This window comes from Pseudodesulfovibrio sp. (genome assembly GCF_028692895.1).
GTDB lineage: Bacteria > Desulfobacterota > Desulfovibrionia > Desulfovibrionales > Desulfovibrionaceae > Pseudodesulfovibrio.
This window is the reverse complement of record NZ_JAQUWN010000025.1, coordinates 1-48983: the sequence shown is the minus strand read 5'-3', so window position 1 is coordinate 48983 and position 48983 is coordinate 1. Positions and strand designations below refer to the sequence as shown.

At 67.6% G+C, this 48983-nt stretch carries 46 protein-coding genes; 15 read left to right on the top strand and 31 right to left on the bottom strand.

Translation table 11 applies throughout. The annotated features are described in order from the left end of the window. From PHP91_RS08415 to PHP91_RS08405, 3 genes are all read right to left on the bottom strand, one after another. The coding region (locus PHP91_RS08415) for an ABC transporter ATP-binding protein (RefSeq protein ID WP_300139507.1) at positions 1–1355 on the bottom strand (1355 nt) is incomplete at its 3' end. A gap of 61 nt (positions 1356–1416) precedes the next feature. Next, positions 1417–2409 (bottom strand): BMP family protein, encoded by a 993-nt coding sequence (locus tag PHP91_RS08410; protein WP_300139505.1) that lies wholly within the window; start codon positions 2407–2409, stop codon positions 1417–1419. Between the two features lie 356 nt (positions 2410–2765). After that, positions 2766–4835, bottom strand: coding sequence for a sigma 54-interacting transcriptional regulator (locus tag PHP91_RS08405; RefSeq protein WP_300139503.1), 2070 nt, complete (start codon positions 4833–4835; stop codon positions 2766–2768). 315 nt (positions 4836–5150) lie between these two features. Between PHP91_RS08405 and PHP91_RS08400 the strand changes: the two genes are divergently transcribed. The 6 genes from PHP91_RS08400 to PHP91_RS08375 all read left to right on the top strand — a co-directional run bounded on the left by PHP91_RS08400 (position 5151) and on the right by PHP91_RS08375 (position 10297). Beyond that, complete coding sequence (locus tag PHP91_RS08400; RefSeq protein WP_300139501.1) at positions 5151–6479, top strand: dihydrolipoamide acetyltransferase family protein; 1329 nt, start codon at positions 5151–5153, stop codon at positions 6477–6479. Between the two features lie 10 nt (positions 6480–6489). Next, on the top strand, positions 6490–6918 hold the full coding sequence (locus PHP91_RS08395) for a Lin0512 family protein (RefSeq protein ID WP_300139499.1): 429 nt from the start codon (positions 6490–6492) through the stop codon (positions 6916–6918). 18 nt (positions 6919–6936) lie between these two features. Then, positions 6937–7896: a thiamine pyrophosphate-dependent dehydrogenase E1 component subunit alpha gene (locus PHP91_RS08390; RefSeq protein WP_300139497.1), complete on the top strand. Its 960-nt coding sequence runs from the start codon at positions 6937–6939 to the stop codon at positions 7894–7896. Positions 7897–7941: 45 nt separating this feature from the next. Continuing rightward, positions 7942–8913 (top strand): alpha-ketoacid dehydrogenase subunit beta, encoded by a 972-nt coding sequence (locus PHP91_RS08385; protein ID WP_300139495.1) that lies wholly within the window; start codon positions 7942–7944, stop codon positions 8911–8913. A gap of 71 nt (positions 8914–8984) precedes the next feature. Then, positions 8985–9992, top strand: a complete 1008-nt coding sequence (locus tag PHP91_RS08380) for an NAD(+)/NADH kinase (RefSeq protein WP_300139493.1) — start codon at positions 8985–8987, stop codon at positions 9990–9992. Next, positions 9989–10297: a DUF6506 family protein gene (locus tag PHP91_RS08375; protein WP_300139491.1), complete on the top strand. Its 309-nt coding sequence runs from the start codon at positions 9989–9991 to the stop codon at positions 10295–10297. Before PHP91_RS08380 ends, PHP91_RS08375 begins: the two co-directional genes overlap by 4 nt. Positions 10298–10453: 156 nt before the next feature. Here the strand turns inward: PHP91_RS08375 and PHP91_RS08370 are convergent, their stop codons facing one another. The 14 genes from PHP91_RS08370 to PHP91_RS08305 all read right to left on the bottom strand — a co-directional run bounded on the left by PHP91_RS08370 (position 10454) and on the right by PHP91_RS08305 (position 22236). Next, a complete protein-coding gene (locus PHP91_RS08370; protein ID WP_300139490.1) occupies positions 10454–10843 on the bottom strand; it encodes a PaaI family thioesterase in 390 nt (129 codons plus the stop codon). Positions 10844–10938: 95 nt separating this feature from the next. Continuing rightward, a complete protein-coding gene (locus PHP91_RS08365; RefSeq protein ID WP_300139488.1) occupies positions 10939–11265 on the bottom strand; it encodes a carboxymuconolactone decarboxylase family protein in 327 nt (108 codons plus the stop codon). Positions 11266–11449: 184 nt separating this feature from the next. Then, positions 11450–12427 (bottom strand): lipoate--protein ligase, encoded by a 978-nt coding sequence (locus PHP91_RS08360; protein WP_300139486.1) that lies wholly within the window; start codon positions 12425–12427, stop codon positions 11450–11452. A 118-nt stretch (positions 12428–12545) separates the two neighbouring features. After that, entirely contained in the window at positions 12546–13052 is a 507-nt protein-coding gene (locus PHP91_RS08355; RefSeq protein WP_300139484.1) for an amphi-Trp domain-containing protein, read from the bottom strand. Then, positions 13049–13804 carry a ParA family protein gene (locus tag PHP91_RS08350; protein ID WP_300139482.1) on the bottom strand — a complete coding sequence of 252 codons (756 nt, stop codon included), beginning with the start codon at positions 13802–13804 and terminating at the stop codon, positions 13049–13051. The genes PHP91_RS08355 and PHP91_RS08350 overlap by 4 nt, the downstream gene beginning before the upstream one ends. Before the next feature lie 30 nt (positions 13805–13834). Continuing rightward, a complete protein-coding gene (locus tag PHP91_RS08345; protein ID WP_300139480.1) occupies positions 13835–14326 on the bottom strand; it encodes an amphi-Trp domain-containing protein in 492 nt (163 codons plus the stop codon). Between the two features lie 26 nt (positions 14327–14352). Next, entirely contained in the window at positions 14353–15534 is a 1182-nt protein-coding gene (locus PHP91_RS08340; protein WP_300139478.1) for a GAK system CofD-like protein, read from the bottom strand. Between the two features lie 5 nt (positions 15535–15539). Continuing rightward, complete coding sequence (locus tag PHP91_RS08335; protein WP_300139476.1) at positions 15540–16634, bottom strand: HprK-related kinase B; 1095 nt, start codon at positions 16632–16634, stop codon at positions 15540–15542. Further along, entirely contained in the window at positions 16631–17500 is an 870-nt protein-coding gene (locus PHP91_RS08330; RefSeq protein ID WP_300139474.1) for a GAK system ATP-grasp enzyme, read from the bottom strand. Before PHP91_RS08330 ends, PHP91_RS08335 begins: the two co-directional genes overlap by 4 nt. Before the next feature lie 19 nt (positions 17501–17519). Next, entirely contained in the window at positions 17520–19175 is a 1656-nt protein-coding gene (locus PHP91_RS08325) for a PhoU domain-containing protein (protein WP_300139472.1), read from the bottom strand. Positions 19176–19177: 2 nt separating this feature from the next. Then, positions 19178–19444 carry an amphi-Trp domain-containing protein gene (locus PHP91_RS08320; RefSeq protein WP_300139470.1) on the bottom strand — a complete coding sequence of 89 codons (267 nt, stop codon included), beginning with the start codon at positions 19442–19444 and terminating at the stop codon, positions 19178–19180. Between the two features lie 19 nt (positions 19445–19463). Continuing rightward, the gene (locus PHP91_RS08315; protein ID WP_300139469.1) at positions 19464–20621 is read right to left on the bottom strand and encodes a hypothetical protein; all 1158 of its coding nucleotides are present in this window, start codon (positions 20619–20621) and stop codon (positions 19464–19466) included. 24 nt (positions 20622–20645) lie between these two features. Beyond that, positions 20646–21176, bottom strand: a complete 531-nt coding sequence (locus PHP91_RS08310) for a GAK system XXXCH domain-containing protein (protein ID WP_300139467.1) — start codon at positions 21174–21176, stop codon at positions 20646–20648. Positions 21177–21351: 175 nt separating this feature from the next. Further along, entirely contained in the window at positions 21352–22236 is an 885-nt protein-coding gene (locus PHP91_RS08305) for a helix-turn-helix transcriptional regulator (protein WP_300139465.1), read from the bottom strand. Positions 22237–22397: 161 nt separating this feature from the next. Between PHP91_RS08305 and PHP91_RS08300 the strand changes: the two genes are divergently transcribed. From PHP91_RS08300 to PHP91_RS08260, 9 genes are all read left to right on the top strand, one after another. Further along, a complete protein-coding gene (locus PHP91_RS08300; protein ID WP_300139463.1) occupies positions 22398–23429 on the top strand; it encodes a TRAP transporter substrate-binding protein in 1032 nt (343 codons plus the stop codon). 72 nt (positions 23430–23501) lie between these two features. Further along, positions 23502–24008: a TRAP transporter small permease gene (locus tag PHP91_RS08295; protein ID WP_300139462.1), complete on the top strand. Its 507-nt coding sequence runs from the start codon at positions 23502–23504 to the stop codon at positions 24006–24008. Beyond that, entirely contained in the window at positions 24008–25288 is a 1281-nt protein-coding gene (locus PHP91_RS08290) for a TRAP transporter large permease (protein ID WP_300139460.1), read from the top strand. The genes PHP91_RS08295 and PHP91_RS08290 overlap by 1 nt, the downstream gene beginning before the upstream one ends. A 19-nt stretch (positions 25289–25307) precedes the next feature. Beyond that, positions 25308–26621 (top strand): Zn-dependent hydrolase, encoded by a 1314-nt coding sequence (locus tag PHP91_RS08285; RefSeq protein ID WP_300139458.1) that lies wholly within the window; start codon positions 25308–25310, stop codon positions 26619–26621. Beyond that, on the top strand, positions 26618–27694 hold the full coding sequence (gene pyrC, locus PHP91_RS08280; protein WP_300139456.1) for a dihydroorotase: 1077 nt from the start codon (positions 26618–26620) through the stop codon (positions 27692–27694). Before PHP91_RS08285 ends, pyrC begins: the two co-directional genes overlap by 4 nt. Before the next feature lie 20 nt (positions 27695–27714). Next, positions 27715–28410, top strand: a complete 696-nt coding sequence (locus PHP91_RS08275) for an orotate phosphoribosyltransferase (protein ID WP_300139454.1) — start codon at positions 27715–27717, stop codon at positions 28408–28410. A gap of 16 nt (positions 28411–28426) precedes the next feature. Beyond that, on the top strand, positions 28427–28750 hold the full coding sequence (locus tag PHP91_RS08270; protein ID WP_300139452.1) for a hypothetical protein: 324 nt from the start codon (positions 28427–28429) through the stop codon (positions 28748–28750). Positions 28751–29069: 319 nt separating this feature from the next. Further along, positions 29070–29849 (top strand): dihydroorotate dehydrogenase electron transfer subunit, encoded by a 780-nt coding sequence (locus PHP91_RS08265; protein WP_300139450.1) that lies wholly within the window; start codon positions 29070–29072, stop codon positions 29847–29849. After that, a complete protein-coding gene (locus PHP91_RS08260; protein ID WP_300139449.1) occupies positions 29846–30748 on the top strand; it encodes a dihydroorotate dehydrogenase in 903 nt (300 codons plus the stop codon). The genes PHP91_RS08265 and PHP91_RS08260 overlap by 4 nt, the downstream gene beginning before the upstream one ends. A gap of 40 nt (positions 30749–30788) precedes the next feature. Here the strand turns inward: PHP91_RS08260 and PHP91_RS08255 are convergent, their stop codons facing one another. The 14 genes from PHP91_RS08255 to PHP91_RS08190 form a co-directional block, all read right to left on the bottom strand. Beyond that, positions 30789–34148, bottom strand: a complete 3360-nt coding sequence (locus PHP91_RS08255) for a hypothetical protein (RefSeq protein ID WP_300139447.1) — start codon at positions 34146–34148, stop codon at positions 30789–30791. Between the two features lie 24 nt (positions 34149–34172). Continuing rightward, positions 34173–36893 carry a VWA domain-containing protein gene (locus PHP91_RS08250; RefSeq protein WP_300139445.1) on the bottom strand — a complete coding sequence of 907 codons (2721 nt, stop codon included), beginning with the start codon at positions 36891–36893 and terminating at the stop codon, positions 34173–34175. Between the two features lie 177 nt (positions 36894–37070). Further along, entirely contained in the window at positions 37071–38246 is a 1176-nt protein-coding gene (locus PHP91_RS08245; protein ID WP_300139443.1) for a class I SAM-dependent methyltransferase, read from the bottom strand. Continuing rightward, entirely contained in the window at positions 38243–39103 is an 861-nt protein-coding gene (locus PHP91_RS08240) for a sugar nucleotide-binding protein (protein ID WP_300139441.1), read from the bottom strand. The genes PHP91_RS08245 and PHP91_RS08240 overlap by 4 nt, the downstream gene beginning before the upstream one ends. Positions 39104–39236: 133 nt before the next feature. Next, a complete protein-coding gene (locus PHP91_RS08235) occupies positions 39237–39935 on the bottom strand; it encodes a nucleotidyltransferase family protein (RefSeq protein WP_300139439.1) in 699 nt (232 codons plus the stop codon). Next, a complete protein-coding gene (locus PHP91_RS08230) occupies positions 39935–41374 on the bottom strand; it encodes a PfkB family carbohydrate kinase (protein ID WP_300139437.1) in 1440 nt (479 codons plus the stop codon). Before PHP91_RS08230 ends, PHP91_RS08235 begins: the two co-directional genes overlap by 1 nt. Before the next feature lie 274 nt (positions 41375–41648). Further along, positions 41649–42839 carry a TIGR04372 family glycosyltransferase gene (locus PHP91_RS08225; protein ID WP_300139435.1) on the bottom strand — a complete coding sequence of 397 codons (1191 nt, stop codon included), beginning with the start codon at positions 42837–42839 and terminating at the stop codon, positions 41649–41651. 234 nt (positions 42840–43073) lie between these two features. Further along, positions 43074–44126 (bottom strand): zinc-binding dehydrogenase, encoded by a 1053-nt coding sequence (locus PHP91_RS08220; RefSeq protein WP_300139433.1) that lies wholly within the window; start codon positions 44124–44126, stop codon positions 43074–43076. A gap of 34 nt (positions 44127–44160) precedes the next feature. Then, positions 44161–44832 (bottom strand): class I SAM-dependent methyltransferase, encoded by a 672-nt coding sequence (locus tag PHP91_RS08215; RefSeq protein ID WP_300139431.1) that lies wholly within the window; start codon positions 44830–44832, stop codon positions 44161–44163. Positions 44833–44834: 2 nt separating this feature from the next. Beyond that, complete coding sequence (locus tag PHP91_RS08210; RefSeq protein WP_300139429.1) at positions 44835–45854, bottom strand: aminoglycoside phosphotransferase family protein; 1020 nt, start codon at positions 45852–45854, stop codon at positions 44835–44837. Then, positions 45851–46453: a hypothetical protein gene (locus tag PHP91_RS08205; RefSeq protein WP_300139427.1), complete on the bottom strand. Its 603-nt coding sequence runs from the start codon at positions 46451–46453 to the stop codon at positions 45851–45853. Before PHP91_RS08205 ends, PHP91_RS08210 begins: the two co-directional genes overlap by 4 nt. A 3-nt stretch (positions 46454–46456) precedes the next feature. Beyond that, complete coding sequence (locus PHP91_RS08200) at positions 46457–47377, bottom strand: transketolase C-terminal domain-containing protein (RefSeq protein ID WP_300139425.1); 921 nt, start codon at positions 47375–47377, stop codon at positions 46457–46459. Then, positions 47374–48201 (bottom strand): transketolase, encoded by an 828-nt coding sequence (locus PHP91_RS08195; RefSeq protein WP_300139423.1) that lies wholly within the window; start codon positions 48199–48201, stop codon positions 47374–47376. The genes PHP91_RS08200 and PHP91_RS08195 overlap by 4 nt, the downstream gene beginning before the upstream one ends. 4 nt (positions 48202–48205) lie before the next feature. Further along, a partial coding sequence (locus tag PHP91_RS08190) for an SDR family oxidoreductase (protein WP_300139421.1) occupies positions 48206–48983 on the bottom strand: 778 nt, incomplete at its 5' end.

Below are 48983 nucleotides of genomic sequence, written 5' to 3'. Positions count from 1 at the left end.
CCGCGCGCGGCGGCGTCCAGGAGCTGCTGGTGGACGTAGGCCGTTGCGCCCACGTCGAGCCCCCAGGTGGGCTGGTTGACCACGATGATGGACGGCGCGCCCGAGAGGACGCGGGCCAGGATGAGCTTTTGCATGTTGCCGCCCGAGAGCTTGCGCACCGGGGTGTCCACGCCGGGGCAGCGGACGTCGAAGGCCTGGATGAGCTGCCGGGCGCGGGAGGCCAGCCCCTTGAAGTTGAGCAGGCCGCGCCGGGAGTAGCCGGGCAGGCGGTAGCATTCGGTGGAAAGGTTTTCGAGCACGGTCATGTCCGCCACCAGGCCGGTGCCGGTGCGGTCGTCGGGCACGCGGCCCACGCCCGCCGCGATCATGGCCGCCGGGGTCGGCCGCTCCTGGGGCTCGCCGTGGAGGATGAGCTGGCCGGATTCGGGCGTGACGAGGCCGGAGAGCAGGTCGGCCAGTTGGGCCTGGCCGTTGCCCGAGACCCCGGCGATGCCGAGGATTTCGTGGGCGTGCAGGCGCAGGGTCAGGTCGTCCAGGAGCCGCTTGCCCGAGGGGCCGGCCAGCCGGACGCGGTCGAGGAAGAGGACTTCGTCGCCTTTTTGCATGGCCTGGGCTCGTTCGGCCTTGGGGATCTCGCTGCCGACCATGGCGCGGGCCAGCTCCCCGGCCGTGGTCTTCGCCGTGGGGGACTCGAAGACCACCGCGCCCTGGCGGAGCACGGCGCAGCGGTCGGACGCGGCCATGACCTCGCGCATCTTGTGGGTGATGAAGATGACGGACAGCCCGTCTTGCACCAGTTGGCGCAGGGTGTCGAAGAGCCGGGCCGCCTCCTGGGGCGTGAGCACCGAGGTGGGCTCGTCCAGGATGAGGATGCGCGCGTCGCGGTAGAGGACCTTGAGGATTTCCACGCGCTGGCGCTCGCCCACCGAGAGGTCGCGCACACGGGCGGAGGGGTTCACCTCCAGGCCGAAGCGCTCCATGAGCCCGGCCAGCCGGGCCAGGGCGGAGCGGGTGTCCTGGGACGGGGCCAGCAGCCGCTCGGTGCCGAGCATGACGTTTTCGAGCACGGTCATGTTCCCGGCCAGGGTGAAGTGCTGGTGGACCATGCCCACGCCCGCGCAGAGGGCCGCGCGCGGCGAGCCGGGCGGCAAGGGCTCGCCGAAGACCTCCACGGTCCCGGCGTCGGCCACGTAATGGCCGAAGAGGATGGACATGAGCGTGGTTTTGCCCGCGCCGTTCTCGCCGAGCAGGGCGAGCATCTCGCCCTGGCGCAGTTCGAGGGTCACGTCCCTGTTGGCGACCACGGCGCCGAAGGCCTTGGTAATTCCCGTTAGTTTCAGGACCGATGTTGACACGTCTTCCCCGTTGAAAAATGGCAGAGGGCCGCCCCGCGCGGGGCGGCCCGGAGATGCGGTGCTAGAAGGTGGACTTGGGCTCGTTGTCGTTGATCTCGATGGTCATCTTGCCCGTCTTGATGGCGTCGGCGGCCTCGGCGACCTTGGCCTTGACGTCGGCCGGGATCTTGGCGTCGAACTCGTAGTAGGGGGCCAGGGAGGCGCCGCCCTTGGCCATCATGGTGTAGTCGCGGTAGTCCTCGGCGGTGAACTTGCCCGCCTTGACCAGGTCCACGGCCCGCTTGACGGCCGCGTCCATGCTCCACAGGGCGGAGGTCACGACCACATCCTTGCCGTTCTCCTCCTTGTTCATGTCGTTGACGTTGCCGAAGGCGATGATGCCCTTCTCGCGGGCCGCGTCGACCACGCCCGCGCGCTCGGCGTAGAGCACGTCCACGCCCGCCTCGACCTGTGCGTAGGCGAATTCCTTGGCCTTGGGCGGATCATACCAGGAGCCGATGAAGGAGACCTTGAACTGGACGGCCGGGTTCACGGATTTGGCCCCGGCCATGAAGGCGTTGAAGAGCCGGTTGACCTCGCCGATGGGGTAGCCGCCGACCATGCCGATCTTGTTGGTCTTGGTCATCTTGCCCGCGATCATGCCCATCAGGTAGCAGGGCTCGTGGATGTAGTTGTCGAAAACGGAAAGATTGGTCCCGCGCGGGCCGAAGGAATCGCCCATCAGGTAGGCCACGTTCGGGTAGTCCTTGGCGGCCTTGGTGACATCGCGGGAGATGCCGAAGGCCTCGCCCACCACCAGGTTGACGCCTTTCTCCGAGTATTCGCGCAGCACGCGGACGTAGTCGGTGTTGGAGACCTTTTCGGAGTAGACGTACTCGATCTCGCCCGCGTCGGCGGCCTTCTGCAGGGCCTTGTGCAGGCAGGCGTCCCATTTCTGCTGGATGGGCTGGGTATAGATGCCCGCCACCTTGATTTTCCCGGCGGCCAGGGCGGTGCCCGCCAGCAGGGCGATCGCCAGGCAGCAGGCTGCGGCGATGGTCGGAATGCGTTTCATGGGGAATCCCTCTCTCGTTTAGGAATGGTGAATGTCGCGCCGCGGCAACCGGAAAAGCGCGGCCCTCGGCATTGTGCAATGTGAATGCCAGGAAGAGGGGTGGCTGCAAATATCAAATTGCTCCAAGGTGTTGAGTCGCGACCGCCTCGGCGGGGGTCGGGCGGACGCGCGAAATTGCGGCCGAAAGATCACAATTTTGCAATAATCCCGCTGCAAAATTGTCAATTTGACAGGCCCGTCCACCGGCGCGGCCCGGCGCTTCGGCCGGGCGCGAAGCGAGCCCCGGCCGGGTCCGGCCGGGAGAGGAGGAAGGCGGGGCGTTGTCGGCGGGCCGGACCGTCGCGGCCCGCTTGCGGTCAGGCCTCGATGCCGTAGCGCTCCATCTTGGCGTAGAGCGTGTTCCGGCCGATGCCCAGGGCCTTGGCCGTCTTGCTGATGTTGCCCTTGTGGAAGTCCAGGGCCTCGCGGATGGCGTCCGCCTCGCGGTCCTTGAGCTGGAACCCCTGGGGCCGGGACTCCTCCTGCCGGTTCTCGGCCGGGCGGGTTCCGGCCTTTTCCTGGAGGTAGGGCGGCAGGTGCCCGGGCTTGAGCCAGGGGCCGGACAGGTTGTTGGCCGCGAACTCCAGGCAGTTGACCAGTTCGCGCACGTTGCCGGGCCAGGTGTGGCTGACGAAGATGTCCGCCGTGTCGGGCGCGATGCCTGGGCAGGGGATGCCGAAATCGTCGCAAAGCCTGCCGAGGTGGTATTCGGCCAGGAGCGCGATGTCGCGCCCGCGCTCGCGCAGCGGGGGAATGGTGATGCCCACCACGTTCAGGCGGTAGTAGAGGTCCTCGCGGAAGCGGCCCTGCCGGACCAGTTCGGCCAGGTTCTTGTTGGTGGCGGCCACGATCTTCACGTCCACCGGCAGGGGGCTGGTCCCACCCACCGGGACGATGGCCCGCTCCTCCAGGGCCCGCAGCAGGTTGACCTGCTGGGACAGCGGCATCTCGGAAATCTCGTCCAGGAAGAGGACGCCCTTGTCCGCCTTCTGGAACCTGCCCACCCGGCCGCGCTTGACCGCGCCGGTGAAGGCCCCCTCGCGGTAGCCGAAGAGCTCGCTCTGGACCAGCTCCTCGGAGAACGCGCCGCAGTTGACGGCCACGAAGGGCTGGCCGGCTCGCGGACCGGCCTGGTGGATGCCGCGCGCGAAGAGCTCCTTGCCGGTGCCGGACTCGCCCAGGAGCAGGACAGTGGACGGGGTCCGGGCCGCGTTGGCCGCCTGGCGCACGGCCCGGCGCATGGGCTCGCTGTCGTGGAGCACGTGCTCGAAGCCGGGAACGGACTCCGGGGGCAGCCCGGCGCGTCCGTTGCGCCGCGCGGAAAGGGCGAACTGGCGGGTGTGCCGGGTCTCGGTGATGGTGACGATGGTGTTGAGCCAGGCTCCGCCCGCGCTGAAGGTGGGCATGGCCCGGGCGAGCAGGCCAGGGTTGGCCCGGCAGGGGATGACCACGGGGTCGCACAGGGACGCGTTCTTGGCCTGGGCGAGGTAGGGGCTCAGGTCGAAGAACTCCTCGCCCTTGCGGTCGCGCAGGGCGTCCACGGAGCGGGACAGGAGCAGCTCGGCGATGCCGTTGGCGCTGGTGATGCGGCCTTTCTTGTTCAGGAAGAGCACGCCGGTGGTCACCGAGTTGAACATGGAGGAGAAGAGCGAGGCCATCTGGCCTTCGAGCTCGGCGCAGTAGAGGCGGCTCAGGCTCTGCTCCAGGGCGCGGGCGGCCTGGAGGACCAGCTCCATGTTGCCGGTGTGGTCGGACTCCACGGGGCCGGAGATGTCGAAGCAGCCCCAGATGTCGCCGCGCGGGTCCAGGATGGGGGCTGCGGTGCAGCACCAACTGTGGTGGCTGCGGCAGAAGTGCTCCTCGCCCACCACCTGCATGGGCAGGCCGGTGGCCAGGGCCACGCCGATGGCGTTGGTCCCGACGCTCACCTCCGCCCAGTTGGCGCCGGGGCCGAAATTCAGCCGGTCCGCCTGCTTGAGGACCTTCAGGTCGCCGCTGGTGCGGGCCACGCGGCCTTCGGCGTTGGTGAAGGTCATGAGCAGCCCCTTGCCCTTGATGGCGCGGTAGGCGGTGGTTTCGATCTCGCCGCAGATTTTTTCAAGGGTATTGGTGAACGGTTCGAGCTGGCTGACGGGCAGGAAGTCCCAGCAACTGCGCGGGGCGGGGTCCACCGCCATGTCCATGCAGCGGTGCCAGGAGTCGAGCAGGGCCTGGTCCATGCCGTTGATCGTCTCCCGCCTGCCTTCCACGAAATGCTTCCAACTGGCGTAGTCGACCTGGGCGCCGCGCTGGCTTCGGGGCCGGGAAAGCAACGAAGGCCGCTCCCCGTTTTCGAGGTCCTTGGGGTCCCGGCATATTTCGAATCCGTCGCCTTCTCTGAGAAGCATGTGCATACGCGCCCCCCTTCAGCAGCATGAGGATTTTGACCGCACTATCGGTCTCCTCCATTGCTCCGGACCTGTCAAGTGTTCGGAATCGGAACACTCCGGCAGGGGAAATGTGCGGATTACCCTTTTGATCTCAGTGGCATGAATGGGATTCCGGCTTTGACCACCCCTGCGCATCCGCTTGTTCAACCGCCGAACACTTTGGGCGGCGGAATGGATTTTATATAATCTATCTTACTGAAATAAGACAATAAATAAACTTGGCACCCCCGTTGCAACCAGTGGTCACACGCAAACAATCAGGAGGACTTGGTTATGGCTCAACAAGTGATCATGCCCAAATGGGGACTGACCATGAAAGAAGGGAAGGTCGTCCGCTGGCTCAAGGGCGAAGGTGATACGGTGACAGCCGGCGAACCGCTTTTCGAGGTCGAGACCGATAAGATTACCAACTCCGTCGAGGCGCCCGCCAGCGGCGTTCTGGCCCAGATCGTCGTTCCCGAAGGGGACGTCGCCCCGGTCCAGGCCGTGCTGGCCCTCATCGCCGCGCCCGGCGAGGCGGTTGACAAGGTGGCCGGAGGGGCCGCGCCCGCCGCCGCAGCACCCGCCGCCGCCCCGCATGAGGCTTCGGCCGCCGCTGCCCCGGCGGCGGGGGGCGGGTTCGTCCCGGCCATGCCCGCCGCGCGCAAGCTGGCCAAGGAGCTGGGCGTGGCCCTTTCCGCGGTCACCGGCACGGGCAAGGGCGGCCTCATTACCATGAAGGACGTGCAGGCCGCGTCCGACGCCGCCTATGCGGGCGTCAACGCCAGCCGGAAGACCATCGACTTCGCCCGCTCCAAGGGCGTGGACCCGAGCCAGGTCACCGGCACCGGCGAGGACGGACGCATCACCAAGGCGGACATCCTCCGCGCCATGAACCCGTCCGCCTCGGCCGCTCCGGCCGCCGCCGCGGCCAAGGACACCATCGTCCCGATGGAAGGCGTGCGCAAGCTTATCGCGGAGAACATGCAGGCCAGCCTGCAGAGCGCCGCCCAGCTCACCGTGTTCGTGGAGCTGGACGTGACCGAGATGGTCAGGCTGCGGGCGACGCTCCTGGAGCGCAACAAGCGCAACGCCGAGTACCGCCTGTCCTACAACGACATCATCGCCTATGCGACATGCCGGGCGCTCAAGCTGCATCCCGTCATGAACTCCACCCTGCGGGAGGACGGCATCCACCTGCACGAGAGCGTCAACCTGGGCATCGCCGTTTCGCTCGCGAACGGACTGATCGTTCCCAACGTCAAGGAAGCCGACAAGTACACCTTGGAAGGCCTCAAGGCCGAGGTCCGGGACGTGGCCGGACGGGCGCGCAAGGGCGGCCTGAACATGGACGAGATCAAGGGCGGCACGTTCACCATCAGCAACGTGAGCATGCTCGGCGTGGACGGCTTCACGCCCATCCTCAATCCGCCGGAGACCGGCATCCTCGGCGTCGGCCGCATCGTTGAAAAGCCCGCGGTCAAGGACGGCGAAATCTGCATCCGGCAGATGATGACCCTCTCCCTGACCTTCAACCACATGACTACGGACGGTTCTCCGGCCATGTCCTTCCTGCGCGAGCTGGGAGACATGCTGGAAAATCCGGGCCTGATGATCGTCTAGGGGGCGCCCCATGGCGCGGAAACGGTTTGCCATCGAACTCGGCTATGCCGCCGACCTCCACGGCGAGGACATGACCAAGGCCGCGACGCGCGCGGTGCGGGACGCCGTGTCCCGCGTCTGCCTGTGCGGCATCATGGAGATCTGCGGGCGGGATCGGTTCCAGGGGGTTTACGTCCACGCGGACGTGGCCGTTCCCGACCCGGATGGCGTGGACAGGGATGCGGTGCTCGCCTGCATTCCCATCGGCGAGACTTCCCTGACCCTGACCACCGGCGGGATGCGCGTGCCGGGCATCGAGGCGCCCTGCTTCGCCCCTGGAGTAAGCAATATCGTCGTGGCCTGCGCCGCCCTGACCGTCTTGATCGAGACGGACATGGCGGGCATGGGAGCGGATGGATCGGAGCAACGGGCCTGCGGCTGTCTTGCCGGGGCCGAATAACCCAGAGGAGAGAACACAATGGCTCTCAGCAAGAAAACATTGATTCACATGTATGAAACCATGAACAAGATCCGCTTGTTCGAGCAGAAGTTGCAGGAATTCTTCGCCGCCGGCGAAATTCCGGGCTTCGTGCATCTCTACCTCGGCGAGGAGGCCGTGGCCACCGGGGCCTGCGCCGCCCTCACCGACAAGGACATGATCACCAGCACCCACCGCGGCCACGGCCACCTGCTGGCCAAGGGCGGCGACCTGAAGCTGATGATGGCCGAGATCTTCGGCCGCTCCACCGGCTACTGCAAGGGCAAGGGCGGCTCCATGCACATCGCCGACATGGACCTGGGCATCCTGGGCGCCAACGGCATCGTGGGCGGCGGCGGACCTCTGGCCTGCGGCGCGGCCCTGGCCGCCAAGTACAAGAAGACCAAGGAAGTGGCCCTGTGCTTCTTCGGCGACGGCGCCTCCAACCAGGGCACCACCCAGGAAGCCCTGAACATGGCCAGCGCCTGGAAGCTGCCCCTGGTCTTCGTGAATGAAAACAACGGCTACGGCATTTCCTGCCCGCAGTGCAAGTCCATGGCCGTCACCGACATCGCCGACCGCGCCGCCGCCTACGACATGCCCGGCGTGGTGGTGGACGGCAACGACGTCCTGGCCGTCAACGAGGCCGTGACCGAGGCCGTGAAGCGCGCCCGCAACGGCGAAGGCCCGTCCCTCATCGAGTGCAAGACCTACCGCTGGCGCGGCCATTTCGAGGGCGACGCCTGCACCTACCGCTGCACCGAGGAGCTGGAGGCCTGGATGGCCAAGGACCCCATCCCCCGTTTCGAGGCCAAACTCATTGAGAGCAAGACCCTGTCCAGGAAGGACGCGGAAAAGATCAAGGCGGACATCGCGAAAGCCGTCGACGAGGCCGTGGCCTTCGCCAAGGAAAGCCCGATGCCGGAGACGAGCGCGTTGATGGACGACGTCTACGCCTAGTCGGTCAACCTTCACGAATCCTTATAAAATCCAACGGAGAGAACAATGTCCGAAAAAACATATCTTCAGGCGCTCAATGAAGCGTTGAGGCAGGAAATGGAGCGCGACGGGAACATCCTGATTCTCGGCGAGGACGTGGGCCGGTTCGGCGGCTGCTTCGGCGTCACCCAGGGCCTGTTCGACCAGTTCGGCGAGGACCGCGTCAAGGACACGCCCATCACCGAGAGCGTCATCGTCGGCGCGGCGGCCGGTGCGGCCGTTGCGGGCCTCCGTCCGGTGGCCGAGCTGATGTTCGTGGACTTCATCGGCGTGGCCATGGACCAACTGTTCAACCAGGCCGCCAAGATGCGGTTCATGTTCGGCGGCAAGGCCAAGGTTCCCATGACCCTGCGCATGCCCCAGGGCGCGGGCATCGGCGCGGCCGCCCAGCACTCCCAGAGCCTGGAGTCCTGGTTCATGAACATCCCCGGCCTCAAGGTGGTCATCCCGTCCACCCCGTATGACGCCAAGGGGTTGCTCATCAGCGCCATCCGCGACGACAACCCCGTCGTCTTCCTGGAGCACAAGCTGCTCTACGGCGTCAGCGGCGAGGTCCCGGACGAGAGCTACGCCATCGAGCTCGGCAAGGCCGACATCAAGCGCGAGGGCGCCGACGTGACCATCGTGGCCACCTCCCAGATGGTCTACGCCGCCCTCCAGGCCGCCGAGAAGCTGAAGGCCGACGGCATCGAGGCCGAGGTCGTGGACCCGCGCTGCCTCCAGCCCCTCGATTCCGCCACCATCCTGGATTCGGTGAAGAAGACCCACGCCCTGGTCGTGGCCCACGAGGCCGTCAAGTTCGGCGGCCCCGGTGCCGAGATCGCCGCCCTGGTGGCCGAGGAGGCCGTGGAATATCTGGACGCCCCGATCAAGCGGGTCGGCGCTCCGTTCTGCCCTGTGCCGTTCTCGCCGCCGCTTGAGCAGTACTACATCCCCAACGCCGACAACATCGTCGCGGCAGTCAAGAGCATTCGCTAACTCCCATTCCCTGACGGGGGAACCGGCTTCGCCTTGGCCGGTTCCCCCGCCAAACCCGTGAGGGCGCATCGTTGAGCACCGTAGCCATCTTGGCCAATCCTTCTTCAGGCAAGGACATCCGCCGCCTGGTCGCCCATGGCAGCGTTTTCGACAACCAGGAAAAGGTGCGCATGGTCCGGCGGCTGATCCTCGGCCTGGAGCGCTCCGGGGCGACCCGGATTCTCTACATGCCGGACGGCTACGGCATCGTGCCGCGCGCCCTTAACGCCATTTCCCCCTCGATACCCGTGGAAGCGGTGGAAATGCCCATCCGCAACAACCAGACCGACACCTCCATTGCGGCGGGCGTCATGGAGACCCTCGGCGCACAGTGCCTCGTCGTGCTCGGCGGGGACGGCACCAGCCGGGCGGCCTGCAAGGGCTCCGTCGCGGTGCCTCTTCTGCCGCTTTCCACGGGGACCAACAACGTCTTCCCCCTAATGGGCGAGGCAACGGTGGCCGGGCTGGCCGCAGGCCTCGTGGCCACCGGCCGCCTGCCTCGCGAAGATTGCTGCTACCGGTCCTGCATGTTCGACATCCTGCTCGACGGCGAGGTGGTGGACCTCGCCCTGGTGGACGCCGCAGTCTACGACGACGTCTTCCTGGCCTCGCGCGCCATCTGGCAGATCGACAAGGTGCCCCAGCTCTTCCTGACCCGGTGCGGCGCCTCTTCCATCGGGCTCTCGGCCATCGGCGGCCAGTTGCGGTCCATCCGGCCCGAGGAGCCTCGCGGCCTGGCCCTGCGCCTGGGCGAGGGCTCGCCCGTGACCGTCACCGCGGTCATTGCGCCCGGCATGTTCGCCGACGTGCCCGTCCGCAGCATCACCGAGATGGCCCCGGGCGAGATATTTTGCGTGGACGTTTCCCCCGGCCTCATCGCCGTGGACGGCGAGCGCGAGGTGGAAATCCCGCGCGGCTCCCGCGCGGCCGTGCGCCTGAACACCCAGGGCCCGCTGGTCGTGGACGTGGAGAGGACCATGGCGGCGGCCAGGGAAAACGGACTTTTCGTCAACCGTCATAACCGGAAGGAGCCAGCATGAGCAGCCCTCTGAAAGCCGCGTTCATTTTCATCGCCCCGGGCGGGGACCCCGCAAAGCACCGAAACTGGGTCCGCACGCCGGGCGTCGAGCTCCTGGCCGTGGCCGTGGGCGACTATGCCCAGGCCGAGGCTCTGGCCCGCGACCTGGTGGACAACGAAGGCGTCGCCGCCATCGAGCTCTGCGGTGGGTTCGGCGCGGCCGGGACGGCGCGGGTGGCCGCCGCCGTGGACGTGCCTGTCGGCGTGGTCAGGTTCGACATCCACCCCGGTCTGAACAACGTCAGCGGCGACGCCCTGTTCGGATGACGGGAAAGGACGGCGGGGACGCGTGGGAGAGCGCGGCCCCGCCCGTCCGCGGATGATCGGCAAAACGGCGCGGGGGCAAAAAAAGAAGACCCAGCGTGCGGTTCGCACGCGGGGATTCGCTGTTGGCGGACCGCCCGCCGGGGTTCCGGCCGACCGTTACCGGCCCGCCAGGACGTGCTCCCTGGGCACAAAACAGGTGAACGCGCCGGAGAAGACAACGTCCTCTCCGCAGGCGACCTCCACCCTGACCAGGTGCTTGCGCTCCTGCGGGGTCTCGTCGGTGGCCCTGGCCACCAGCACGTCGCCCACGCGGGACGGCTTCAGGAAACGGGTCTCGGCCGCGCCGAGGACCACGTTGGGATGGTTGACGGCCAGCATGGCCGCATAGTCGGCCAGGCCGAAGATGAATCCGCCGTGGACCAGGCCGCTCGCGTCGGCGGCCATGCACGGCGCGCAGGCGAGGCGCACCTCGCTGCTTCCTTCCTCCACCGTGACCGGTTCGCCGCACAGGGCCCTGTCGATGTGGTCGTGGGTCTTGATTTCCATATTCTCCTCTTTTTTCCCTTTGCTCCCGGCCCGTGGCTGGAATCCCGGCGGCCGGAGGCGCTAGGGTTCCCTCCGGTCGCCGGAAAGGCCGGAGCCTAGTCGAACAGGTCTTCCAGCTCGTCGAAGACGTACTTCATCTGCATCATCTTCGGCGAGCCGCCCATGGCCATGGGCAGCAGGGCGGCCTGCATGATTTCCTCCTTGGAGGCTCCGAGGCCGGCCGCGGCCTGGATGTGGAGCGATATGCACATGTCGCACTGCGACATGATGGCGCAGGCGATGTGGATCAGCTCCTGCGTCTTGTGGTCGATCGGTCCAATGCCGCTGATTTCCTTGGTAAACCCAAGATATTTGGCAAAAACGTCTCCAGCCTGCTGCTGCATCTTGGCCAGAGTCTGGCCAGCCTTTTCCGCTGCATCCATTGGATTGCTCCTTGGTTGTTGTGTTGAGATGCCCAACTAAAGCAAGGAACATGCCCCGGTTATTTTCCTCTTGAATGGCAACAGGTTCCGCCCAATACCGGAGCGCGGGGATGGGAAAACGGCCCCGCGCCCTGTCCCGGACGTGAACATTGATCGAATTTGGAACAGCCCTCCGGGTGCCGGATCAGAACAGGCAGTCGATGAAGACGGGCAGGGTGACGCCGTGCAGGTAGTCGTCCAGCGCCACGTCGGCCAGACGTTCGGCCAGGGCGGCCCGGTCGTGGCGGCTGCCCCGCACCAGCGCCTCCAGGGGCCCGACGTCGCGCACGCCGAAGTAGTCGCCGTAGAGCCGGACCTCGGTGATGACGCCCTTTTTCACGTAGAGATGGACGTCGAGCAGGCCGCCGGGCGTGCGGGTGCGCCTGGAGAAGTTGTAGGCCGGGGACGAGCCGAAGTTCCAGTCCCAGGTGCGGTAGCGCTCTTCGGCCAGTTGCTCGATGGCGAGGGTCTCCTCGTTGGAGAGGGCCATGCCAGCCTGGTCTGCCGAGCCGGAGACGAAGGCCATGAGCGCGGTGATGAACGCCGTGACCTCCATGGGCTCGGGCAGGTGGCTTGATATGTTGGTCACGCGCGAGCGGACGCTCTTGACCGCCTTGTCCCGGTATTTCTCCGGGTCCACGCGCAGCGCGCCGGAGAGGTCGGTCATGTCCGAGGCGAAGAGCAGGGTGCCGTGGTGCAGGACGCGGTTGCGGTGGAAGTGCTGGGCGTTGCCGGAGAATTTCCTGCCCTCGATGAGCAGGTCGTTGCGGCCGCTGAACTCGGCGTGCACGCCCATGCTCAGCAGGGCCCGCTGGATGGGCGCGGTGAAGCGCTGGAAGTCCAGCCCGCCTTCGGGCGAACCGTTCTGGATGAAGGTGAAGTTGATGTTGCCCAGGTCGTGGAACACGGCCCCGCCCCCGCTCATGCGGCGGACCACCGGGATGCCACGCGACCTGGTGAAGTCCTCGTCGATCTCCGAGAGGGTGTTCTGGTTCCGGCCGACGATGACAGCGGGCTGGTTGCGCCAGAGCATGAAGATCTCGTCCCCGGTCCGGGTCATCAGCCATTCCTCGGCCGCGAGGTTGAACGTCGGATCGGTGACCCGGTTGTGAATGTATCGCATGGGCGCTCCTTTTATCCGCCGGGAATGCAAAAGCCGGGCCCGGCGGACCCATCGCGTCCTTTGGCGCGCGGTGGCGGAGTGTGGCCGATTTCGGCCCGGTTGCCAAGCGAAAGCCGGGCTAGCCGGAGATGCTGAACCCGGCCGCGTTGCTGCCGTCGTCCTCCCACTCCATCTCTATGGAGCACTTGGCCTTGTCCTTCTTGCGGCTGAGCTTCATCTCGAACTTCATGGTGTCGGCGGCGAAGAGGACCACGTTGTCGTCCCCGCTCTGGACCCGGACCACGCCGGAGGTCAGGGATTTGGCCAGGTCCTCCAGGTAGGCGGCGGCCTGTTCGGTGTCCATGGTCTGCTTGATCTTGACTTTGCCGTTGCTCATCCGGTCCTCCTCGCTGATGGTGTCGGGAATGGTGATGGCGAAGGCCGGGCATTCGGCTTCGCCCACGGCCGGGGCCGATTCGGCGTCGCCCGGGGCCGGGTTGTCGTCTTGGGCCGGTCGCGCCGCCTCCGGGGCTGCGGGGGCCGCCGGGAAGGGGATTTCGGCCGGGACGCCGTCGGGGCCGGGCTCCGCCGGGTCGCGGGCCACCCACTCCAGGGGATTGGCCCCGAGTCGCTTGTCGTCGCTCATGGAGCACCTCGGTGCAGCAGCTCCAGGGCGAGGCTGCGATAGTCCTCGGCCCCGTTGCTCTGCGGTTTGTAGGTGAAGATGTCCTGGCCGAAGCTGGGGGCCTCGGCCAGGGATATGTTGTCGCGGATGGCCGTATCGAGCAGGGCGTCGCCGAAATAGGCCCGGATGCTGCTCCGGGTCTCGCGGTTGAGCCGCTTCTGGCGCTGGTAGCGGGTCAGGACCACGCCGGTCAGCCTCAGGTCCGGGTTCCAGCCGCTGCGGATGGCCTTGACGGTCTCCATCAGCTTGCCCAGGCTCTGGAGGGCCAGGAACTCGGGCTGGACAGGGACCAGCAGTTCGGTGGCGGCGGTCATGGCGTTGAGGGTCAGCAGGCCGAGGTTGGGCGGGCAGTCCATGATGACGAAGTCGTAGCCCGAGACCCCGGCCAGGGCGGCCTTGAGCCGGGTCTCCCGGTTCTCGGCCCCGGCCAGGTCCACCTCGGTCCCGGCCAGGGAGACCGAGGCCGGGACCACGTCGAGGCCGCCGACCGTGGTGGTCACGTCCCCGAGGGCGCAGTCGCCCATGAGGACGGCCCCCATGGTCCGGGGCAGTTCGTGGGCCATGATGCCCAGGGAATAGGTCAGGTGCGCCTGCGGGTCGAGGTCGAGCAGCAGGACGCGCTGTCCCTGCCGGGCCAGTCCCGCCCCCAGGTTGACCGAGGTCGACGTCTTGCCGACGCCGCCCTTCTGGTTGAGTACCGCGATGATCCGCATGCTCCTCCCGTCACGCCGCCTGGGGCGCGGCTACTTTTTCGCCTTTTTGTCCGTCTTGCTCTTGGACTTTTCGGGCTTGGCCTTCTTTTCGGACTTGTCCTTTTTCTCGGGTTTGTCCTTCTTTGTCTTCTTTTCCTTTTTGTTCTTTTCTTCTTTCTTCCCGGCCCCTTCGTCGGCCTGGGCCTCGGGCAGGGCCGTCTTTTCCTCGGCCGTTGCCGGGGCGAGCTCCGGGGCCGCTTCCGCGTCGGATTTCGGGGCGGGCGCGGGCTCCTTGTCGCTGATCTTCAGGTCCGTCGCGCCCATCTCGGCCCAGCCGATCTCCAGGCTGAATTTCTGCCGGCCTTTGCCGGTCTTGGCCTCGACCTCGATTTCGACCTGGTCGCCGGGGGTGAGCGCGACGTGCTCGCCGCCGCTCTCCACGACGATCCTGCCGGACTCCAGGCTTTTGACGAGCGCCTTCAGGTAGGCCACGGCCTCGGTGTAGGGCAGTGCCGTCTTGACGCCGATCTTCCGTTTTTCCATCTCACACGCTCCTTGCGGGTTGGTTGTTATGCAAGTGACGCCAGAATCTCGCACAGCGGCCGGGCGTCCAGGCGCGGACGGCTCTCGGCGGTGACGAGGTTCGCCTCGATGATCTTGACCCCCTGGCGGCGGATGGCCTGCGGGTTGACGCCGCCGGGATAGTCGCCGTTTTTCAGGTCCAGCAGCACGAAATCCAGGGTGGAGCCGGGGGCGGCCCCGCTCCCGGCCAGCTTGTCGCGCAGGATGCGGACCTGGGCGGCCACGCTCAGCCGGTGGGACTCCGGGTCGTGGCCGGTGTTGGGCGCGAAAACCTTGGGGCAGGGGTTTCTGGCCACGGCCTCGCCCACGCCCTGGGGCAGGAGGTTGGCCACCACGCTGGTGAAGAAGCTGCCGGGCGGGTAGCAGATCAGCCCGGCCCCGGCGATGAGCTCGCGCACCTTGTTGCGGATGGCCGGGCGCACGGGGGCCTCGTCGTCCAGGGACCCTGTGATCCAGATGTCCTTGATGGGCGACGTGAGGGGGGCGGCCTCCTTGCCGGTCATGCGGTGCTGGCCGACGACGGTCCGGCCGTCCTCCAGCCGCGCGGCCAGGTGGAGGTGCTTGTTGATGGTCGGGCGGACCACGCCGCAGACCTGGACCAGCTTGGAAAAGATGTAGATGACCGGGTCGATGCGCCGCCGGTTGTCCAGGTAGCCCGCCGTGAGCACGAGGTTGCCGATGCTCGCGCCGCGCAGGTCGAAGCCGTCCGGCATGGCCTCCAGGAAGCGGTGGAGGTGGTTGCGGATGATCTTGCGCATGGGGTCCGGGACGCAGCGGACCAGAGGATGCGCGCCCGAGGCCATGGCGTCGGCCTCCCGGCGCAGCTCGTCCGGGCCGAGGTCCTTGGGCAGCCGGTGGGCGAAGAGGGCGTATATCTCCGGGTTGCCCTGGACGGACTGGTCGGCCAGGGCCATGAGCCGGTTGCGGATGTCGCCCACGGCTGGCATGGCGAAGGCCTTGCGCAGGATGGCCGAGCTGCCGCCCGAGTCGAAGGGGGTGATCAGGTGGATGGAGTTGCGGGTGTACCGGATGATCTCGCGCGAGGTGTCGCGCAGGGCGGAGCCGCCGCTGAAGAACAGGATGCGCGGCCCCAGCTCCGGGGCCTTGCGGTACAGCTCCAGCTTGAACGGGTCCGGGATTTCGACCTCGCGCGTGACGGTGAGCCGCATGACGTCTACTCCGGCAGTTCGCCGGTCTCCATGTAGCGCAGGCAGAGGTCGGCGGCCCGGTCGAAGTCCACGCCGCCCGATATCTCCACCAGGTCGGCCTTGCCCAGCAGGTCGGCGTAGGCCGCCGCGCCGGGGTCCCCGGCCAGGGCCGGGTCGTCCGGGAGGTAGAACAGGCCGGTGCCCTTCATGAACGCGGGCAGCAGGTCGGGCCGCTCGCGCGGGTCCACCAGGGCGGCCTTCATCTCGCCGCCGCCGCGCTTCCAGTTGAGGATGACCAGGCCGTGCATCTTGGAGCGGAGCGAAAACTTGCCGGGGCCGTAGCATTCGTCGATGAGCGCGTCGTATTTGTGCTCCAGCTTCCACAGCTCCTCGGCGGGCATGGACAGGAATTCCTTGCGCAGCTCGGGCTCCACGATGTTGCAGAGGTCCGGGTTGTGCAGGGCTGTGCCGGGGTTGATGCGCGGCTGCTTGGCCACGCCGTACATGGTCACCCCTTCGCCGTCGGCCTCGACGATGACCCGGTCGTTGGACAGGAAGTCCGTTCCCCGGCTCATCAGGTGCAGGGCCAGGGTGGACTTGCCCGCGCCGGAGAATCCGGCCAGCGAGATGCCGCGCCCGGCGTGGACCACGCCCGCCGCGTGCCCCAGCAGGCCGCCCCGGTTGAGCTTCCACTCGATGAACCGGTTGTTGATGAAGTTGATGACCTGGTTGGAGTTGGCGAGGCAGGGGCCCACGGCCACGTTCTCGCCGTCGCCGAAGAAGAAGTGCATGCCGGTGATCCGCTTGCGCACCGCGCGGCCGTCCGGGAGGTCGGCCCACTCCTCCTTGATCTTGCTCTTGCCGGGGTCGGGCTGCTTGGTGTCGAAGTCGATGCCGAGCTCCGGGGTCTCGGCCTCGTGGGCGGAGATCACGATCTCCGGCGCGCCGGAGGCGGTGAGGAATTCCTTGAAGTACCCGGCGAGGTCGTCGTGCAGCGCGTCGGTGCTGGTCAGGACCCGCAGGACGCAGCCGCCGAAGTCGAGCAGGAGTTCGCGTTTCGCCGGGACGGCGTTTCTGATTTCGGCGGCCAGGGCCGCGCGCGTGATTCCGGTCAGCTTCATCCGAGTCGCTCCATGACGTAGTCCACGTATTTCGCGGCCGCGTCGATGCCGCTGGTTTCCTGGATGCCCCGGAATCCGCCGAAGACCGAGACCTCGAAGACGTAGGGGCCGTCGTCGGTGATGGCCACGTCCACGCAGGTGAAGTCCAGGCCGAAGGGGGCCTGGGCCCGGCGGGCCAGCTCGATGATCTCGGCCGCGGGCTCGTAGGGCCGGTACTTGCCGCCCGAGGCCGTGGTGGTGTTCCACGCGCCGTTGGTCTTGCAGCGGGCGTAGGTGGTCAGGTACTCGCCGCCGAGGAAGGCGATGCCCAGGTCCAGGTCGCCCAGCTCGATGGTCTTCTGGATGTACATCATCGGGTTCTCCGCCCGGTATTCCTCGATGGCCGCGCGGGCTTCCGGGCCGTCGCGCAGGATGCACATGCCGCGCGCCTTGGAGGTGTAGAGCGGCTTGAACACCGCCTCGCCGTATTCGCCGAGGGCGGTGAGGGCCTGGTCCACGGACTCGGTGATGGTGGTGGGGGGCATGGGGATGCCGCCGAGCTGGAGGGACACGGTGCAGGACAGCCGGTCAAGGGCCCGGAGGATGGCCAGGGGCGAGCTGAATATCCTGAGCCCGCGCTCGGCCAGGTAGCGCAGCACCTCCAGCCGGTCCAGCAGGTCCGGGGAGTAGCGCGAGCCGATCTTCTTGATGATGAGGGCGTCGAAGTCGGCGAGGTTGTGCCCGTTGTAGAAGGCGTCGCCGGACGGCAGGTCCAGGCGGACCTCGTCCATGCCGATGAGGACGCGTTCGCCGGTCTTTTCCGCCACGGCGTCGGCCAGCTTTTCGGAGGACCAGCCTCCCTTGGTTCCGATGACTCCTATTCTCACGGGTCCGCTCCTTGCGTGCTTAATAGTAGAGGATGTCCTCGGGCAGGGCAAACTGTCGCCAGTCGCCACCCCGGTAGTGATGAATTTTTTCCAGCAGGAACATGGACCGGTTGTACATCTCCTTGGAGAACTGGAAGTTCAGCTCGAACCGGGTGGAGGTGTAGAAGGACCGGGCCAGGGCGAAGGCCATCCGCGCCTCGAAGGTCGGGTCCTCGCGCCGGAGGGCGAACTCCTTGGCGAAGCCGTAGAACTGGCCGATGACCTTGTTGATCCGGTCGCGGTGGTTCGCGTCGAAGATGGGCATGCGGAAGTTGGAGACCAGGAAGACCGAGACATCCTGGATGTAGTCGAAGTCCCGGGACCGGTAGAGGTCGATGTAGTGGATCTGCTGGGCCGCGTGGTCGTAGACCACGTTGTTGATGTTGAAGTCGCCGTGGATGAAGACCGAGAACGGGGCCTCGATCTCGGCCTCGATCTCAGCGCATTCCTTGAGCAGCGACTCGGTTGAGCAGACCTTGGCCTGGCCCATGGCCTGCGGGGTGCGCCAGAACTCGGGGTGGGTCTGGAGGACGCCGCCCAGCCGCTTCTGGACCTGCCGGATGTAGTCGGTCCGCAGCGGAAGCCGCTCCAGGGTCGTGGTCCAGGTCTCCAGCACCGTGGACTCGAAAATGAACAGGGCGTTGCGCACGAACTCGTCCTCGCCCGTGAGGACCACCTCGTCCAGGGTGCAGCCGTTGAGGAACTCCACGAGCATGGCCCCCTTGTCGGCCTCCTCGTGGAACCCGTAGATGTCTGGCACCAGGTTGGGGAAGGTCTTTTTCCAGCGCAGGATGGACTCGCGCTCCTTGCGGATCTTTTCCAGGCTGCCTTCCTTGTAGATGGACCCCTGTTTGTGCCCCTCGTTGGCGGAGACCTCGTCCTCGCGCTGCTCGACCTTGCCGATGCGGCAGCCGGAACGGCTGCCCCATATGGCCCGGAAGTCGATGTCCGCCAGCGAGCCGCTGAACCCGGACTTGGTCAGGGTCCGCTGCAGGGCGTCGAACTGCTCGATCTTGATCCGCTCGCCGAGCATGGAGAAGATGATCGCCTCGCCGATGTTGAGCAGGGCGTCGCCCACCCGCTCGAAGTAGCGGAAGATGAAGAGCACGGTGACCAGGCTCTGGGCGTCGCGCCCGAGCCCCATCTCGTTCATCACCCGGTCGAAGCGGACCTTGTAGAGGTCGTCCAGGATCGGCTCGGCCTTGCAGATGTAGAGGGCCTTGGACATGTCCTCCTTGCGCAGGGCGGAGAGCACGGCCGCAAGCCGGTCCATGATGACGTCGAAGACCTCGTCGTAGTCGTACTTCTTGATGAACGACTGGTCGTCGAGGTAGCGCATCTGCTTGGTGATGTTGACGAAATAGTCGGCGATCTTCTCAAGGTTGACGCAGATCACCTGAATGGCCCGAATCTTGTTGACCTGGTTGCGGTCCAGGGAGTGGTCGGCGTGGATGCGCGAGTAGCACTTGTTCTCGATGATGGTCTTCAGGTTGTCGATGTAGTCGTCGCGGTTGGCGATCTTGGTGTGCATGTTGCGCGAAGGCGCGTCCATGAACTTCCGGGTGGCCTTGGCCTGGTTTTCCACTTCGAGGACGATGAAGTTGAAGTTCTCGTCCAGTCCTTCGAATGTTATCATGGCTAGGAGACGACCAGCGGCGATTCGCTGAGTTTCTTGTCCTTCTGGCTGTCCTTCCACTCCACCTTGATGGAGATCTTGTTGCTGCCGCCCTTCTTCTTGGCCTTGACCGTGAAGTTGAGCAGCCCGCCCGGGTTGAGTTCGATGACTTCTCCGTTGGTGGAGAGGGTGATGGTCCCCTTGTCGAACCCCTCGGTGAGAGAGGCGAGGAAATCCTTGATGGTCTCGCTGTCCTGCAGCGAATCGAAGACGAAACGTTGTTCCGGCATGGTGGTGTCCCCCCGGGCGCTAGCCCGCCAGGCGCGCCTTGTATTCCCTGATGACGGTGCGGCGGCTGATGTTGTTGACGATGAGCTTCTTGCGGATGGCGAGGTCGTCCCATGCGGGCTGGAGCCCGATTTCGCGGGCGGCCTTGGCCGGGTCCTGCTGGTCCGGGGCCTTGGTCTTCTCGCCCATGTGGCAGTCGTCGCCCATGAAGATGAGCACGTCGCGGCCCGAGGGCCGATGCCCGTTGCGTTCGTTGACCACGGAGATGAGGAACTCCGTGTATTCCTGGGACTGCGGGTTCCAGACCTCGATCCCGTCCACGTCGTAGTTGCGCAGCAGGATGGGCCAGAACTGCTCGGGGTGGGGGATGACGATGCCGCCGCCCAGCCCGCGCGCCTCCTCGATGACTTCGCTCGCGCGGTAGAAGAAGGAGAGGTCGAAGCCCTGCTTGACCAGCGCCTTGACCGCCTTGAGGAAGGCCTGGGCGCGGTCCACGGCGGTGTCGCCCAGTTCGGCGCGCTGGGCGTCGAACCAGTTGCGCAGCAGCTTGTTCTTGACCGACATGCGGGGCACGTCGGACCAGTTGTCCTCCAGCAGCCGCTCGACCTTGGCCACGCTCGCGCGCACGAAGTCCATGAGGTCCTGGTCGGCCCCTACGGCCCTGGCCGCCTTGCCCACCAGGTCCGCGTCGGGCCGGGTGATGGCGCGCATGAATTCGAAGAGCTGGCTGGAGCGGTACTTGTAGGTGTGGGCCAGCATGGATTTCAGCACCCCGGCGTCCTTGACCCGGTCGGCCGTGAAGTGGAGCAGGAGCTGCACCTTGCGGTTGAACCCGGAGGAAAAACAGTCCACCTCCACGCCGCAGTAGCCGTCCCATTCCATCAGCTCGTTGTGCTGGGTGGGGATGAGCAGCTCCTCCTCGCGGTTGGGGAACATGGCGTCCACCCGCTTGCGGATGAGGTCGAAGGGCACGAACTCGGGGTGCCAGTGGGTGGCCAGCAGGGCCTCCAGACGGGGATGGGCGCTCGGGGGCGTCACCACCTGCTCGATCTGCCAGGGCTCCAGGTCCGTGGAGACCACCGCGAGGAACCGGGCCCGGTCCGCGTCGGTGATTTCATCGGTGACGGCCTCAGCAAGGGAGCGGCAGGCCGGGGCGTCGGTCTTTTTTATCAGTTTCATCGCATCGGTCCGTGGGCGTGTGTTTCAGTCGTACTTGGCGTGGCAGCGGCTCTTCTCGTGCACCAGGGCGTCGATGGCCTGGTGCATGGCGGGCACGTCGCCGGACTCGCAGGCGGCCGCGAAGGCGGCGCACGCCCTGGAGAAGCTCTCGTAATATTCGTCGCCGTAGCCGGGATAGGTGACCATCAGGGCGGCGTCGGCCAGGAAGGCGTCGGCGGCCTCCCGGGGCGGGACCAGGCCCTCGTGGAGCGTCTTCACCAGCACGTTGAAGCTCGTTTTCATGCGCTTCTTGAGGGTCTTGTACTTTGGCCGCGTGGTCCCGTCGGCCAGGGGCTCTTCCCCTTCGGACTCTTCGCAGGCCCCGGCCGGCTTGATCTTGGCCTTGACTTTCAACTGGCCGAACTCGTCCTTGACGCCGAGCTTCAGTTCCTGGAACCCGTCGAGGCAGGCCAGTTCATCACTTCCGCCGTTCTCCACGGCGTCGGCCAGCTCGCGCAGGAAGGCGGCCAGGCCCTGCCGATCGACGTATTTCCGTAACTTGATGCTGCTTCCCACGGGGAACCTCCATTGGTGTAGTGAGCTTATATCGATTGCATCAATCCGGGGGGTGAGGCAATGGCGAGCGGGAAATTGTAACAATTCGTCACATGGGGCGGGGGTGGGCCGGGCGCGCGAAAAAGGCCCCGGAGCGTCGCTGCGGGGCCGTGTCGTTTCGTGGCGGGGGCGAGGGCTACAGGCCGATGGCGTCCCGGAGGTATCGGGCGGCCTTGTCGCCCTTGAGGCTGCGCTCCCAGAGCTGGAGGGTCAGGTCGTTGTGCAGCCGGACCGATTCCGGGGCCGAGGAGATGGTGGCCACCCCGATGCGGATGTTGGCGAAGGAGCCGAGCTTGTAGGGGCTGACCGCGACCTCGGAGTGGTTGGCCTGCTTGAATATCTGGAAGCTGGCGCCCGGGGCCGAGTCCACCAGTACGCCGATCTGCACGCCCATGGGCTGGGTCCGGAGCAGTTCGATGATGTTCAGGACCTCACGCTTGGCGGCCCGGACCCGGTCGTCCAGGTTGACGCCGCGCGGGTTGTTGCAGCCGATGAATCCGGTCCGGCAGAAATATTCGAGCTCGGCCGCCGAGATCAGGCTGATGATGTGCGGCTTGCGCTCCCGGTAGCTCTTCTTCCTGGCCTTGAGGATTTTTAGAATCTTCTCGATTTCGAGAAGAAACTGGACCCGGCCCTCCACGTCGGGCGGAATGCTCTCGGCCAGGACGTCGGAGAGGAGCCGGTCGTACTCGTCGGTGGTCAGGAGGTAGGAGATGGGCCCGAACAGGACGCTGAGTTGCTCGGCGGTCTCCTCCAACTGGCGCATCCGCTCGAAAAAACCGAGGGCCGAGGAGAAATATTCGACCCCGACCCCGAGCAGCGACTCCAGGGACACCTGGAGCAGGTCGGCGATCTTGCCCAGCACATCCACGCGGATGGGCTGGCCGGATTCATAGCGGTATATGGCCGCGCGTGAGACGCCGCTGCGCTGCGCCACTTCCTCGGGAGTCATGTTTTTCCCGATTCTGTAAGCCTTGAGCCGTTCTCCCAGGTGCGCGATGGTTTGGGATTGAGAAATCATATATCCCCTTGCGATGGATTTTTTCATTTTTTACAAAAACGTAGTTCCGATGTCAACGTTTTTTCAAATTTGAGATGTGTATCAAATTTGAGATGTTTTGCTTGACTTCGGAGGGCAGCATGGTAGCGTGCATCAAATTCGTCACATGTGAGGAGAGAAAGATGAAATTCCATTTCAATTCCATTTCCCGTTTGTTGCTTGGTCTGGCGGCCGTCGCCCTGGTCGCCGGTGTCTGCGCCAACGCCGAGGCGGCGACCTACGTGGCCAAGATCGGCCATCTGGAGTCCGCCCAGCAGTCCCGCAACACCCTTCTGGTGAAGGTCGCCCAACTGGTCAAGGAACGGACCAACGGCGACGTCGAGTTCCAGATCTACCCGCAGGGCCAGCTCGGCGGCCAGCGGCAGATGAACGAGGGCGTCCAGCTCGGCACCCTGGAGGGCACGGTCGCCCCGGCCGCCTTCCTCGGCGGGTTCAACCCGATGGTCTCCATCCTGGACGTGCCCTACCTCTACCCGGACGACGACGCCCGCTCCCAGCAGTTGCGCGAGAGCAAGTTCGGCCAGATGCTGCTCGACAGCTTCGCCGACAAGGGCGTGGCCGCCATCACCATCTGGCCCAACGGCCGCAAGTGCTTCTCGTCCAACAAGCCCATCGACACCATTGAGGAGTTCAAGGGCCAGAAGTTCCGCGTCATGGATTCCAAGATCCTGATCGAGCAGTTCAAGGCGATCGGCGCCTCCGCCATCGCCCTGCCGTTCAGCGAGCTCTACACCGCCCTGCAGACCGGCGTCGTGGACGGCGAGGAGAACCCCCTCGATACCATCCAGCGCATGAAGTACTTCGAGGTCCAGAAGAACTTCGTCATCTCCTACCACGGCCTGATGGAGGACTTCGTCCTCTTCAACCAGATGTGGTGGGAAGGCCTGCCCGAGAACTACCGGACCATCATCCGCGACGCCTTCCTCGAAGTCATCCCCGAGCTGGTGGCCCACAAGGCCCAGGCCGTGGCCGCCGCCCTGGACGACATCAAGTCCCACGGCGTGAACGTCCGCGTCCTCACCTCCGAGGAGAAGGCTCAGTTCCGCGCCAAGATGTTCAAGCCTTCCATGGACGTCTTCCTGTCCAAGACCGGCGACAAGGGCAAGAAACTCTTCGACGTCTACACGGAAGAGTACAACCGGATCATGAAGTAACGGCCCCCGGGGCCTTTTGAAACTGAAAGTGTCGATCCCGGGCGCGGGCCCGGAGAGGTTTCGGAGCGTACCATGTTTCTTCTCAATTTGTTGCGTAGGATAGAGCGGGTTTTTCTCGTCAGCACCTTTTCCCTCATGGTCGTCCTGTTCTTTTTGAACGTGGTGGCCAGGGAGGCGGGCGGTGAATGGGCGAGCAGCCTGTCCTGGGTCGAAGAAGCGGTCCGCCTCATGAACCTCTTCCTGGTTTTCGGCGCGCTCGGCATCGCCCTGGAGCGCGGTATGCACGTCGGGATCGACACTTTCAGGGACAGGCTCCCGGCCGGGCTGCGCAGGCCGCTGCTCAAGGTCATCGACCTGTCCGGCCTGTGCTTTTCCATCTATCTCGTCTGGCAGGGCTGCGTCCTGGTCCAGTTCGTCCTGCGCACCGGCCAGACCAGCCCGACGCTGGGCCTCCGGATGGGCTGGATCTACATGGCGCCGGTCATGGGCTTCGGCCTGCTGGGTCTGCGCTATTTCCTGAGCCTGATCGGTTATATCGACCGGTTCGGGGCCGGCAAGTCCGAGGAGGAGGCCGCGTAATGCTTGTTCTCATCATCCTTCTGGCGGTGCTCCTGCTCTTTGCGGGGTTCGAGATGTTCCTCGTCCTGGGCGGGCCCGCGCTGCTCATCAAATCGGCCTTCTACGCCGGCATCCCGAATCCGGCCATCATCCAGAAGCTCGTGGGCGGCATCAACCACACGACCCTGCTGGCCATCCCGTTTTTCATCCTGGCCGCCCACCTGATGGGCTCCGGCCAGATCGCCAAGCAACTGACCAACTGCGTCAAGCTGCTCATCGGCCGGACCCCCGGCGGCGTCGGCCACACCGTGGTCGGCGGGTCCATGGCCTTCGGCTCGGTCTCGGGCTCCGCGCCCGCCACCGTGGCCGCCATGGGCGGCATGCTCTACCCGGAGATGCGCAAGAGCGGCTTTTCCGAAAAGTTCAGCCTGGGGCTGATCGTCTCCAGCGCCGAGACCGCGCTGCTCATCCCTCCCTCCATCACCTTCATCATCTACGGCTGGATCACCGGCACCTCCATCGCCAAGCTTTTCGCGGGCGGCATCGCCGTCGGCCTGTTCCTCGGCCTGGCCTTCTCGACCATGGTCTGGCTGGAGGCCAAGCGCAAGGGCATCGCCCGCAGCGGCAAGACGACCTTCGCCGACAAGCTGAAGGGCATCCGGGCCGCGGGCTGGGCCCTGGGAATGCCGGTCATCATCCTGGGCGGCATCTATTCCGGCGTGTTCACCCCCACCGAGGCGGCGGCCGTGAGCGTGGTCTACGCCGTGGTCGTCGAGTCCCTGGTCTACCGGGAGTTCACCTGGCGCAAACTCTTTGACGTGGTGGAGAAGAGCGCGGTGTCCACCGCGATCATCTTCGTTCTCCTGGCCGTGGGCGGGCTGCTCTCCTTCTTCGTCACCCTGGGGCAGGTGCCGACGCACATCACCAACTTCCTGGAGGCCGCCCACGCCGGGCCCATCGCCTTCCTGATCTTCGTCAACATCTGCTTCCTCATCGCGGGCATGTTCATCGACCCCAACTCCGCGCAGCTCATCCTGGTCCCGCCCCTGTTCCCCGTGGCCATGGCCCTGGGCGTCGATCCCGTGCACTTCGGCATGATCGTGACCCTGAACATCAGCCTGGGCATGATTACGCCGCCCTTCGGCCTGGACATCTTCGTGGCCGCGTCCACCCTGGGCAAGCCGGTCATGAGCATCATCCAGGGCGTCTGGCCCTTCGTGCTCGTGAACATCCTGGTCCTGCTGGTGGTCACCTACGTCCCGGACCTGTCCCTGTTCATTCCCAGGCTGATCTTCAACTGATCCGAACCCGGTTGACACCATGGCAGCGATGAACGAATCCGCCCGGAGCGGAAAGGCTTCCCGTTTCCCCGGCGACGCGTCCGGCCTGGACGCCGAGGCCTTCGCCCGCACCCTCTTCGACGAGGTGGCGGCTCTGAGCCCGGCCGACGAGGGCGTCAGCCGCCCGGCCTACTCGGCCACTGAGACCCGCGTCCTCGAACATCTGCGCGAGCGGGCCGAGGCCTGGGGGCTCGCGGTCCGGCCGGACCGGGGCGGCAACTACCATTTCGCCCTCCCCGAGGACATGGACGCCGACCGCTTCGCCCTGGTCGGCTCCCACGTCGATTCCGTCCACCAGGGCGGCAACTACGACGGGCTGGCCGGCGTGGCCGCCGGGCTGCTCTGCCTGGCGCGGGCCAGGGCGGCCGGGGAGCGGTTCGCCCGCCCGGTCCGCTGCATCGCCATGCGGGCCGAGGAGAGCCACTGGTTCGGGCCCTGCTACATCGGCTCCAAGGGGCTGACCGGCCAGTTGACCCCGACCGAGCTGGCCGCCGCGCATCGCGGCGACGGCCGCAGCCTGGAACGCCACATGCTCGACCTCGGCATCGACGTCGAGTCCGTCCGGGCGGGCCGCCCGCTCCTCGACGTCGCGTCCGTGCTCGAATACGTGGAGCTGCACATCGAGCAGGGGCCCATGCTGGTGGAAAAGCGGTTGCCCGTGGCCGTTGTCTCGGGCATCCGGGGCAACTTCCGCCACAGGAAGATCACCTGCCTGGGCGAGGCCGGGCACTCCGGGGCCGTGCCCCGCGCCTACCGCCACGACCCCGTCTTCGCCCTGGCGGACCTCCTCTCTCGCCTGGACGACAGTTGGCTGACCATCCTCCAGAAGGGCGACGACCTGGTCCTGACCTCGGGCGTGGTCTCCACGGACCCGCTGACCAACTCCCTGTCGCGCATCCCGGACAAGGTGACCTTCAGCCTCGACTGCCGCAGCCAGAGCCGCGCGGCTCTGGACGGCATGCGCGTGCTGCTCCGGGAGGAGATGCGCCAGGTCGAGCGGGCCCGGAAGGTCGAGTTCGTCCTGGACGACGAGCTCTCCACCGCCCCGGCCCTGATGTCGCCCACGGTCATCGAGGGCCTCAAGGCGGCCATGGCGCGCACGGGCCTCGCGCCCTTCGTCATGCCGTCCGGCGGCGGGCACGACGCGGCCATCTTCGCCAACGCGGGAGTGCCCGCCGGAATGATTTTCGTGCGCAACCGCAACGGTTCGCACAACCCCGAGGAGGCGCTGGACATCGCCGACTTCCTCATGGGGGCCGATGTCCTCTACAACCACCTTCGGGAGGAAAAATGACGCGCGTGACCGAACTGACCATCCGGCGGCCGGACGACTGGCACGCCCACCTGCGCGACGGGGCCATGCTCCGCGCCGTGGCCGAGTGGACGGCCAGGGATTTCGGCCGGGCCATCGTCATGCCCAACGTGGTTCCGCCCGTGACCACCGTGGCCGCGGCCGACGACTACCGGCGGCGGGTGCTGGACGCCCTCCCGGCCGGGAGCGCCTTCGAACCGCTGATGACCCTCTACCTGACCGAGTCCACCACCCCGGAGGAGATCGACCGGGCCGCGTCCTCGGGCTTCGTCAAGGCCGTGAAGCTCTTCCCGGCCGGGGCCACCACCAACTCCGAGAACGGCGTCCGCGACATCGAGCGGGTCATGCCGGTCCTGGAGCGCATGGCCGTGGCCGGGATGGTCCTGTCCGTGCACGGCGAGGTGGCCGATCCCGGCGTGGACGTCTTCGACCGCGAGGCTGCCTTTATCGACCTGGTCCTGGACCCGCTGCGCCGTCGGTTGCCGGAGCTGCGCATCGTCCTGGAGCACGTCACCTCGGCCTACGGGGTCGGCTACGTCCTCTCGGCCGGGCGCAACCTGGCCGCGAGCATCACCCCGCACCACCTGGTCCTGACCCGCAGCCACATCCTCTCGGGCGGCCTCCACCCCCATTACTATTGCCTGCCCGTGGCCAAGGGGCCGGAGGACCGCCGCGCCGTGCGCCGCGCGGCCGTGTCGGGCGATCCGCGATTCTTCTTCGGTTCGGATTCCGCGCCGCACCTCGACGCCGCCAAGGAGCGCGCCACGGGCAGCGCGGGCATCTTCAACGCTCCCACGGCCCTGGCCTGCGTGGCCCAGGTTTTCGAGGAGGAGGGCCGCCTCGATAAACTTGAGACGTTTGTTGCCCTGAGCGGCCCGGCCTTTTATAACCTGCTGGCGAGCTCGTCCCGGATCACGCTGCGAAGGCGTGAGCAGCCGGTCGCCATCCCGGACAGGATCATGACCGCCGATGGCCCGGTGACCGTGTTCGACCCGGGCTTTCCCCTGCACTGGCGGGTGGAGGTCCCGGACGGGCAGGACGAAAAAACATTTTAATTATCAAAGGGAGTTGAGAGATGTTTCCGAGCACCTTTCCCAGCAGGGAACTGATGGCCGAAATGACGGCGAAGATGCTGCTTGAGATCAAGGCCGTCCACTTCCAGGCCGACAAGCCCTACATGTTCACGTCCGGCCTGGCGAGCCCCGTGTACATCGACTGCCGCAAGCTGATCTCCTACCCGCGCATCCGGAACACGCTGATGGACTTCTGCGTCTCCGTGCTCCTGCGCGAGGTCGGGTTCGAGCAGTTCGACGCGGTGGCGGGCGGCGAGACCGCGGGCATCCCCTTTGCGGCCTGGATCGCCGACAAGATGAACATCCCCATGCAGTACGTCCGCAAAAAGCCCAAGGGATTCGGCCGCGACGCCCAGATCGAGGGCGACATCACCGAAGGGCAGCGCGTCCTCCTCGTCGAGGACCTGACCACGGACGGCGGCAGCAAGATCAAGTTCTGCGAGGCCCTCAGGAGGGCTGGCGCCGTGGTTTCCGACGCCATGGTCGTCTTCTACTACGACATGTTCAAGGAGACCCGCGACAACCTCCTGCACCACGACCTGCGCCTCCACTGGCTCGCCACCTGGTGGGACGTCCTGGACGTGTGCAAGGACAACAACTATTTCGACACCAAGACCCTCGGGGAGGTCGAGGCCTTCCTGAACGAACCCCTGGTCTGGTCCGGCAACCACGGCGGATCGACCGAAATCGCTAAGTAACGATTTGGAGTGTACGATGTTTGATTCCCTGACCGAAGTCCTCGATGCGGAAGGTTACGGCATCCACGGTTTCCAGAAGTGCGCCGCCATGGCCCTGGAGCAGGGCGTGAAGGACGCCGGGAACGCCGCCCCCTACCTGCTGCTGGCCGCCGCTGCCGAGCAGTTCGTCAACCTCTATGAGGGGCAGCCGCTACCCACCCAGGTTGCGGAGGAAGAGTACCGGCGGTTCGGCGGCTACGTCGCCGAGCTCGGCGAGGCCTTCGCCTCCGGGGACGAGGACAGGCGCGTGACGGCCATGAACGACGTCGCCGCCGGGATCATCGAAAGCAAACGGGCATAGCCCGGCCGTCGCCCGCGCCCCTCCGGGGCGCAGGGCCGCTCCCTCCCGACGCCGCGCCGGGAGGGAGCGCCGGTCGGGGAGCGGGCTTTGAAAGCCCGTCCCCGGCGCCGGGCCGTCTCGCCGGGAGCGACCGGCCCGAAGTGCGCGGACAGCGCCTCATCCCCTTGCGACACGCCATTGACGCCTCCGGCACGGAGGCCTCCGCGTCGCCCCTCTTGCGGGGCGTCGGGCTGGCGCTGTCGCCGGTTTCGCCGGAGCCGGGCTCCGGCGGCCGCGATGAGGCGGGCCCTGCACCGCAACCGTGATGGGGGAGCTAGCCATGTGCCAGGAGAACAGGACGGGCCGCGTCCACTGCATGATCGTCTCCAACGAGCCGCTGGCGGAGGACGTCCGCGAGCTGGTCTTCGAGAGCCCGGCCATGGCCGACGAGGCCCGGCCAGGCCAGTTCGTCAACCTGTACTGCCGCCACCAGGGCCAGCTCCTGCCGCGCCCCATCTCCATCTGCGAGATCGACCGGGCAGGCGGGCGGCTCCACCTGGTCTACGCCTGCCGGGGCAAGGGCACGCGGGAGTTCGCGGACTATCGGCCCGGCGAGCGGGTCGAGGTCATGGGCCCGCTGGGCAACGGCTTTTCCCTGGACGCGGCGGGCCCGGAGAACCTGGTCATCGGCGGCGGGGTGGGCACGCCGCCCCTGCTGGAGCTCTGCAAGCGGCTGACCGGCCGCACGACCATCGCGGTCAGCTTCCGCAGCGCGCCATACCTGATCGACCGGCTGGAGCGATGCGGCGAGGTTCTGGTGGCCACCCGCGACGGTTCGGCGGGCGTGCGGGGCAACGCCATGAAGATCGTGGAGGACCGGGGGCTTACCGGCAACATCTTCGCCTGCGGCCCCACGCCCATGCTCGCGGCCGTGCAGGCCTACGCCGCGCGTCGGGACCTCCCGGCCCAGCTCTCCCTGGAGGAGCGGATGGGCTGCGGCTTCGGCTGCTGCGTGGGCTGCGTCACCAAGGTCCGGGACGCGAGCGAGGCCGGTTTCTCCTATCGCAAGGTGTGCAAGGACGGTCCGGTCTTCGCCGCCGGGGAGGTCATTTTCTCATGAATCTTGGCGTGAACATCGCGGGCGTGGAGCTCAAGAACCCCATCATGACGGCTTCCGGGACCTTTGGTTCCGGCAAGGATTTCGCTCCCTACGTGGACCTGAACAGGATCGGCTGCGTGGTGGTCAAGGGCGTGGCCAGCACGCCCTGGCCGGGCAACCGGCCGCCGCGCATCGCCGAGGCGTACGGCGGCATCATCAACGCGGTGGGGCTCCAGAACCCCGGCGTGGACGCCTTCTGCCAGGACGACATTCCCTTCCTGCGCGGTTTCGACACCAGGATCGCGGTCAACATTGCGGGCCGGACCATCGATGAATACGTGGAGGTGGCCGAGCGCCTGGCCACGGCGGACGTGGACCTGCTGGAGCTGAACATCTCCTGCCCCAACGTCAAGGAGGGCGGCGTGGCCTTCGGCGTGGACCCGGCCATGGCCGAGGCCGTGACCCGCGCGGTCAAGGCGGTGGCGGGCCAGCCGCTCATCGTCAAGCTGAGCCCCAACGTCACGGACATCGCGGCCATCGCCAGGGCGGCGGAGCGGGGCGGAGCCGACGCGGTCTCGCTCATCAACACCCTGCTCGGCGCGCGCATCGACGTCCGCCGCCGGGCCTTCGTCCTCTCCACCAAGCAGGGCGGCCTCTCGGGCCCGGCCGTGAAGCCCGTGGCCGTGCGCATGGTCTACGAGGTGGCCAGGGCCGTGGACCTGCCCGTCATCGGCATGGGCGGGATCATGACCGGCGAGGACGCCGCGGAATTTCTCATGGCCGGGGCCAACGCCGTGGCCGTGGGCACGGCCAACCTGCTGAACCCCACCGCGACCATGGACATCCTCGACGGGCTCGTGGCCTTCATGGAAGAGACCGGCGTGGACGACGTCAACGACCTGGTGGGCGTGGTGGAGTGAGCTTCGCCCCCCGCTTCCGCGATTTCCGTCCCGTCGCGGCCTAGCCTCCCGCCGCCGCGAAGTAGGCGTTCACGCCGTCCTTGAATCCTCCCTCGAAGCCGCCCAGGTCGATCTTGGGGTCGTTGAGCTTGCCCCAGGCCCCCTTGGCGGTCTTGGCCGCGTTGACGGCCCCGGCCCCGCTGCCGGAATAGCCGGTCTCGATGGTCGAGCCGCCCACCTTGCCCTTGAACTCGAAGTCCCCGACCTTGACCGAGGCGGTGAAGTTGTCGGCCAGGCCCAGGGCGAACTTCTTGGCCTCGGCCAGGATCTGCTTGTAGTCGTCCAGGACCAGCGAGAACGCGCTCACGGACCAGATGGACGAGCTGACGCCCACCAGGCCGCCCGTGATGTAGTCCAGCCCGTCGCGCCACAGGTCGCTGAAGACGCGCTCCACCATGGAGCCGCGCGCCCCCGTGTCCAGGACCGCGATGGTCTCGTAGGTCTCGGGATTCACCTCCAGCCAGGACCAGCGAGGCCTGCCGTCGATGATGGCGGGCTGCGACGGGAACAGGACCGTCCGGCCGTTGTCCAGCAGCTTGAGGACGCGTTCGGGCGCGGCCGCCTTGAGCTGGTCCTCCATGTTGTACCGGGCGTCGGCCGTGAGCCACAGGAACTCGGTGTCCGCCGGATAGGCGGCCAGCATCTCGAAGAACCCCGTGCCGCCGCCGGGCAGGACGTCCGCCTCCAGCTTGGAGGCGAAGAGGCCGCTCATGATGTTGAAGCCGTGGGCGGCCTGGTCCGAGAACCCTGCCGAGGGGTGGACCTGGTTGGCGGTCCGGCGCAGGTCGATGGCGGTGCGCACCGCGCCGTCTTGGCCCGACCGGCTCACCGTGGCGATGAGGCAGCGCGGCCTGGCCGAGCGGCCGACCACCAAACCCATCCTGGCGGCCAGGTCGGTCTCGTACTCGGTCTGGGCCGCCACGAACCGGTAGAGCAGGCTGCGGGAGTACCACTTCAGGGCCGAGAGGTTGTCGGGCGAGGTCTCGCCCTTGTGCGCGGCCTGCATGGCCTTTGTGAGCTTCCTGGCCGCCGCCGCGTTCATGTCCGGCAGGTTGAGGCCCAGGGTGTGGAACCGGTCCACGATGGACTCGCCTTCCTCCAGGTCGCGCTCGAAGGTGAGCTGGCCGCCGGGCATGTCGATGACGATGCGTTCGCCCACCACCTCGTAGTCGCCGGTGTCGATGGCGTCGGCGCCGATGACCCGCTTGTCGTTGCCGTCGAACACGGCCTTGACCACCGCGCCGTTGCCGTAGCCGACCACGGTGTAGCCGAGGTCCACCGCCCCGCGCGAGAGCTCGGGCAGGGTGGGGTTGGCGGTGAGCAGGCAGACGGGCTCGACCCCGTCGGTATTCGTCTCGCCGGAGAAGGCGTCGGAGAGGTCGCGGGCGGCCTTGCCCTGTCCGCCGTTCTTGGGCCTGGCCAGCAGGTAGGCCGTGACCGTGGCCTGCGTCTCGGCGGGCGAAACCTCCCGGTCGCGGATGGAGCCGACCAGGCCGGGAAGCTTGGCGGCCGTCTCCAGGAACGGGGCCACCAGGACGTGCCGGTTGCCCTTTGGGTCGTGATAGAGCAGGGCGGGCAGGGCGCTGAGGTTGGCCTGGTCCACTCCGGCCAGGGCGGCCAGGGCGGCGCGGCCCTTGTCCGTGACGTCCACCGTGACCCGCCGGGTGGTGACGCCCTGGCGCGCCAGGACGCGCTCGGCCATGACGGCGATGTCGCCCTCGCCGCCCCAGTTCTGGGTCAGCACGGCCTGGGGCGCGAAGAGGTGCCCCCAGCCCGCGCCGTCCGTGGGCAGGTAGCGGAGCTTGGCGACCCGGGCCTTGAGCCCCTTGAGGTCCTTGATGGCCGCGAATTGGTCCGTGGCCGGGGCGGTCAGGTCGGGCGCGGGCACGCTGCGCGACGGCGGCTGTTCGCCGTCCAGGGTCTGGCGGTTGACCTTGGTCTCGCCCGGCCGCTTGAACCCCTGGGCCTCGCGCCGGCGGGTCAGCCTGGCCACGGCGTCGGCCAGGCCGTCGAGGTAGGTGGCGTTGACCTGGTAGGCCACGTCGCTGCGCCGGGCCATGAGCCGCTCCTCGCCGTAGCGGCCCGCGCCCAGCTCCCGCTTCAGGTCCGGGAAGAGCGGCGAGGTCAGGAGCCAGTCGCCCGGCTCGGCGTCGCCGTAGGGGAGCTTGAAGACCACCAGCCCGCGCAGGCTCCCGCCGTCCGGGATCACGGTGTCGTCGGTGATGCCGAAGATCAGGTCGTCGGTGATGGAGTCCGGCGGCATGGTGCCCGCCGGGATGATGGCGTTGCCCGTGGCGAACCCGGCCAGCCCCTTGGACTTGCCGTAGTCCGGCGGCGGGGCCTGGTAGCCCGGATCGGCCACGAAGTGCTTCTTCTTGAGGATGAAGGCGTTGGTCATGGAGGTGGACTGGCCGTCCTTGTCGTCGAACAGGGTCAGGTCCGCCACGAAGACGTCGCCCTCGCCGTCCAGCCGCTTGAGGGCGTTGACGGCCAGGCGCACGCCGTCGCCCCGGACGGCGTCCGGCGGGACCTGGGCCACCGGGGCCCCGGCCGCCTTCCCGTCCAGGGGGATGACCACGCCGCCGCCCTTGACGTCCACCACCAGCTCGCCCTTGCCCGCCTCGGCCGCCATCTTCTCCGGGACCCGGAAGGCCAGCCGGACGCGGTTGGACGAGCCGGGCGAGAGCATGGTCGGGGCCAGGAAGCCGAGGGGGAGCATGCCGGTCACGTTGTGCAGCCGGACGCTCAGCGCGCCCTCCGTGGTGTTGAGGCGCAGGGAGAAGCGCTCGGCCGGGTTGAGGTCGAGCAGGGCCTGGACGTTGGAGACCAGGTCCGCGTCCACGATGCGGTAGACGCAGCCGCCCCCCGCCTCCTGCCCGCCCACGGCCTTGACGTCGGCGACCTCGCGGATGGCGAGGGAGAAGGTGTCGGACAGCCGGACCGGCGGCTTTGCGGGCAGTCCGCTCAGCCGCTCCACGCCCTCGGGCAGCGCGCCCACCAGCGGAATCTCGGCATGGCCGTAGTTGGTGTCGTAGAAGTGCAGCGACATCTGGCGCAGGGTCTCGTCCGGCACCAGGAAGGCGATGGCCCCGGCCACGGGCTTGCCCGGCGGGACCGAGACGGCGTTTTCGCCCGGCAGGATGAACGGGGCCTCGGTCAGCCAGGTGGCCGGGGAGACCGGGGTCATCATCTCGTTGTTCCAGCGCAGGAAGAGGTGCCGCTTGAGGTCCGGGACGAGGTAGGTCGGGACCATTTCAACTTGCTTGCCCCTGGTGGCCTTGTCGTCGCCCACCCAGGAGGCCGGGTGGCTCGTGCCGTCGGGATAGACCGTCACCGTCTGCTTGGGCAGGGTGTTGCGCATCTCGGCCGCGAGGACCAGGAACCGTTAGCCGGACGGGGCCTGCACGCCGCGCAGCAGGCTCATGAAGTACGCCTCCCGGACCCTGAGGGTGGCGGCCTTGTTGCCGCCCGAGACGTCGATGGGGATGCGCTTGCCGATCTTGGCGTCGCGCACGGGCACGCTGTCGCCGGTGACCAGGGCGGCCACGTCCGGGTCGTAGCGCTCCTTGAGGGGGCGCACGGCGTAGCCGATGGAGGCCGGCAGCTCCACCGTGTCGCCGGCGGCGACCTCGGGCAGGACGGCCTGGGCCGCGTTGGCGAAGGAGACGTTCCGCCCCGAGGGCTCGCGGTACTTGAGGGTGAGCTCGATGAGGGTGTTCACCTCCTTGCCCCTGGCCGCAGGTTCGCGGATGTCGGCGGCCAGCTCGGCGAAGGCCTGGCCCAGGGCGTCGGGCGACTCGGTCAGGATGTACCCGCCGCCCGAGACCTCGGCCGCGTGCCGGAAGGGCGTCTCGTCCAGCGCGCCGATGCCCACCCACAGGCAGTAGACCCCCTCGTCCTTGAGCTTGGCCAGGGTGGTGTCGAACCGGAGCTTGGCCTCGCCGTCCACCTGGAGGGCGGCGTCGGTGAGGAAGACCATGTAGCGCTTGCTGGACGGGATGGCCGCCTGGGTCTTGAGGGCCGATTCCACGGCCCCGGCTATGTTGGTGCCGCCCCCGGCGGTCAGGTCGTTGATCCCGGCCAGGATGGCGGCCACGTTGTCCGTGGTCACCTGGTTGATGTAGATGTCGTCCTCGAAGCTCATGACCTGGCCGAGCACGTTGGCGGGCAGGGCCGTGTAGAAGTCGTGGAGGACGGTCTTGACCTTGTCGATGCGGTAGTCGCAGCCGTCCTTGTCCGGGGTGGTGTCCATGGAGCCGCTGACGTCCACCACGCAGGTCACCACGGGCGCGTCCGAGGGGCGGCCCCTTGCCGGCCGGGCGTAGCGGGCGGTGAAGGTGTTGCTCAGGCTGGAGTTGATGACCGCGAAGGCGTCGCCCAGGGCGGCGGGGTCGCTGGCCGCGTAGTAGCGCCCGCCCGAGAGCGAGGCCAGGCGGTCCAGGGTGTCGAGGTCGTGGCCCTTGCCGAAGCCGATGGTGTAGATCGGAATCCCTGCCTTGCTCACGGCCTGGAGGGTGTCCTCCTTGGTTGCCTGGCTGCCGGGGCCGGTGTCGTTGTAATTCGCGTCGAACCCGTCGGTGAACAGGAGCAGGGCGGGCCGCTCGGCCCCGCCGAGCATCTGGAGCCCGAGGAGGACCGCGTCGTTCAGGCAGGTCGCGCCGTTGGCCTTGATCCCCGCGATGTCCTGGAGGGCCGCGGTTTTGGTCGTCCCGTTCAGGGGGCGGGGCGTGGTGTCGAAGTCCACCACGCGGACTTTGGCGTCGTCCGGCAGGGCCTCGATGAAGGTGCGCGTGGCCGCGAGGGCCTTGTCCATCTGGCCCTTCATGGAGCCGGAGGAGTCCACCAGCAGGACGATGTCGAGCGGAATCCTGGTCCGCTTGACCGACAGGACCTTGGCCGGGGCGCCGCTCTCCCGGATGGCGAGGGTCTCCGTGGTGGGCGCGGCCGTGGCCGCCTCGGGCCCCTGGAGGGAGAATGTGACGTCCACCTCGGCCCCGTTGCGCCTGACCGAGTTGACGGCCAGGCCGCTGTCCGCGTCCGCGCCGAAGACGCTGGTCATGGCCAGGGGCCAGTCGAGCACGGTCTCCTTGCCGGAATGGACCGGGACGAGATGGGCGCTCACGCTGGAGGCCGCGGTGTTCAGCTCGGGCTGGACCGCCACCTGCCACAGCCCGGCGGGCATGAGGAAGTAGGCGTCGCCCTCGGGTGTGGCGTCGCCGTTCTCGAAGGACTGGCCGCCCGCCAGCTCCGGGTGCTCGGAGTAGATGACGCCGAAGGCCGTGCTCGGCACGATCCTGGCCAGGCCGTAGGGCACGTTCTTGATGCGCAGCGCGCCGAGCTTTTCGCCCATCTCCACCTTGGGGACGGGGTAGGGGTGCTCGACGAGCTCAAGCACCACGTCGGTGAGCGGGGCGTCCGCATTGGTGGACAGGGTGAAGGCGCAGGTCCCCGCCTCCTGGGGCAGGGTGTCGATGACCTGGCGCGGGGCCCGTCCCGCGTTGACGTACCACTTGCCGTTGACGGTCCGCTTGTACGCCCCGGACTGCATGATTTGCGCGGCTTCGACCGTGTATTCGCCCGAGGGCGCGGAGACGGTCAGGGAGCGAAACTTCCCGCCCGGATTGACGGCGTGGAAGCGGACCTCGGCCAGCCCGCCTTGGCCCATGGCGAAGGTCAGGGGCCTGCCAAGGTCGAGGCGCAGCGCCCGGACCACGGTCAGGTCCAGCCGCGACTCCACGTCCGCCAGGCACCACCAGACCGCGTCGCCGTCGTCCCTGGTCAGGACCACGTAGCGCGGGCCCGGCCGCAGGACCTTGGCCCCGCTGGCCTTGGCGTAGTCCAGGAGCTGTTTCCGGATCGCCTCCGGCCCGTCGTCCCGATCCTGGCTCAGATACCAGGTGTCGCCGGAGACCAGCACGACCTGGACTCCGTCGCCGACAGGAATTTCGATCTCCGTGCTCGCGTTCTTGACCCGCCGCGTGCTGGTGTAGGCGGCCATGTCCCCCAGCGGGTCGATGCCGGGCGTCAGGACGGCCGTTTCGGCCAGGGCGGGAAGGGCGGCCAACGCCAACAGAACTGCCATGGTGCGGAAAAGCGCTCGTTTCATGCGATCCCCCAGGGGTTCGGATGGGAAGTTTACTTTTCCGTAGCACGATTTCCGGGTTCGGCACAACGTCCGGACGGGGAAAGGCGGAAGCGGGAGTAAAGGCGCCGGGCCGGGAATGGCCGGGCGGAAGAGGAGAAGGAGAAAACGGGGAGGGCGCGCCGCCGTGATCCCGGCGGCCTACGGCCCAGGGAAGTGCCGCGGCGGCGTCGGGTCGAGCCCCGCTTCCCGCAGTCGGCGGACCACGTTTTCGGCGATGAAGCTGGGCAGGGCGACGAGCACCCGGCTCCCGGCCGGGGCGTCGGCGGGCAGGTGGACGGGCTTGCCGAACAGGGTGCGCCCGGCGCGGTTGACGTCCTCGTCCACGAAGAAGCGCAGCCCGTCGCCGAGCTGGCCGAGAAGCCAGATGCCGGCGATGGACGTGCCGAAGACGCCCAGAGGCTCACGGCAGAGGTCCCGCGCCTGGTCGAGCAGGGCGGCCAGCCAGGCCAGGGCGTCGGCGATGCGCGCCGTGTCGGCCCGCTTCGGCAGGCCGGGTGCGGGGGCGGTGTCCATGGCGACGGCCGCCTGGGCTTCCGGGGCGGGCCTGCGGGCGAGCAGGGTCAGTTCCTTGGGCACGAGCCCCTGCCTGAGGACCACGATCTCGAAGCCGGCCCGGCGGACCACCTCGCGCAGCGTGGCGGGCTCGAAATGGGAACAGTGGTCCGCGATGACGAGGTCGAAGGGGTTGGCCGTGAAGTCCGGCACCTGGACCAGGAGCAGGCCGCCCGCCGCCAGCCGGTCCATGCACTTGCGCAGGAAGGCGACCGGGTCGGGCACGTGCTCCAGGCAGTGCAGCATGGAGAGCGCGTCGAAGGCGGCGGGCACCGCGTCCAGGTCGCAGGCGTGAAAGGCCTCCACGCCAGGAATGGACAGGACCTGCTCGCGGGCGTGGTCGTTCAGGTCGAGGCCGTGCAGCCGCCAGGAGGGGCGCAGGGTCCCGAAGGAGCGGAGCAGCACGCCGTTGCCGCAGCCCACGTCGAGGAGCCGTCCCGTGTCCGGGAGGGGGAAATGATCCAGGACGCCTTCGAGCAGCTTGCGGGAGCGCGCGCACCCCTGGCCGTCGTCGGAATAGGTCTGCTGCTCCTGTCCCCCGGCCTGGTGGTAGGCGTCGTACTGGTCGTAGATGAGCGTGCAGGTGTCGGAAAAATCCTGGTCCACAAGCTTTTGCAACAGGCCGCATTCGGGGCAACGAGCCAGGCGCAGCGTTCCCCGGCAGGGGCGGCAGTCGGAGGTGACGAGGCCAAGCTTTTCGAATTGCTGGTAAATTTCCAGGCCGTTGTGGCCGCAGTTGTGGCAGGTGGTCGGGCGGGTCATTGCAGTTCCTTCACGGCGCGGGCGACCACCGCTTCCGACGCGGGGATGGTCAACCCCAGTTCCCCGGCGGCCAGGGAGCTGTCGAGGGTTGTATGGTCCGGGACGTGCTCCAGGTCGGGGAGCCGCGTCTTCCAGCTTTCGGGCCGTACGCGTCCGGGGGCGTGCGCGGCCTCGCGGAGCAGCGATGCGGCCCTGGCGTAGCTGATGTCGTCCGGGGCGGAAAGCTGCCGGATTCCGGCGCGGCCGCCCTGGTCCAGGCCGACGATGGCGCGGACGGCGAGGTCCAGGGAGACCGGGGCCATGCGCATGTCGGCGAAGGGGGAGATGGTCTTGCCCCGGCGCAGCTCGGCCAGCCAGGAGGCGAACAGGGGAAAGCCGGGCTGGATCACCTTGGAGAGCCGCAGGACGCAGCCGCTTTCGCCCAGGGCCAGGATTCGCGCCTCGGCGTCGGCCTTGAGACGGCCGTAGACCGTGCGCGGGCATACCGGCCGGTCCGGGGCCGGGGCCGGAACCGAGCCGTCGAAAACCAGGTTGGTGGACAGGAAGAAGGCCCGGCCTCCGGCGTCGGCGACGCGCCGGGCCAGCAGGGCCGGCGCGTCCACGTTGACCCGCCGGGCCATGTCCAGCTCCGTCCGGCACAGGGCGGTGGAGGTCAGGGCCGCGCAGAGGAAGACCGTCCCCACGTCCGCCGGCGGCGTCCAGGCGTCGAGGTCCTCGGTGAGGTCCAGGCGCAGGGTGCCGGGACGGCCCGACCGGGTGGTGGCCAGGGGGCGCTGCCCCCGCGCCTCAAGGGCGCGGATCAGCGCGGCGGCGATGGTGCCGTCGGCTCCGACGACCAGGGGGCGCTTGCGTTGCATCAGCGTTTTTCCGGGGCGCGTGGCTCGTTGGGGAAGTCGGCCATGGGCGCTAAGTCCGTTCGGCTAGAAATTAAAGGAAAAAAAATATACGTGCCGGGCAATGGGGCGTCAAGTTCCGGTCCGGTTCCCCGCCTCAGTCCGCTCCTTCCCGCTGCGCCTGGGCATAGGTCGCGGGGGTGCCGATGTCGAGGAAGAAGCTCGAGGTTTCGTAGGTGAAGATCCGCCCCACGAAATGGGGGAGGATTTCCGTGCTCAGGTCGGCGGCGTCCCCGTAATCGGCCCGGAGGATACGGAGCATCTCGTCCGACAGGAGGTAGATCGCCCCGTTGGCCAGGTTGCCGGGGGGCGTGGCCGACTTCTCATGAAATCCGACCACGACGCCGCGTTCGTCCAGCTCCACGATGCCGCAGGAGGAGGGCGTGGCTGTGCGGAAGGTCATCATGGTCATCACGCACCCCTGCGGCCGGGCGCGGTGGGCCGCCGCAAAGGCGGCGAAATCGGGCTTGCAGTAGTTGTCGGCATGGAGCAGCAGGCCGTCCCCGCCGTCCAGGAAATCCGCATTGGCCAGCAGCGTGCCCGCCGTGCCCAGCAGCGTCGGCTCGTGGACCAGCGTCACCGCGTTCCGGAACCGGCTGCCGCGCACGTAGGCCTCGACCTGTTCCGAAAGGTAGTGGGTGTTGACCAGAAAGGGGCCGATCCCGGCGCGGCTGAGGTTGTCGAGCCAGATGTCCAGGAGCGGTCGCCCGTTGATGGGCACAAGGCATTTGGGGATGGTGTCGGTGAGGGGCCTGAGCCGGGTGCCGAACCCCGCCGCCAGCAGTATCGCCCGCATCAGGCCATTTCCCGCATCAGGTCGTCGGTGAGCAGCGGGGTGTTGCCCACGCGTCCCACCTGGATGGCCGCCGCCAGGGAGCCCAGGCACGCGGCCTCCCACAGGGAGCCGCCGCAGGCCAGGGCCATGGCGCTGGTGATGAGCAGGGAGTCCCCGGCCCCGGCCACGTCCTTGGGCGCGGAATTGAGCGCGTCGATCCGGTCGGTCTGCCAGTCGCCTTGCTGCGGCTGCCCGGCCTGGACCAGCAGCCCCTCCTCGCCGAGGGTGAGGATGATGTTGCGCGCCCCGGTCTTCTGCTGGAGCTTTTCCGCCAGCACGACCAGGCCGTCCTCGTGGTTGCGCATGCTGATGCGCGCCTCGCGCTCGGTGGGGGTGAGCAGGTCCATGTCGTGGAAGCGGCTGATGTCCCCGACCTGGGACGACGACTGGCTGTCGGCGGCCAGGATCATGGCGTCGCCCCTGGCCATGTCGATGGCCTGCTCCACCAGCGACTGGGGCAGGCAGCCGTAGCTGAAATCTGAGAACACAAGCACGTCGGCCCCGGCCAGCGCCTGCTTCAGCTCGGCCAGGAACCGCTTCTGGAGGCTCAGGGAGATGGGGCGCTGGTGGAGGTGGCTGACGCGCAGCAGGCTCTTGCCCTTGCTGCGGAACCGCTGCTTGAGCGTGGTCGGGCGGCTGTCGTCCACGAGCAGGGTGGCCGAAACCCCGGTCTCGGTCAGGCGCTGCATGGCGAAATCGCGCGTGGCGTCCTGGCCCGCCACGGAGATGTACCGCACCTCGGCCCCCAGGCCGACCGCGTGGGCTGCGACGATGCCCGCGCCGCCGACGAACCGCTTGGAGTCCACCGGGGTCACGACGATGGTCGGCTCCTCCTGGGACATGCCCAGGGGGTGGCAGGTGATGTATTCGTCGACGATCAGATCGCCGATCACGCAGACCTTCAGGCGCGAGAATTCGCGCAGCAGCGCGGCGAGCCTGGCCGGTGTCGTCTGGTGGCGGACCAGGTATTCCTGCGGCAGGTTGATCGTGCGCGGGGCGGTCTCGAAGAATTCCTTGCGGATGAGATCGTTGGAGGAGAACGACTCCTCGCCGGAGCTGAACAGGAGCTTGCCGCCGTACTCCTTCAGCGCCTCCTCCTCGGGGTTGAAGCGCTGCTCGTGCTCCTTGCCCTTGACCACGACGCCCGGCTTGAGGGCCCGGACGAGCTCGACGTCCGGCTCGTCCGAGATGAAGGCCTCGTCCACCCACGGGGCGCACTTGATGCCTTCGAGGCGCAGCTCCTGGGCCACGTGCGCCGCGCCGTTGGACTTGCGGTCGCTGTTCACCGCGACGACCAGACGGTCCCCGCAGCTCTTGGCGAAACGGAGCAGGCGCAGATGCCCCAGGTGGAGGATGTTGAAATTGCCGGTCACCAGGACCACGGTATCGTTTCGGGTCATGCAGTCATCCAGGATGGTTACGCGAAATATCGGTCAGGGGGAGGCTGTTGCGGGCCTCCGCCCCGGGCCTGCGACGCGGCTCGGGGAGCGCCTCCGGCGGGCGTTGTCCCGCCCGGCCTTCATCCGGCGTTTGGCTGCGGCGCGGGGAACGTTGCGCCGCAACCGCCGGATATAAACATGCCCTTCGCAATATCGTCAATGGCTATCTGTGTTCCCTCATCGGGGGGCGTCGCGCCTCTGGACGCCAGGCCGGAGGAGGCGCGGAGGGCGGGGATCAGTCGATCCAGAACCGGTTGTTCCGCAGGTAGGAGGCTCCGACCCGGAGGCCGGGCTGCGGATCGGAACAGACCTCCCGGGCGCATTCCCAGAAGGCGGCCTGGAGGGCGCGGTCCTCTTCCGTCTCCACCCAGGAGCCGTCGAGCCGGGCCATCATCTCCCGCACGCTTTCGAGAATCTCCTCGGGCGTGTTGTCGTGCACGAAAATGCCCTGCGGGTTGAGGACGTCGGGCGACATGGATTCGATCCCTTGCCGGTGGAGCTCGCGGAAGCTCATGTACCGCTTTTCGTTTTCGTTCCAGTACTTCTTCAGGATGCACATGGAGCCCGCCGGCAGGATCGGCACGATCTCGGGCGGGATGTAGTTTACGTAAAGGGTGGGCCGCCGGAAGCCGCAGGAGGCGATGGAGTCGATGCCCGTGCCGACGGTCAGGAAGAAGAGGCATTTGGCCGGGAGGTAGACGTCCAGCAGTTCGGTGCGCTTGCCGGACAGGCTGTAGTCGATGACGTTCGGGTGTTCCGTGCGAAGCCGGTCCCTGACCACGCTGCCCATTCGGATGACGGGACAGCTCTTGGCGATGAACTCCATGGCGGGAATGAACGTGTTGATGTCGACGTTGCGGTAAGACTTGGTGTCGGTGGGTTCGCCGATGTGGGACAGGTAGGCGGAATCCCTGCCCAGGACCGGGACGAAGGGCTTGTCCGGGTCCATGCCGAGCTCGCGGCACTGGCGGCGCGCCTCGTCATCCTCTTCCTTGGTGAAGGAGAGGTGGGGCGGCGACTGGAACATGGTTCGGGAGGGGTCCGTGCCCGGGTGGTGGTGGAGGTACATGGAGCTGACGCCGAGCCCGCCCAGCTTGTGGCAGACGTCGAACAGGGGCAGAAAAGCCTGGTGGATCGGCATGACCCGCTTGAGCATGTCGAGCAGGACCCCGTTGCTGGGCCGGTCGCGATGGACGTAGACCCGGAACTCCTTCGGGTGCAGCCCGTGTTCGATCTCGTAGAGAAAGTTCTCCTGGTTCGTGACCAGGTGGCCGACGCGGTCGGCCCGGATCACGTAAATCTTGAAGGGAACCGGGGAGAGTTTGTTGAAGAGGGCGATGAGCAGCGCCACCGGCAGGAGGAACGGCCAGTAGAGGATGCGGTAGCGGCGAAGATTGATTCTGTACTGGGGCTGGGACTGGGACATGGCCTACCGGTGTGTTTGCCTGCTCCGGAACCGGGGCGCATGGCCGCTTCGCTTCGGGAAAACAGGGGGATATTGTCAGGGGAGCCGGGCCTGGCGGCCGGGCTCCCTTCGGCTTCTTGACGATGTGATCCGTCCGCTCTGGCCCCGCCGGAGGGCGGCGGCTGCGGGGGATTCGATATTTCTACCGGCGGCGAGGGGCTTGTCAAGCCCGCTGCCCCGGCGCGGCCCGGCCGCCTAGTCCATGCGGATGATGCAGCGGCCGGCCGCCTCGCCGTTCTGCATTCGGGCGATGGCGGTGTTGATGTCGTCCAGGCCGTACCGCTCCGTGACCAGGGGGGCCAGGTGGAGCTTTCCGGCCAGGGTCAGGTTCGCGTAGCGCGGGATGTCCAGCGCGGGGTTGCCGTCCCCGCCGTGGGTGCCGCGCAGGACCTTGCCGAAGTGCAGGGGCAGGGAGTGGATGGTCACGTCCGCCCCGGCGGCGGGCACGCCGACCAGGATGGTCCGGCCCTGGGGCTTGGTCAGGGCGTAGGCCTGGGCGATGACGTCCGTGTTGCCGGTGTTGTCCACCACCACGTCCGCCCCGGCGGGGCCGACGATGTCGCGCACGGCCTTGGCCAGGTCGATGCCCCGGGAATTGAGGCAGTGGGTGGCGCCCATCTCCCTGGCCAGCTCCAGGCGGTTGTCGAAGAGGTCCACGGCCACGATGGGATGGGCCGTGCTCAGGGCGGCGGCCTGGATGACGTTCAGGCCGACGCCGCCGGACCCGATGACCACGATGGACTCGCCGATCTTGAGGTCGGCGACGTTCTGGACCGCGCCGAAGCCGGTGGTCACCGCGCAGCCGAGCAGGGGGGCCAGTTCCGGGTCGAACCCCTCGGGCAGGCGGGTCAGGCGGTTCTCGGCCACGATGGCGTGCTCGTTGAAGGTGGTGACCCAGCCCGCGTTGAGCTTTTGGCCGCGCCAGGTGTAGTGCGGCGGGGCGCATTCGATGCCGTCGCCCTTGCGCCAGTGCAGGACCACCTTGTCGCCGGGGGCGACGTGGCGCACGCCGGGGCCCACGGCCAGCACCTCGCCCGAGCCCTCGTGGCCCAGCAGGTGCGGCAGGTATTTGTCGGGACCCTTCACGCCCCGGATTTCGCCGAGCTGGGAGCCGCAGATGCCGCTGTAGAGCACGCGCACGAGCACCTGCCCGCAGTCCAACGCGTCGGGCAGCTCGATGGTGTCCACCACCAGGGGGGCGTTGAGTTCGGTGAGAATGGCGGCTTTGGTCGTCTTGATCGGGAGCATGTGTTCCTCGCTGCGTTGCTGTGGGCGGCTGGCCCTATTCGAAATAGATGAACGAGTGGTCCCCGGTGTAGCCGGTGGAGGTGAACCACCATTCCCACTCCTTGGGCGTGCAGAAGGCCTCGCAGGTCACCTGCCAGTAGAGCAGGTTCGCCTTCTCGGTCTCGTTGCGGTAGGACTCCACGCACAGGTACTTGTGCTGCTTGCCCACCCGCTCCATCTCGCGCAGGGCCTTGTCCAGGTCGTAGTTGTGGAGGTTGTGCAGGGTGGTGATGGAGTAGACGAAGTCGAAGTGGTCGTCGGGCCAGGGCAGGTCGGTGGCGCTGCCCAGGCGGATGCGGTCCTTCATCTCCGGGTGGGCGTTCTCCACGGCGTATTCCGAGATGTCGACGCCGTACAGGTCGAGGCCGTCCATGGCCTGGGCGAACTCCATGAGCTGGAAGCCCTTGCCGCAGCCGATGTCCAGGACCCGATCGCCGGGCTTGAGCCCGTAGTGCTCGATCATGGCCTTGGCCACCGGGGCCCAGCGGCCGGGCATGTAGCGGTAGCCGCCGTAGCAGATGCGGCGGTCGCCGTCCCAGTAGTCGTAGCCCCACTGCTTGGCCAGCTCGGCCGCCTTGGGCTTGGGAAATTCCGGGTCGTTGACGCGCGCCAGGTAGTCGCGCTGCGTGGCCTTGTGCAGGGGGGAGAGGAAGTCGATCTCAGCCATGGTCACCTCAGTTGCAAAAGCGTTTGTTTCGCCAGCGCCAGTTGGCGGTCGCGCCTTGCGCGCGCGCCGCCCTCGGCGAACTCGCGCCGGGCCGCGCTGACGGGCAGAAATTCGTTGAGCATGATGCAGCACCACTTCAGCCGGTAGACGGGCAGCAGCAGCTCGACCCGCGCCGGGAGGTCGGCGTCGTCGGGCGAGTTCCCGCAGACCCGGCGCAGGAAGTCCGGCAGGGCCGCCGGGGACGCGGGAACGTCCGGCTGGCAGAAGAAGTCGCAGACCGTCTTGGCCGGATCATCCATGCCCGCGTACTCGAAGTCCACGAAAAACAGGTCGCCGTCCCGGCCCAGGAGGGCGTTGTGGAACCCGAAGTCCGACGGGGAGACGCGGCGGAGCGCCGGGGGCAGGGCCGCGTTCATGGACAGGCCGAGCCGCGCGGCCGCGTCGCGGGTCCCGTCGCGCCACGTTTCCCACACGGGGGCCAGGTTGTCCAGGACGAAGGCGGCGGCGTCCGGCCGGAAGTCCGGGCCCGTGGCGGCGTCCGCCAGTCGGCCGACCCGCTGCGCGACGCATTCCAGGTGCGCGGCCAGGGAGAAGCAGGCCTCGGAGCCGTCGGGCAGTCCGCTTGCCGGTCCGTCGGCGGGGTTGAGCCCGACGTAGAAGCGCGCGGCCGCCTCGACGTGCGCGGCCGTGACCTCGCCGGGCGCGAGCAGGCGTCCCTCCAGAAAGGTGTAGAGCCCCAGGCCGGAGGCGTCGTCGCGGGCCAGGGGCCGGGGGATGGTGCGCAGCCCGCGCGCCCAGGCGTATTCCAGGAAGGAGAATTCCGCGTGCAGGCGGTCCCTCGGGTCCCCCGGATGGCGGAAGTAGGCCTTGAGGAAGAAGACGCCCTCGGGCGCGTGCACGGCGAAGACGCGGTTGTTGCGGCCGCCGCGCAGGGGCTCCAGGCGTTGCGGGGCGGAGAGTCCCGCCCGCGCCATCAGGCGCGCCGCCTGGCGTTCGAGGTCCGAGCCGGAACCGTGCATCACGCGCCCAGCAGCCGCGCCGCGATTTCGTCCCACCCGGCGGCCGGGTCGAAGCGCGGGTCGCCCCCGCCCCTGGGGGCGAAGTGGATGCGCCGCGCCGAGGCCGGGAACTCGGCCTCGGCCAGGAACTCCGGCAGGTCGTCGATGAAGTGGGTGCATTGCTGGGCCCCGATGCGCAGCAGCTTGTCCCGCTTGGTCGGCTCCAGGAAGACGTGCTCCCTGGTCAGCCCGAGCCGCTCCGGGTCGAAGAAGCCGTGGTCGTCCATCCACCCGAGGGCGGCGGCGTGCAGGTCGTGGGGCGGGCCCGCATAGGGCGTCCTGGTCTTGTGGCTGATGACGAAGACCGCGATGTCCCGCTCCCGGCAGGCGCGGAAGAACGCCAGCGCGCCGGGAAACGGGTCCACGTCGGCCATGCGCTCGCCGTAGACGTGGCCCTGCATGGCCGTCCAGGCCGGTTCCCGGCCCGTGGCCCGCAGGTGGTCGCGGACCCGCTCCTTGGTGGCGGGCAGGTCGGCGGGGATCAGCCCCTGCTCCAGGGCGACCTTGTGGAAGACCTGGTCGTAGCAGACGATGGTGTTGTCGAAGTCGATGCCGATGCGCATGGGCTACCCCAGGGCCTCGCGGATGCGCGCGGCCGCCGTGGCCGCGGTCAGGCCGCAGTGCTCGCGCGCGCATCGCTGGTTGCCGCTGGCGGCCAGGAACTCCCGGCCCGTGTTCAGGCGCAGCAGCCGGGCCTTTTGCGGGCCTGCGTCCGCCATCCACTCGGCGATGGCCCCGCCGAATCCGCCCGCCGCGCCGTGCTCCTCCATGGAGACCACCAGGCGGCAGGTCTGAAAGCAGCGGGCCAGCAGGTCCGTGTCCAGGGGCTTGACCGTGTGCACGCTGGCCACGCCCGCCGAGATGCCGGCCTCGGCCAGGAGGTCCGCCGCGCCCACGGCCTCGGGCAGGGTGTTGCCGGTGTTGAGGATCATCACGTCCCTGCCCGCGCGCAGCTCGATGGCCTTGCCGATGGCGAGCTGGGGCGGGGTCTGGTGGATGACCGGCTCGTTCTTCTTGCCCAGGCGCAGGTAGCTCGGGCCGGGCTCCCGGACGGCCTGCTCCAGCAGGAGGCCGACCTCCACCGCGTCGCCGGGGCAGAGGACCCGCATGTTGGGCAGGGAGCGCAGGCAGGCGATGTCCTCGCAGCTATGGTGCGTCGCGCCCAGCCCGGCGTAGGACAGGCCGCCGCCCACTCCGGCCACCACCACCGGCACGTTCTGGTAGCAGAGGTCGAGCCGGATCTGCTCGAAGCAGCGGTAGGAATTGAACGGCGCGATGGTGTAGGTCACCGGCCGGAACCCGGACAGGGCCAGCCCGGCTGCCAGGCCCGTCATGTTGGCCTCGGCCACGCCGCAGTTGTAGAAGCGGGTGGGGAAGAGCGACTTGAACTCGTCGAACATCCGGTTGCCGATGTCGCCCATCAGCAGGACGATGCGCTCGTCCTCACGGGCCAGGGCGGTGAGGGTTCGGACAAAGGCGTTTCTCATGCGCCCTCCAGTTCGCCCAGGGCGCGGGCCAGCTCGTCGTCGTTCGGCACGCGGTAGTGCCAGTTGTTGTCGTCTTCCATGAAGGAGACCCCCTTGCCTTTCACCGTCCGGGCCACGATGGCCAGCGGCCTGCCGGATTCGCCCGGCGTGGCGGCCATGGCCGTGGCCAGGGCCCCGACGTCGTGCCCGTCCACCTCGACCGCGTCCCAGCCGAAGGACCGCCACTTGTCGGCCAGCGGTTCGAGGGCCAGGATCTCCCCGCTGCGGCCCGTGGCCTGCCAGCGGTTGCAGTCGATGACGGCGCACAGGTTGGCGAGCCGCTGCCCGCCCGCGAACATGGCCGCCTCCCAGACGGAACCCTCGTTCTGCTCGCCGTCGCCCATGAGCACGAAGACCCGGCTCGGGCGTCCGGCGATGCGGGCGGCCAGGGCCATGCCCGTTCCGATGGGCAGGCCGTGGCCCAGGGAGCCCGTGGCCGCCTCCACGCCGGGGGCCGCCTTGGGCGAGGGATGCTCCTCCATGTGGCAGCCCGGAGAGGCGTACCGCTCCAGGTCCTCCACGGGGAAGAACCCCCGCAGCGCCAGGGTGGCGAAGAGGGCGGCGGCCGCGTGTCCCTTGCTCAGGATGAAGCGGTCGCGCTCGGGATCGTCCGGGGCCTGCGGGTTCAGGCGCAGCACGCCCCAGTAGGCGGCGGCCAGGACGTCCGCGCAAGACAGGGACGAGCCCAGGTGCGTCGCATGCGAACGGTGGGACATCCGCACGGCCTGCTTGCGGATTTCGCGCGCGGCGCTCCGCATGGCCTGGATGTCCGGGGTGGCGGGCATGTGGCTAGATCTCCGTGAGCTTTTTCATGGTTCGGATGTTGTAGTGGATGTCGTCGTCCACCAGGCGGCCGTCGTTGTAGGCGTCGATGATGTCCTGGATGCCGTCGGCCACGCCATATTTGGGGGTGAAACCCGTGGCGAGCAGCTTGTCGGAATTCAGGCGGTAGGAGCGCGGGTCGTTGGACGGCTTGACCGTGATCTTGGCCGGGACGCGCTCGGTGACCATCTCCGCGATGTCCATGATGGAGATATTCTCGAAGCCCGCGTTGTAGACGCCGGTGGACTCGCGGCCCTTGCCCAGGAAGTGGATGAAGATGTCGGTGATGTCCTGGATGTGGACGTTGGGCCGGGTCTGGGCGCCGCCGAGCACGGTGATCTCGCCCTTGGCCAGGGCCTGCATGGTGAGCATGTTCACGGCCACGTCCAGGCGGGTGCGCGGGGAGAAGCCGCAGACCGTGGCCGGGCGGATGCTGAAGTATTCGATCTGGTCAGCGTAGCTCATCAGCACGCGCTCGCTGATCATCTTGGTCTTGTTGTAGTCGGACAGCGGCACCAGGGAGAGCTCCTCGGTGACCTGGTCCTCCTCCTTGAGGCCGTAGACGCTGCCGGAGCTGGCGAGCAGGAACTTCTGCACGCCGTTGGCGATGGCCTTTTCCAGGAGCTGCATGGTGGCCAGGGCGTTGACCTCCCAGACCAGCTTGGCGTTCAGGTCGCCGCAGGGGTCGTTGGCCACGTTGGCCAGGTGGATGATGGCGTCCACGCCCTCCATGGGGATGGTGTCC

Coding starts and splice junctions, on each gene's coding strand:
- PHP91_RS08410 (WP_300139505.1), bottom strand. CDS start 2,409: ATGAAACGCATTCCGACCATCGCCGCAGCCTGCTGCCTGGCGATCGCC.
- PHP91_RS08405 (WP_300139503.1), bottom strand. CDS start 4,835: ATGCTTCTCAGAGAAGGCGACGGATTCGAAATATGCCGGGACCCCAAG.
- PHP91_RS08400 (WP_300139501.1), top strand. CDS start 5,151: ATGGCTCAACAAGTGATCATGCCCAAATGGGGACTGACCATGAAAGAA.
- PHP91_RS08395 (WP_300139499.1), top strand. CDS start 6,490: ATGGCGCGGAAACGGTTTGCCATCGAACTCGGCTATGCCGCCGACCTC.
- PHP91_RS08390 (WP_300139497.1), top strand. CDS start 6,937: ATGGCTCTCAGCAAGAAAACATTGATTCACATGTATGAAACCATGAAC.
- PHP91_RS08385 (WP_300139495.1), top strand. CDS start 7,942: ATGTCCGAAAAAACATATCTTCAGGCGCTCAATGAAGCGTTGAGGCAG.
- PHP91_RS08375 (WP_300139491.1), top strand. CDS start 9,989: ATGAGCAGCCCTCTGAAAGCCGCGTTCATTTTCATCGCCCCGGGCGGG.
- PHP91_RS08370 (WP_300139490.1), bottom strand. CDS start 10,843: ATGGAAATCAAGACCCACGACCACATCGACAGGGCCCTGTGCGGCGAA.
- PHP91_RS08365 (WP_300139488.1), bottom strand. CDS start 11,265: ATGGATGCAGCGGAAAAGGCTGGCCAGACTCTGGCCAAGATGCAGCAG.
- PHP91_RS08360 (WP_300139486.1), bottom strand. CDS start 12,427: ATGCGATACATTCACAACCGGGTCACCGATCCGACGTTCAACCTCGCG.
- PHP91_RS08355 (WP_300139484.1), bottom strand. CDS start 13,052: ATGAGCGACGACAAGCGACTCGGGGCCAATCCCCTGGAGTGGGTGGCC.
- PHP91_RS08350 (WP_300139482.1), bottom strand. CDS start 13,804: ATGCGGATCATCGCGGTACTCAACCAGAAGGGCGGCGTCGGCAAGACG.
- PHP91_RS08345 (WP_300139480.1), bottom strand. CDS start 14,326: ATGGAAAAACGGAAGATCGGCGTCAAGACGGCACTGCCCTACACCGAG.
- PHP91_RS08340 (WP_300139478.1), bottom strand. CDS start 15,534: ATGCGGCTCACCGTCACGCGCGAGGTCGAAATCCCGGACCCGTTCAAG.
- PHP91_RS08335 (WP_300139476.1), bottom strand. CDS start 16,634: ATGAAGCTGACCGGAATCACGCGCGCGGCCCTGGCCGCCGAAATCAGA.
- PHP91_RS08325 (WP_300139472.1), bottom strand. CDS start 19,175: ATGATAACATTCGAAGGACTGGACGAGAACTTCAACTTCATCGTCCTC.
- PHP91_RS08320 (WP_300139470.1), bottom strand. CDS start 19,444: ATGCCGGAACAACGTTTCGTCTTCGATTCGCTGCAGGACAGCGAGACC.
- PHP91_RS08315 (WP_300139469.1), bottom strand. CDS start 20,621: ATGAAACTGATAAAAAAGACCGACGCCCCGGCCTGCCGCTCCCTTGCT.
- PHP91_RS08305 (WP_300139465.1), bottom strand. CDS start 22,236: ATGATTTCTCAATCCCAAACCATCGCGCACCTGGGAGAACGGCTCAAG.
- PHP91_RS08300 (WP_300139463.1), top strand. CDS start 22,398: ATGAAATTCCATTTCAATTCCATTTCCCGTTTGTTGCTTGGTCTGGCG.
- PHP91_RS08295 (WP_300139462.1), top strand. CDS start 23,502: ATGTTTCTTCTCAATTTGTTGCGTAGGATAGAGCGGGTTTTTCTCGTC.
- PHP91_RS08290 (WP_300139460.1), top strand. CDS start 24,008: ATGCTTGTTCTCATCATCCTTCTGGCGGTGCTCCTGCTCTTTGCGGGG.
- PHP91_RS08285 (WP_300139458.1), top strand. CDS start 25,308: ATGGCAGCGATGAACGAATCCGCCCGGAGCGGAAAGGCTTCCCGTTTC.
- pyrC (WP_300139456.1), top strand. CDS start 26,618: ATGACGCGCGTGACCGAACTGACCATCCGGCGGCCGGACGACTGGCAC.
- PHP91_RS08275 (WP_300139454.1), top strand. CDS start 27,715: ATGTTTCCGAGCACCTTTCCCAGCAGGGAACTGATGGCCGAAATGACG.
- PHP91_RS08270 (WP_300139452.1), top strand. CDS start 28,427: ATGTTTGATTCCCTGACCGAAGTCCTCGATGCGGAAGGTTACGGCATC.
- PHP91_RS08265 (WP_300139450.1), top strand. CDS start 29,070: ATGTGCCAGGAGAACAGGACGGGCCGCGTCCACTGCATGATCGTCTCC.
- PHP91_RS08260 (WP_300139449.1), top strand. CDS start 29,846: ATGAATCTTGGCGTGAACATCGCGGGCGTGGAGCTCAAGAACCCCATC.
- PHP91_RS08255 (WP_300139447.1), bottom strand. CDS start 34,148: ATGCGCAACACCCTGCCCAAGCAGACGGTGACGGTCTATCCCGACGGC.
- PHP91_RS08250 (WP_300139445.1), bottom strand. CDS start 36,893: ATGAAACGAGCGCTTTTCCGCACCATGGCAGTTCTGTTGGCGTTGGCC.
- PHP91_RS08245 (WP_300139443.1), bottom strand. CDS start 38,246: ATGACCCGCCCGACCACCTGCCACAACTGCGGCCACAACGGCCTGGAA.
- PHP91_RS08240 (WP_300139441.1), bottom strand. CDS start 39,103: ATGCAACGCAAGCGCCCCCTGGTCGTCGGAGCCGACGGCACCATCGCC.
- PHP91_RS08235 (WP_300139439.1), bottom strand. CDS start 39,935: ATGCGGGCGATACTGCTGGCGGCGGGGTTCGGCACCCGGCTCAGGCCC.
- PHP91_RS08230 (WP_300139437.1), bottom strand. CDS start 41,374: ATGACCCGAAACGATACCGTGGTCCTGGTGACCGGCAATTTCAACATC.
- PHP91_RS08225 (WP_300139435.1), bottom strand. CDS start 42,839: ATGTCCCAGTCCCAGCCCCAGTACAGAATCAATCTTCGCCGCTACCGC.
- PHP91_RS08220 (WP_300139433.1), bottom strand. CDS start 44,126: ATGCTCCCGATCAAGACGACCAAAGCCGCCATTCTCACCGAACTCAAC.
- PHP91_RS08215 (WP_300139431.1), bottom strand. CDS start 44,832: ATGGCTGAGATCGACTTCCTCTCCCCCCTGCACAAGGCCACGCAGCGC.
- PHP91_RS08205 (WP_300139427.1), bottom strand. CDS start 46,453: ATGCGCATCGGCATCGACTTCGACAACACCATCGTCTGCTACGACCAG.
- PHP91_RS08200 (WP_300139425.1), bottom strand. CDS start 47,377: ATGAGAAACGCCTTTGTCCGAACCCTCACCGCCCTGGCCCGTGAGGAC.
- PHP91_RS08195 (WP_300139423.1), bottom strand. CDS start 48,201: ATGCCCGCCACCCCGGACATCCAGGCCATGCGGAGCGCCGCGCGCGAA.